The following is a 57671-nucleotide window of genomic DNA, read 5'->3' as shown; positions in this document are numbered from 1 at the left end:
AGCGTAAGGCGTCCTCTACTCAGCCTGTCCTCTGATAATACCCAGAGGGTAGGCTGTTTCTTGTTAATATCCCACTTCATCCAGAATAAACTCTTTGCCGCAGTTGCCAGGGTGCGGCTGGGCAATAAACGAGGTGGCAGAGAGCGGTTGGTTAATCGCGCTCGCCTTCAGGGTGATCTGTACTTCCGTCAGGTAGGCCGGGTTACCGTTGCAGGTTAGCTTCACGGCTTTCACGTTAGCGACGCCATATGTCCGGGCGAAGGCGGCGTCAAAGTCGCTGCGGCTGACGCGCTCTCCGTAGTTAGCTGCAATAAACTTACCCAGCGTGCTCTGTTTAATCTCGCTGGCCATGCGCACCATCACGCCAAAGTAGGCATCCGGATCGAAACCAAAGCAGACCCCGTGCTTGGCATACTCATAGCGCTCGAGACAGGAGTTGGCCCCGGCTCCCGGCATCACGCTGTTAAGTTTTGCGGCGCTCTCCAGCGACAGGCCGGTCTCTGCGCTGGCGCACTTCTGCCCAACGCGGGCCTCCGGCATGTTGGGTATCGGCCGGGTGGCGCAGCCGTAGCGCATCCAGCGGCGATCGTCGACCCCGTGCGCGGCGATAGATTTTGGCAGGCCGGGCCACAGGCCGTGAACGGTCAGAAAATCGTCTTTGTTATCGCTCTCTTTTTGCAGGCGACACTCGTCCGGCTCGCGCTGGCGGCGATCGTGCTGGCTCTGGCAGAACCCGGTCTGCCACGAGAGCGCCAGCACATAGCGATCGAAATCACCGTACTGGGTGGCGCTCAGCGGGGCGGCAGGCGCTGCGGCGGCCCAGAGCATGGCCGTTGCTGCGGCAAGCAGAGTGACGAACTCCTTTCTGAACATTTCAATTCCTGATGAATATATTTAAATAGTTCCAGAAAGTTATTAAAGCATAAAAAAAGCGCCGGACAGGCGCTTTTTCGTGTGGTGCTTAACGCAGGGCCGTACCGGGGACCAGTATTTCCGTGGCAACAATCACCACGATTAACCCCACCAGAACCGGCACCGACGTGCGTTTTACCACCTCGAAGGGGGAGATCTTCGCCATCCCGGCCACGGCAACCACCACGCCGGAGACCGGAGATATTGTGCGTCCGAGGTTAGAGGCCTGCAGCATGGGAATCGACAGGTAGGCCGGATTGATGCCTGCCTCGCTGGCCAGCTTCGGGATCATCTCCACAAAGGCGTAGAACGGCGCATTGCCCGAGCCGGTGGTCATCGCTGCCAGCATGGTCAGCGTCACCAGCACCAGCATCAGGATAATACTTGCCGACCCAAAGGAGGTGGCGATAGAGATCAGGCTCTGGATAAAGCCGATGGTGCTCAGCCCCTGGGCAAAGACCCCCGCGGCAACCAGCAGGATCACTACCCCTGCGAAGGCGTCCGCCATACCGCGATAGGCCACCTCCAGTCCAGAGAAGACCCGTTGGGTATTGAAGCCACGCATAAACTCCAGCACCGCCGCCAGCAGCATGCAGATCACCAGGATAGTAATGATATGCAGCTCTGGTCCCCATTTGCCATCAAAGATCAGCACGCCGACGATGGGGGTAAAGGGCAGGATGGCGTAAAACGAGGGGGCGCTGGTGGTGATATCGCTGACGTCCAGCATCTCCGCAGAGATGCTCTCTTTTCTGTCCAGCCAGCGCTGCCAGAAGAAGTGGGCAATCGCCATCGCAATAATCGCAGCGATGGAGATGGGCAGGGTGGTTTTGAAGGCAAAGTCGATCAGCGGCATCTCTGCGGCCTTGGCCGCTAACACCACGTCCCCGGAGGTGGGGGAGAGGATAATCGCCGCCGGTGAAGCACAGATGGCCGCCGCCGCGCCACGGCTAATACCGACGTTGACCATCACCGGAAAGAGGGTTGCCATTAGCAGCACGCCAAGCCCGGTGGCCGAGGAGACCGCCAGCGACATCAGGCAGGCCACAAAGTAGGCGGCGATCATCAGTACATAGGGCGAATTGATATAGCGCAGCGGCTTAGAGGCCAGCTTGACCACCATATCGTTGGCCCCGATATGGGTCATATAGGCGGCAAACCCGCACAGCATCATGATCATCATGCCGAGATCGCCGCCGCGGCTCATCAGCAGGATCTTGATATATTCGACAATATCGGTGGCGCTGTAGCCGGTACTGGTGGCACTCGACGGCAGGATTTTATGGCCCATCAGCGCGCTGGCGATCAGCAGCACCAGGCCGCCGACAAAGAGTACGCCGGTCGCCGAGTAGCCTTTGATGATGTAGCGCGCAACGCCAACAATCACCACCACGCCCATCAGGAGTTCAATAAAGGTCAACATGGTTCCCTCTCATCATTAAGGCATGCAATGTGCCCAACAGAAGCGAACCGGTAGCTGACTGAAATCAATAAATAGCTAAGTAGTACGGATTATCTGACGAATTGGCTACCTGGGTAGAAATTCTGTATATGGCTAAGTGAAATCGCTTAAAAAAGTCTTTAAGTATTAATTAATCGCTGCGTATACTCGGCAAACTCACCCTCTTTATGTGGTCTTTATGCACGCACCCTGGCTTCGGCGGCTACGCTTTCTCAAACGGCATCTTCTGATGCTGTTGATCGCGTTCGGCTGGCTGCTGTTCCAGAGCCAGGTGGCGATTGCTTCCCACGACTGCACGCTGGATATGCAGGGTGAAAGCGCCATGCTCCAGCATGTAGATCATATGCAGATGCCGGAGGTCCCAGCGGCCCAGGCGCTCCAGGCACCGCTGTGCGATAAGCACTGCGTGCCGGATGCGATGCAGAAGGAGTCCGGGCACGGATCGCTGGCGGCCTTGCCGGTGGAGATCACCCTTGCCATCAATCTGCCCGCCTGTGCTGATACGCCTCCCACCGAATGGTCGCTCACCCCACCCGCAGCAGGGCCGCCGGCAACGATCCGTTTTTGCCGGTTCCGGGAGTAGATACCTGTTAATTCGTTGAATTTACCCAATTTACGATTAACAGAGGTTCTACTATGTTCTCTTTTACATGCAGTACGCTCTCTGGCGTGCTGTTTATGCTGTTCGTCTCCGTCGCGCAGGCGGAGCCGTATACCCTCACGCAAACCCTTGCTGCCGCTCAGCGCTACTCCGCTGAACTCTCCGCCAGCCGTAACGAGGCGCAGGCGCTTAACGCCATGGCGGAATCGGCCCGCGAGCTGCCCGATCCAAAGCTGAAGTTTGGTCTTGAAAACCTGCCGGTGCAGGGCAGTAACGATCGCCGCTTTACCCGAGAGGGGATGACCATGCAGCGCGTCGGCGTTATGCAGCAGTACGTCAGCGCGGATAAGCGCGAGCGGAAAGCGCAAACCCTGCAGGCAGAGTCGCAAAGCGTCAACGCGAAGGGCCAGGCGATCCGCGCCGCTCTGCAGCGGGATACCGCCCAGGCCTGGCTGGATCTGGCGATTTCATCCCGTGCCCTGGAGGCGGCCCGCCGGTTGCTGGCCGAAACCAGCCGCCAGCAGAGCGTGCAAAAAGCCAGCGTTGGCGCGGGCAGCGCCGCGCCGGAGAGCGTGCTGGCGCTGCGCATCACCGAAAGCGCGATGCGGGACAACGTCACTCTTGCCGAACGCGACGTGCAGATCGCGCAAACCCGCCTGTACGAACTTACCGGGCAGACGATCACTGCCGCTGTTGGGAAGATGCCCCTCTACCAGCGACTTCCGGCAGAGGAGAGTGCGCTGGAGGAGGGCGTCACCCTGCATCCGGAAGTATTGGCCGCCACGCGGGAGGCCAATACCGCCAGGGCCCGCTCCGCTGAATCTGCCATCGCGGCAATCCCGGACGTTGAGGTAGAGGTCTACTACGGACGCCGCTCTGAAGGCAATGACGACCTCGCGGGGGTGATGTTTACCGTCGATATGCCGCTGTTTCAGTCGCACCGGCAGGATAAAAATCACGCCGCCGATCTGGCGCGCACCATGCAGGCCAACGATCGTCTGGCGCTGACCGAGCGCCAGCATGTCGCCCAGGTGCGTACTCTGGTGGCCGACTATCGTGCGGCGCAGCTCCGCTGGTCGCGCCAGCTGCATGACGTATTACCCCTGCTCAGGCAGCGTTTGACCCTGCTGACGGCGCAGTATCGCGCCGGACAGTCCGATCTCACAGCGCTGCTGGAGGCCCGGCGTAGCGTGCTGAATAGCGAGCTGGCCGCCAACGAGGCGGAAAAAGAGATGGCCCGGACGTGGGCCGCGATCCACTGGCTGATCCCCGAGGAGCAGGCGCAATGAAAAAATTAGTGATTTTGTTAGCCCTTGTCGCCACGCTGGCCGCCGGGGCGGGCTATCTTGCCGGACATCACGAGCAGGCTCCCGCCGTGGAGCAGCCGCCCGCACGCAAGGTGCTCTACTGGTACGATCCCATGGTGCCTGAGCAGCGTTTCGATAAGCCGGGTAAGTCTCCGTTTATGGATATGGATCTGATGCCGCGCTACGCCGATGACGCACCGGAGGAGACCGGCGTTGCAGTCAGCGCCCGACAGCAGCAAAACCTCGGCATGACCACCGCCCAGGCACAGATGCGCTCCCTTGCTCCGGCGCTCTCCGCCTATGCCACAGTGACCACCGACGAGCGCAGTATTCAGATTGTCCCTGCGCCCGCCTCGGGGATGGTTGAGTCCCTCTACGTACGCGCCCCTCAGCAGTGGGTGAAAGCGGGCGAGCCGCTGGCCCGTCTCTGGATCCCGGAGTGGACCGCAGCGCAGCAGGAGTATCTGGCCGTACGCCAGCTGGGGGATGCCGCCCTGACCCAGGCCGCCCGAGCGCGCCTGGCCCTGCAGTTTATGCCCGATGCCATCGTGCGCGAGTTGGAGCGCAGCGGCAAACCGCAGACGCGCCTGACCCTGCGCGCGGGACGCGGTGGCTACGTGGTGAAGCTTGATGTACGCGAGGGGGCACGGGTAGAGGCAACGCAGCCGCTGTTTGAGCTGGCAAGCCTCGATCCGGTCTGGCTGGTGGTGGACTACGCGCCAGGAGAGATGCAGACTCTGAGCATCGGCAGCGAGATTATCGCGACCGCCGAAAGCCTGCCCGGCGAGGCATTTCATGGCCGGGTGAGCGAGCTGCTCCCGCAGCTGGAGACCACCACCCGCACCCTGAAGGCGCGCATCGTACTGGATAACCCGCAGCAGAGGCTTAAGCCCGGCATGTTCCTGACGGTAACCCTGCCGGAGAGCGCCGCCCGTCAGCCGGTGCTGGCGGTCCCGGAGGAGGCGGTGATTGATACCGGTACCCAGACCCGTGTGCTGCTGGCAACCGGAGAGGGCCACTTCAGGGCGGTCAACGTCACAACCGGGATCGCCTCCGGGGGCTGGACGCCGATCCTCAGCGGCGTAAAGGCAGGTGACAGCGTAGTGACCTCCGGCCAGTTCCTGATTGATTCCGAAGCCAGCCTGCGCAGCGCCCTGCCGCAGTCCACGGTGGACGCACCGCCGGTTGCCGTCCCGGCGATGGAGCATGACCATAACCACGCCATGCACGGCGGGGAGGTGATGCCATGATCGCCGCCGTCATTCGCACGTCGCTGCGCAACCGTCTGCTGATCCTGCTTGCCGCCGCAGTTATCGCGGTGTGGGGACTCTGGTCGCTTCAGCGCGCGCCGCTGGATGCGCTGCCCGATCTCTCTGACGTGCAGGTCATCGTACGCGCCAGCTATCCGGGCAAAGCGCCGCAGATTATTGAGGATCAGGTGACCTATCCGCTCACTACGACCATGCTCTCGGTGCCGGGAGCGAAAACGGTGCGCGGCTTCTCGATGTTCGGCGATGCCTATGTCTACATCCTGTTTGAGGATGGGACCGATCTCTACTGGGCGCGCTCCCGGGTGCTGGAGTATTTGAGCCAGATCCAGGAGCAGCTGCCTGCCGGGGTTAACGTCGGGCTGGGGCCGGACGCCACCGGCGTCGGTTGGATCTACGAATATGCTCTGGTCGATCGCAGCGGTAAACACAGTCTTGCCGATCTGCGGGCTTTACAGGACTGGACGCTGAAGTTTGAACTGAAAACCGTGCCCAACGTGGCGGAGGTGGCCAGCGTCGGCGGCATGGTGCGCCAGTATCAAATCATTCCCGATCCGGCACGGATGCGTGCCCTGAATATCACCCACCAGCAGATGATTGATGCGGTCCAGGCGGCGAACCAGGAGAGCGGCGGCGCGCTGCTGGAGATGGGCGAAGCTGAGTATATGGTACGTACCACCGGCTATCTTCATAGCCTGGCTGAGTTTCGCCAGATCTTTATCGACAGCCGCGGCGGCGTGCCGGTGCTGCTGGGGGATGTCGCCACCCTCCGCAACGGGCCGGAGATCCGTCGCGGCGTCGCGGAGTATAACGGCGAAGGCGAGGTGGCCGGGGGCATTATCGTGATGCGCTACGGCAAAAACGCGCTGGAGACCCTGCACGCGGTGAAGGCTAAGCTGCGCGATCTCCAGCGTAACCTGCCAGCGGGGGTGGAGATTGTGTCAGTCTATGACCGCTCGGCGCTGATTGCGCATGCGGTAGAGACCCTTAGCCATAAGCTGGTGGAGGAGTTTATTGTTGTCGCGCTGATCTGCACCCTGTTCCTGTTCCATTTTCGATCGGCGCTGGTAGCCATTGTCTCGCTGCCGCTGGGCATCCTCGGGGCGTTTATCATCATGCACTATCAGGGGATCAACGCCAATATCATGTCGCTGGGCGGCATCGCCATCGCCATCGGCGCGATGGTTGATGCCGCCATCGTGATGATCGAGAACATGCACAAGGTGCTGGAGCAGTGGCGGCACGAGCATCCAGGGCGTCAGCCCGCAGGGACAGAGTACTGGCGGATCGCCGAGCAGGCGGCGGTGGAGGTGGGTCCGGCGCTCTTCTGTAGCCTGCTGATCATCACCCTGTCGTTTATTCCGGTCTTCTCGCTTGAGGCGCAGGAGGGGCGGATGTTCTCCCCGCTCGCCTTCACCAAAACCTGGTCGATGGCGGTAGCGGCGGGGCTGGGGATCACGCTGGTGCCGGTGCTGATGGGGCTGTTTATTCGCGGACGTATTCCCGACGAGCAGGCCAATCCCCTTAACCGCTGGCTGACGCGAGCCTACGCGCCGCTGCTGGACAGGGTGCTGGCGTGGCCGAAAACCACTCTGGCGCTGGCCCTGTTGCTGCTGCTGGCGACGCTGTGGCCGCTAAGCCGTCTCGGCAGCGAATTTATGCCGCCGATGGACGAGGGCGACCTGCTCTATATGCCCTCTACGCTGCCGGGCATCTCGGCCCGTGAGGCGGCAAGGCTGCTTCAGCAGACCGATCGGCTGATCAAAAGCGTGCCGGAGGTAGCGAGCGTGATGGGCAAAGCAGGGAGGGCGGAGACGGCCACCGATCCCGCGCCGCTCACCATGATCGAAACCACTATCCGCTTTAAGCCGCGCGACCAGTGGCGTGCGGGCATGACCCCGGCGAAGCTGGTAGAGGAGCTGGACAGAACCGTCAGCGTGCCGGGGATCGCTAACGTCTGGGTGCCGCCGATCCGCAACCGGCTGGATATGCTGGCGACCGGGATTAAAAGTCCGGTGGGGATTAAGGTGAACGGTAATTCAATTGCCGATATCGAGAGGGCGGCGCAGCAGATAGAGCAGGTGGTGAAAAGCGTGCCCGGCGTGACCTCTGCGCTGGCGGAGCGGCTGGCGGGCGGGCGCTATATCGATATCAAAATTAATCGTCAGCAGGCGGCGCGCTATGGCGTGTCGGTGAAGGCGCTACAGTCGCTGGTCTCGACGCTGGTAGGCGGGGAGAACGTCGGCGAAGTGCTGGCCGGGCGCGAGCGCTACCCGATCAATATTCGCTATCCGCGCGATCTGCGCGACAGCGTTAGCAAGCTGCGTATGCTGCCGGTTGTAACCGAAAACGGCAGCCAGGTGGCGTTGGGCGAGCTGGCGGAGATCGTAGTCAGCGAGGGGCCGCCGATGTTGAAAAGTGAAAACGCGCGCCTGTCGAACTGGATTTACGTCGATCTGCGCGGGCGCGATCTGAAATCCGCGGTAGCCGATATGCAGCAGCGGGTAGCGGAGCAGGTCTCGCTGCCCAAGGGGGTAACGCTCTCCTGGGCCGGGCAGTTTGAGTACCTTGAGCGGGCAACGGCGACGTTAAAAATGGTCCTGCCGGTGACGCTGGCGATTATTTTCGTGCTGCTCTATCTGACCTTCAAGCGGATAACCGATGCGCTGCTGATTATGGGCACGTTGCCGTTTGCGCTGATTGGCGGCGTCTGGCTGCTCTGGCTATTGGGATATAACCTGTCGGTGGCCGGGGCTGTTGGGTTTATTGCTCTCGCGGGGGTGGCCGCCGAGTTTGGCGTGATCATGGTGCTCTATCTTAACCAGGCGCTGGTCCGGCGTGGTGTCTATGCTGGGAACGCCGAAAATCACTCGTTAATTCAGGCGATTCATGAGGGGGCGGTGCTGCGCGTACGGCCAAAGGTGATGACCGTTGCCACCATCATGGCGGGGCTACTGCCGATCATGTGGGGCGATGGCACCGGAGCAGAAGTGATGCGGCGAATTGCCGCCCCAATGATAGGCGGAATGCTCACGGCGCCCCTGCTGTCGATGTTTGTCATCCCGGCGCTCTATTTTTTAATCCATCGCACTTCCCCGCTGAAAAAACAGCAAATATTGCAGCTGGATAAAAAAAGATAGCGACATTTATCACTTTTTAATGAATATCGACTGGACAAAAGTCATGACAATTGTTGTACTGATACCCGACACAGCATTTGTGTCGTTTTTCATGTAAAGGTAATTTTGATGTCTAAGATTAAAGGTAACGTTAAGTGGTTTAATGAGTCCAAAGGATTCGGTTTCATTACTCCGGAAGATGGCAGCAAAGACGTGTTCGTACACTTCTCTGCAATCCAGAGCAATGGTTTCAAAACTCTGGCTGAAGGTCAGCGCGTAGAGTTTGAAATCACTAACGGTGCCAAAGGCCCTTCTGCTGCTAACGTAATGCCTATCTAAGTTAGCGATAAGACAGAACTCTAAAACTCGCTGGAAAGCGGGTTTTTTTTCGTCTGAATTCCTGCATAACGCCTGATGGCGCTACTGTGCGTGCGTAGCAGAGACGATCCAGAAGGCCAGCGCCGTCATCGCAAAAGAGCCAAGCAGGTTCACCGCCACGTTCAGCAGCGCCCAGCCCGCACGGCCATCCTGCAGCAGAAATACCACCTCAGCGGAAAAGGTCGAGAAGGTGGTCAGGCCGCCGCAGAAGCCGGTGGTAATGAGCAGTTTCCACAGCGGATCGATGTGGGTCATGCGGTTAAACCACGCCAGCCCCATCCCAATAATAAATGCCCCCGCCAGGTTTGCCGTCAGGGTACCGAGAGGGATCGCGTTGTGTAACGGGTTAAGCTTCATACCGAGAAACCAGCGCAGCACGCTGCCGGTCCCGCCGCCGATAAAAACCGCAAAAAACAGTTGTATCACTACCGATTCCTGCTATTTGATGTGTCAGGTCGCTAAGTTTAACGCAACGGGCAGAGAGGTGAGAAGATGATTGTGGCAGCGGGACAGTTTGTGGTGACGGCGGAGTGGGAGAGCAATGCCCGGACCTGCGTCGCGCTGATGGCGCAGGCGGCAAAGCGGGGGGCCGCGCTGCTGGTGCTGCCTGAGGCGCTGCTGGCTCGCAGCGACAGCGATCCGGGTCTCTCGGTAGCCTCGGCGCAGCCGCTGGACGGCGGCTTTCTGACCCTGCTGCTGGCGGAGAGCCGGAAAAACGCCATGACTACGGTATTGACCATACACGTGCCCTCTACCCAGGGCAGGGCGGCGAATACCCTGGTTGTGCTACGGGCAGGAGAGATCGTTGCCCGCTACGCCAAGCTACATCTCTACGACGCTTTCAGCATCCTCGAGTCGAGCCGGGTGGATGCGGGCAGCGCCATTCCACCGCTGATTGAGGTCGCGGGCATGAAGGTTGGGCTGATGACCTGCTACGATCTGCGCTTTCCCGAGCTGGCGCTGAGCCTGGCCCTGCAGGGTGCGGAGCTGCTGGTGCTGCCTGCCGCCTGGGTGCGCGGGCCGCTGAAGGAGCAGCACTGGGCGACGCTGCTGGCGGCGCGGGCGCTGGATACCACCTGCTACCTGGTGGCCGCCGGCGAGTGCGGCAATAAAAATATTGGTCAGAGTCGCGTTGTCGATCCGCTGGGGGTGACCATAGCGGCCGCGGCGCAGGAGCCGCAGCTGATCTGCGCTGAAGTGAGCGCTGCACGGGTGCAGGAGACGCGGGAGAAGCTGCCGGTGCTGCGTCATCGCCGCTTTGCACCCCCGCAGCTGTTGTGATGTTTTTTTAAACAACGCTTGATTCACCTTGTTACAGATTGCTATTGTGTGCGCGCGCCGAATATCCGTTAATAGAGTCAGGTTTCAACGGCGCATTACGCAGCCTGTTTTCAGTAAAGAAGGTATTTATGGGTGAGATTAGTATTACTAAGCTGCTGGTAGTTGCCGCACTGGTTGTTTTGCTGTTTGGGACGAAGAAATTGCGTACCCTCGGCGGTGACCTCGGCGCAGCCATTAAAGGCTTTAAGAAAGCGATGAACGACGATGACACCAGCGCGAAAAAGAGCGTTGACGGTGACATCCCGGCAGAGAAGCTCTCTCACAAAGAGTAATGGCAATGCCGAATGGCTTGCGATAAAAAAAACCGGCGCTCAGGCCGGTTTTTTTATTGCGATAGTGTAAGTAGTTATTGCAGAACTACTTAACTTCGATCCCTTTTGCCTGCAGATCGGCATGATAAGAGGAGCGAACAAACGGGCCACAGGCCGCGTGGGTAAAGCCCATTGCCAGCGCTTCGGCTTTCATCTCGTCAAACTCTTCCGGGCTAACGTAGCGCTGTACCGGCAGGTGGTGACGGCTTGGCTGCAGATACTGGCCGAGGGTCAGCATGGTCACGCCGTGGCGACGCAGGTCGCGCATCACGTCCACGATCTCTTCGTTGGTCTCGCCCAGGCCAACCATCAGGCCTGACTTAGTCGGGATATCCGGGTGGGCCTCTTTAAAGCGCTCCAGCAGCTTCAGGGACCAGTTGTAGTCCGCACCTGGACGTACTTTGCGGTAGATACGCGGCACGTTCTCCAGGTTGTGGTTAAAGACGTCCGGCGGCGTGGCGGAGAGGATATCCAGCGCACGATCCATACGGCCACGGAAGTCAGGAACCAGGGTCTCAATGCGGATGCTCGGGCTCTTCTCGCGGATGGCGCTGATGCAGTCGGCAAAGTGCTGAGCGCCGCCGTCGCGCAGATCGTCGCGGTCAACGGAGGTGATAACCACATAGCGCAGGGCCATGTCGGCAATAGTTTGCGCCAGCTTCAGCGGCTCGTTGGCATCAGGGGCAACCGGACGGCCATGGGCAACGTCGCAGAATGGGCAGCGGCGGGTACAGATTGCGCCCAGGATCATGAAGGTCGCCGTACCGTGATTGAAACACTCCGCCAGGTTAGGGCAGGACGCCTCTTCACAGACGGAATGGAGGCCGTTTTTGCGCATGGCCGCTTTAATACCCTGGATGCGGGAGGAGTCTGCCGGCAGTTTGATCTTCATCCACTCCGGTTTTCTTAACAGGGCTTCGCGCTCTGTTACCACGTTTTTAACCGGGATAAGGGCCATTTTATCGGCATCGCGGTATTTAACACCGCGTTCCATCACAATGGGTTTACTCATAGCGTGCGTGTTCCAGTTGCGAATAACGAAGGGAGCATTTCAATTCAAGGGAATGTTGTATTTCTCAACTATTTTTGAATTAGCTGGGCGGCAGTATATCATCTATAGAGGCGATAAAGCAGCCTGCCAGCCCGGCAAATTGTAAAATAGTTGTTGTTTTGTGCCCTATGTCCAGAGAGCGTCGGGCATCAGGCCAGGCGGCTATTTCCCCTCAAAGGCATTTCGAATCACGCTGATGACGTTCTCCAGCACCGGATCCCGTAAGCTTAACTTGTTGTAATAGAGCGAAACCTCCACGGATGCATTGTGCAGCGGAGGGAAATCGATTTCCGTCAGAGGCCAACAAGAGTTAAAGAAGGTGAACAAGCGTGACGGCATCAGGCCCAGCATATCGCTGTGACTGATGAGTGCCGCAATTGTGAACATATTGTAGCTGCTAAAGCTTACTGGCTGCTCCGGGAACAGCTCCCGTACCTTCTGCCGCATCGTACCCATACTCTGTCCCTCCAGCATCAGTAGAGTATGTTCATACTGGCTCAGCGTCGCTTCGGTCAGCGGCTGCTGCAGGCAGGGGTGATCCTTTCGGCAGATCAGGATCAGCTGGTCGGTATAGAGAGTATGGTGGTTAAGGGTGCGGGTGCCCTGCACATGCGTATCGATGATCAGATCCGTCTGGAACTGGCCTAGCTGATTCTCAGCATCGAGGATGGGGATGTTACGGATCAGCAGGTGTGGATGGGCCTCTTTAATTGCTTTATAAATAGGTGGGATCAGGAGGGTGCCTAATGAAGGCGGTGTACCGATGGTGATAGTACGCTGTTTATCATAGCTGCCGGTAAGATCCAGCGCGCCCAGAATGGACTCCAGCCCAAGGCTAACATACTCGTGCAGATGCGTGGCATACGCCGTGGGGGTCACGCCCTGGCCTTTCCGGATAAACAAAGGATCGGGAAAGATGGCACGCAATTTTTGAATAGACTGGCTAATCGCTGAAGGGGTCAGGTTAAGCACCTTCGCCGCGTTAACGATGCCTTTGTGAACATACACGGCCTCAAAGATCGTCAACAGGTTGAGATCAATATTGCGCAGCGTACGGAAGATTTGGGGCCTATCCTCTTCGCGACGCTCGGCTATTCGTTTGTCCGACAGACCGTTATCATCCACGCTCAAACTCCATATTCATTCACATTATGAATGATAGTTGAAATTATATTCTTGTGTCATTAATGTACCCACATACTCAGTGGATACGCGCATTCCGTTGTATTTCAACAAGTTAATAATAAGGCAGGTGCTTTTATCACCTGCTAAAAGGTTGACTACCGCTACATTCTGTTCGGCGTTACCTAAATTCCCCTTTAGTAACAGGGGGATGAAATGACAGGATCGGTCTTTTTATACAGAGGGTCAATGAGATTTTTAAACCGCCGACAAAATAATTACCGGCGGATATAGGATATATTATTCGCTAATATATTGATGCGCTGGATTATTTAGCAGATTAAGTAAGTTTGCGATAAGTCGTGGGGCGAGCGTAGCGGGCGTGGCGGTTTCGATCCACTCTTTAACCTGCGCCATCTCCATTCCCGCATAGCCGCAGGGGTTAATTCGACGGAACGGTGCAAGATCCATGGCAATATTGAGCGCCAGCCCGTGAAACGAACAGCCTTTACGGATCCGCAGGCCCAGCGAGCAGATCTTTTTCTCGCCGACATACACCCCCGGCGCATCCGCACGCGGGTGGGCATCAATATCCAGCTCGGCCAGCGTGTTAACCACGGTCTGCTCAAGCACGGTGACCAGCTCGCGCACGCCCAGCTTGCGACGTTTCAAATCGAGCAGCACATACATCACCTGCTGGCCCGGACCGTGATAGGTCACCTGGCCACCGCGATCGCTCTGAATAACGGGAATATCACCGGGCATCAGCAGATGCTCCGCTTTACCGGCCTGTCCCTGGGTAAATACCGGCTCGTGCTCGACCAGCCATACCTCATCGGGGGTGGAGGCGTCACGGTTATCGGTAAAGGCGTGCATCGCCTCGGAAACAGGCGCGTATGGTTGTAAGCCCAGATGGCGGATAAGGATCGTATCCTGAAGCAAAACAGCATCTCCGGGGGAGAACAAAAGGTAGGGGGAGTATATCACAGGGAGGGTGTTACCCGGCCAGCGCCGGGCAACGCGTCAGCGGATCGGCGCTGGACGATTACAGAACCATACGAACGATTTCGATATTGCCAAGCTCTTCGTACAGCGTTTCAACCTGCTCAATGTGCGTAGCGGTAATGGTGATAGAGACCGAGTGGTAGTTGCCTTTGCTGCTCGGTTTTACCTGCGGAGAGTAATCACCTGGCGCATGGCGCTGTACCACTTCCACCACCTGATCAACCAGCTCAGGTTTCGCCAGACCCATCACTTTGTAGGTGAAGGGGGTCGGGAATTCAAGCAGTTCGTTAAGTTTGGTTTTCATGTCAGCTCCGGGGTAATAAAAGAACAACTCCCGCCAGAGGGCGGGAGTGTCAACGATGCATATTAAACGATGCATAGTATATGGGGATGGAAATCACACTTTCAAGTGCGTATTTTTTAACCAAACCAGTGGTGGAACATCAGCTTGATATAGTCGATGATTTTGCCGAAGAAATTCCCCTCTGGGATCTCCTGCAGGACCACCAGCGGACGCTGCTCAATGGTTTTGCCATCAAGCTGGAAGTTGATGGTGCCCACCACCTGGTTTTTCGCCAGTGGGGCATGCAGCTCGCTGTTGCTCAGCACGTAGCTGGCTTTCAGATCCTTCATGCGGCCACGGGGAATGGTCAGGTAGACGTCTTTATCCACCCCCAGCGAGGCGCGATCGCTGTCGCCAAACCAGGCTGGCTCAGAGGCAAACTCTTTGCCTGCTTTGATTGGGTTAACGGTTTCAAAGAAACGGAAGCCCCAGGTCAGCAGCTTTTTACTTTCGGCTTCACGGCCCTTAAAGGTGCGTCCGCCCATCACGGCGGAGATCAGGCGCATCTGGCCTTCGGTTGCCGAGGCCACCAGGTTGTAACCCGCCTTGTCCGTGTGACCGGTTTTGATACCGTCAACGTTCAGGCTGTTATCCCACAGCAGGCCGTTACGGTTGGTCTGGCGAATACCGTTGAAGGTGAACTCTTTCTCTTTGTAGATGGTGTACTCGTTTGGCACGTCGCGGATCAGCGCCTGACCGATCATCGCCATGTCGCGGGCGGAGCTGAACTGACCATCAGCATCAAGACCGTGTACCGTCTGGAAGTGGGAGTTTTTCAGTCCCAGCGCGTTGACGTAGCTGTTCATCAGGCCTACGAAGGCGTCCTGACTACCGGCGACGTAGTCGGCCATGGCCACGCAGGCATCGTTACCGGATTGCAGGTTGATACCCCGGATCAGCTGGGAGACCGGCACCTGCATGCCAGGCTTCAGGAACATCAGCGAGGAGCCTTTAAAGACCGGGTTGCCCGTCGCCCAGGCATCGTTGCCGATAGTGACCAGATCCGTCTCTTTGAATTTGCCCGCTTTCATCGCCTGACCGATGACGTAGCTGGTCATCATTTTGGTCAGGCTGGCCGGATCGCGACGTGCGTCGGCGTTCTGTTCCGCCAGCACTTTGCCAGAGTTGTAGTCGATCAGGATATACGACTCTGCGTCAATTTGCGGAACGCCCGGGATCATGGTTTTGATGTTCAGATCATCAGCATGGGCAGCGGAGAGCGTGGCGGCGGCCAGCGCGGTGGTGAGCGCCAGGCGCTTCACGAGACGAACGGAAAAAGTGGTCTTCATGGTCAGAACAACGACATCCGTGATGAAATTAAAAAAAGTGCCTTACTATAGCAAAAGCTATACAGGCAGGCATCTGACTTTCAGCATGACTTTGTGACTGAAATTGACACAAACTGACAAAGCCAGACGCCCTCTGAAGCGCTTACTGTGCGCTGGTAATAAACGATTGCAGCTGCGCTTCGCTCTGCAGACGCTGCTGGAGCGCGCTGGCGTCGGCTTTGCTGCTGAACGGGCCAAGCTGAATACGCCAGACGGCACCGTTCTGCGTCACCCGGCCCGGCACATCGAACTGCTGGACCAGACGCTGCTGATACTGCTCGGCACGCGCTTTATCGCTCACCGCGCCAACCTGCACAACGTAGCCACCGGCGGTGGCCGCAGCTGGCTGGGTCTGCGGCTGCGCTGGTGGCTCGTTGCCCTCCAGCACGCCGGAAGCCAGCGTGGTCGGTGCGCCGAGGAAGCCGCTGCCGCCAACCGGTGCACCGGTTGCGCCGTCGCTTTGCAGCGTATCGTTACTGATAGGACGAACATCGCCCGCTGGCTGGGCAGGCTGCGGCGCAGAAGAGGCGCTGCCCATGCCGCCGCTCAGATCCGGGCGATCGGGTAGGGCGTAGGTCTGTTGGGCGATCGTGGTACAGACCGTACCGGGGCCTGAGAATGAACCATCCTGCGAGACAATAATTGGATCGATACGCACTTTGGTGTTGTTAGAGTTGTTTAGCCTGTCGGCAGCGGCGCGGGAGAGGGAGATCGCCCGGTCGTTACCGTAGGGGCCGCGATCGTTGATCCGCACCACCACCATCCGGCCGTTAGACAGGTTGGTAATACGTGCATAGCTGGGGATCGGCAGGGTCGGGTGTGCCGCGGTCAGCTGCATCGGGTCGAAAGCTTCGCCGGAGGCGGTCAGGTTGCTGCCCGGCTCCGCATCATAGATGGCGGCAAGACCGGCCTGGGTAAAGCGCGAGGTGTCCTGCACAATCTTGTAGGACTTGCCATCGCGCTCGTAGTCCTGGTTAACCGACGGGTTCAGCGGCTCGTAGCGAGGTTCAGCCCCGCCGATCTCTACCGTCGGGCCGTTACAGACCGCAGGCTGCGGCGCAGCGGCAGTAGGCTGCTGGCTCTCCTCGGTACTTGAACACGCTGTCAATAATCCTGCTGCTACGCAAACTGCAAGGCAAAGCTTCCGCATTGCGAACCTCTTATACGCTTTTCGACAACATTTTTCTGTGGGTATGGATCGACATTACGATACCAAACCCGGCCATGAGTACAATCAGGGCTGAGCCACCGTAGCTTACCAGCGGTAAGGGCACGCCCACCACCGGTAAAATACCGCTCACCATACCGATATTTACAAACACATAAACGAATAAAATCAGCATTAAGCCACCGGCCATTACGCGGCCAAAGGTGGTCTGCGCATGGGCGGCGATCCACAGGCCGCGCATAATCAGCAGCAGGTAGAGCGCCAGCAGGATCAGGATCCCCACCAGACCCAGCTCTTCGCCGAGTACGGCAAAGATAAAGTCGGTGTGGCGCTCGGGCAGAAACTCGAGCTGCGACTGGGTCCCGTGCAACCAACCCTTGCCGCGCAGGCCGCCGGAGCCAATGGCAATTTTAGACTGAATAATATGATAGCCTGCTCCCAGCGGATCGGTTTCTGGATCGAGCAGCATCATGACGCGCTGACGCTGATAGTCGTGCATCAGGAAGAACCAGAGGATCGGGATAAACGCCGCCAGCAGCAGGGCGGCAATACCGATCAGCCGCCAGCTGAGGCCCGACAGGAAGAGGACAAACAGACCGGAAAGGGCGATAAGAATCGAGGTGCCGAGGTCCGGCTGGGCGGCCACCAGCAGCGTAGGCATGAAGATCAGCACCAGCGCGATACCGGTATTTTTCAGCGACGGCGGACAGACGTCGCGGTTGATAAAGCGCGCCACCATCAGCGGTACGGCGATTTTCGCAATCTCCGAGGGCTGGAAACGCACGATGCCTAAATCGAGCCAGCGCTGTGCCCCTTTCGAGATCGCGCCAAAGGCGTCAACCGCCACCAGCAGGATCACGCAAAAGATGTAGAGATAGGGTGCCCATCCTTCATAGACGCGCGGCGGGATCTGCGCCATCACCACCATCACTACCAGGCCCATAGCGATCTGGCCGATTTTGCGCTCGGTCATGCCGACATCCTGACCGCTGGCGCTCCAGATGACGATGGCACTGTAGAACAGCAGCGCCAGAATGATCAGCAGCAGCGCCGGATCGATGTGGATTTTATCCCAGAACGATCTTTTGTTCGGATTATCCGTCATGGTTATTGGTCCTCAGCCGCTGCTGACGACGGATTCTCCGCCGGCAGGTCGGTGTTGTTATCGCCCAGCATAATGTGGTCGAGGATCTGGCGCATGATGGTCCCGACCGCCGGGCCGGCACCGCCGTTTTCCAGAATGATCGCCACCGCTACCTGGGGTTTGTCATAGGGGGCAAACGCCGTCATCAGTTTGTGGTCACGCAGGCGTTCCGCAATCTTATGCGCGTTATAGGTTTCGTTGGCCTTCAGGCCAAACACCTGTGCCGTACCGGATTTAGCCGCCACCTTGTAGGGGGCGTTGGCAAAGTATTTATGGCCGGTGCCGTTGGGACGGTTAGCTACGCCGTACATGCCATCTTTGGCGATCTCCCAGTAGCCGGAGTGGATGTCGCCCACCGGCGGCTGCTCAGGCTGTTTCCACGGCACCTGCTGCCCGTTCTCGGTCGTGCTCATCAGCAGATGCGGCACTTTGACGATGCCATCGTTTATCAGGATCATCATCGCCTTGCTCATCTGGATCGGCGTCGCCGTCCAGTAGCCCTGGCCGATGCCTACCGGGATGGTATCGCCCTGGTACCACGGTTTCTTAAAGCGTTTCAGCTTCCACTCGCGGGTCGGCATGTTCCCGGAGCGCTCCTCCGAGAGGTCGATACCGGTGTAGTGGCCATAGCCAAACTTACCCATCCACTCGCTAAGTCGATCGATCCCCATGTCGTAAGCGACCTGGTAGAAGAAGGTATCGGCGGACTCTTCCAGCGATTTGGTGACGTTCAGATGACCGTGGCCCCATTTTTTCCAGTCGCGATAGCGCTTCTCGGAGCCGGGGAGCTGCCACCAGCCAGGGTCGAACAGGCTGGTATTGCGGGTGATCACCCCTGCGCTCAGGGCTGATACGGCAACGTAAGGCTTAACGGTGGACGCCGGGGGGTAGACGCCCTGCGTTGCACGGTTGATCAGCGGCGTGTTGGGATCGTGCAGCAGACCGTTGTAATCCTTGCTGGAGATACCATCCACAAACAGGTTCGGGTTATAGCTTGGCATGGAGACCAGCGACAGGATGCCGCCGGTACGCGGATCGGTCACTACCACTGCCGCACGGCTCCCCTCCAGCAGGGTTTCGATGTAGGTTTGCAGCTTAAGATCCAGCGTCAGGTAGATGTCATGTCCGGCCTGGGGCGGCACCTCTTTCAGCTGGCGGATCACGCGGCCACGGTTATTCACCTCAACCTCTTCATAGCCGGTCTGGCCGTGAAGCACGTTCTCGTAGTAGCGCTCAATCCCCAGCTTGCCGATATCATGGGTTGCCGCATAGTTGGCAAGGATGCCCTCTTTGTCGAGGCGATCTACGTCTTTATCGTTGATTTTGGAGACGTAGCCGATGACGTGGGTGAGGGCAGAGCCATAGGGGTAGAAGCGGCGCTTGTAGCCTTTGACTTCCACGCCCGGGAAGCGGTACTGGTTTACCGCAAAGCGCGCCACCTGGACTTCCGTCAGGTTGGACTTTACGGGAATAGAGGTGAAGCGGTGCGAGCGGGCGCGCTCTTTTTTGAAGTTGGCGATATCATCATCATTGAGATCGACCACGTCCCGCAGCGCGTCCAGCGTCTGCTGCACGTTATCTACTTTCTCCGGCATCATCTCAACCTGGTAGATGGTCCGGTTGAGCGCCAGCGGGATACCGTTGCGGTCATAGATGATGCCGCGGCTCGGGGCAATGGGTACCAGCTTGATGCGGTTTTCGTTGGAGCGTGTCTGGTAGTCGGTGTGACGGACGATCTGCAGATTATAGAGGTTGGCGACAAGCACGCCGCTGAGCAGCAGGATCCCTGTAAAGGCGACGATCGCCCGGCGCACAAACAGCGCGGACTCAGCCGTATAGTCGCGAAAAGAGTTCTGTAATTTCATCCGCTGCGTAATCTACCTAAGGCTCTTCGTTACTCACGATGATAGGGATGGTTGGTCGTAATGCTCCATGCGCGATAGAGGCTTTCTGCCACCAGAACCCGGACCAGCGGGTGGGGGAGCGTTAACGCGGAGAGTGACCAACTTTGTTCTGCTGCCGCTTTGCAGGCGGGGGAAAGCCCCTCCGGGCCGCCGATCAGCAGGCTGACGTCACGTCCGTCCTGCTTCCAGCGCTCCAGCTCGTTTGCAAGCTGCGGCGTATCCCAGGGCTTGCCTGGAATATCGAGGGTGACGATGCGGTTTTTTCCTGCCGCAGCGAGCATAAGCTCACCCTCTTTATCAAGGATGCGTTTGATATCGGCATTTTTGCCGCGCTTGCCGGCAGGGATCTCTACCAGCTCAAACGGCATATCTTTCGGAAATCGACGCAGATATTCAGTAAAGCCGGTTTGTACCCAGTCGGGCATCTTTGTGCCGACGGCGACCAGTTGCAGCTTCACCCATTAGCCCCAGAGTTTTTCCAGCTCGTAGAGACGGCGGCTCTCTTCCTGCATAACGTGAACAATGACATCGCCCAGATCGACCACGACCCAGTCGGCAACGTTTTCGCCCTCAACGCCAAACGGGATCAGACCCGCCGCGCGGGACTCCTGCACCACATGGTTGGCGATAGAGACAACGTGACGCGTGGACGTACCGGTGCAGATGATCATGCAGTCGGTGATGCTTGATTTACCCTTAACATCTAAGGTGACGATGTCCTGACCTTTCAGGTCGTCAATTTTGTCGATAACAAAATCCTGGAGTGCTTTACCCTGCAAGTGTTCCCCCTGGGTGGATGCAAATAACGATAATCAATAGATAGTCAGCCAGTATACCTGAAACCCGGCCTTTTCGGGACAAGAGTTGCCCATATGTGTCTGAAAGTGGGCTATCATCCCACCCTCCGCACGAGATTGCATCGCCATTTTTGTAAAACAATTTCTATGGAACTGCTGCGGAGGGAAAAGTCTGGCAGCGGAGGATAGCAGTCTTGACGATCGTGTCAATCTCCTAATGTATTAATCGCAGGCTTAGCGGTACAGCCCCTGCTGCATAATGTAGTCGAGCACGGCAGGGGGGAGCAGATCGTCACAGGCGTGATTCTCCCGCAGTCGCTGACGAATTTGCGTGGCGGAGATATCAAACCACGGCGTCTGGGCGAGAAAAATCTTTCCGGCGGGCAGGGTGTGCAGCGCCTGGACATCGGTAGTGAGGTGCTGCTCCAGCCAGCGCTGCTGCGTCGCGTCGCGCATCGCCAGCGCATAGCCGGGGCGGCGGCAGACAATCAGATGGCAGGCGCTGAGAATGCTGTCGTAGCGGTACCAGGTCGGGAAGTTGAGCAGCGAGTCCTGGCCGATAATAAAGGCCAGCGGGCGGGCAGGGCCGCTCTCCTGACGCCATGCCTCCAGCGTTTCGGCCGAGTACGACGGCGTGTCGCGCTGTAACTCCCGCTCGTCGAGGGTAAACAGCGGGCGGTCGGCAATAGCCAACGCCAGCATGGCTTTACGCTGCTGGCTGGAGGCCTCCGGTTGCGGACGATGCGGCGGCACGTTGTTTGGCATGATGATAACCCGAGAAAGGTTAATCGCCTCTGCCAGCGCCTCTACCGGTAAAAGGTGGCCGTAGTGAACGGGATCGAAGGTCCCGCCAAACAGGGCTTGCAGCTGATCCATCTCATCCCTCTATAAATACGTCTGCCAGCGTCTTATGACAGAGTAGCAGAGAGATCCCTTCCAGCTCGGCCCAGACCGACTGGCCGTAGTCCTGCTTAACCGTGAGTTCGGTACGGCTCAGGAGGTGCACCGCCTGACGAAGTTGGTCATGGCTGAGGCGGTTTAGCGCCTCGGTGGTGACGGCGCGGCGGTTTTGCCATATCCGGTGCTTATCAAAAAGAGCGCGCAGCGGGGTATGCGCCATCTGGCGCTTTACGTTTAACAGCAGCAGTAGCTCACGCTGCAACGTACGCAGCAGGATCACCGGCTCGCTGGCCTCAAGCTTCAGCTGCTGCAAAATATGCAGGGCGCGTTTGCTCTTGCCCGCCAGCAGGGCATCTACCCAGTGGAAAGGGGTAAAGTGGGCGGCATCGTTCACCGCCTGCTCAACGCGGGGCAGAGTCAGTTTGCCGTCGGGCCAGAGTAGAGAGAGCCGATCCAGCGCCTGGGCCAGCGCCAGCAGGTTACCCTCATAGCAGTAGCAGAGCAGCTGGTTAGCCGCGTCATCAAGCTGCAAGTTATTCTGTTTTGCGCGATTTGCGACCCAGCGTGGAAGCTGCGCCTGTTCCGGCGTCTGGCAGGTGACCAGTACGGATCGGTTCGCCAGGGCGGTAAACCAGGCGGCGTTCTCCTGCGCTTTGGTGAGCTTATTGCCCCGCACGATCAGCAGGAGATCGTCATGCAGGAGTCCGGTCAGGGTCACGAGCTGTTCATTGATAGTTGCATTCGGCCCGTTGTCCGGCAGCTGAAGCAGCAGCGTCTGGCGGCTGGCGAACAGGCTCATGGCCTGGCAGAGGGAGAAGAGCGCGGTCCAGTCGGTGCTGGCATCAAGAGCAACGGTGTGGTGTTCATCAAAGCCCTGGGCTGCGGCCGCCTGGCGCACCGCATCCTGGCTCTCCTGAAGCAGCAACGGATCGTTGCCTAGCAGCAGATACGCCGCGCGCAGCCCTTCATTGAGCTGCGCGCGGAGCTGTTCAGGGTACAGCTTTAACATCAGTTACCCAGCGTCGTGGAGACGCGAGAGGAGGTAGCTTCCGCGTTGGCTTCCGCAATCTTCTCCTGCTTCTCTGCCGTTTGCACGCTTGGCAGCTGACGGATCAGCTGTTGGGCGGCTTTATCGTACATCTCCGCAACGATCATCTCCTGCTCGGCATCTTTCGCCAGCGCGGTCTGCGGGTTATCGAAGAATGAACGATAGACTTTGGTGTGCAGCGGATAGATCCCCTGACCCGGGATCAGCACCGTCGCCTGGACGCTCATTACCATCTGGTACTCAGCCGTACGGCCGTCGCGGAAGATGGAGGCGGTGTCCTGGCTAACGGTTGATGTACCCAGACGCAGGGAGGGCACATCCTGACGTACGGAGCTTTTCTCTACCAGCGTCACGCCGTTCAGGCGCAGCTGCGCGCGTACCGCGCGGCTTAGCGGACCGTTTGGATCTGCCGAGTCGAAAATCATGGTTTTCATCTCGTCAGGGATAGCTGAGCTATTGCGCAGGTGCCAGCCACATCCGGCGGTGACCAGCACCGCCAATGACAACAGTAATGTTGTTAAAAATCGCACGCTTCCTCCCGCGCTTAGCCAACGACCAGATTGAGCAGCTTACCTGCAACGTAAATCACTTTACGTACGGTAACGCCATCAAGATATTTTGCTACCAGCGGCTCCTGAGCCGCACGTTCGCGAACCTGCTCTTCGCTGGCATCGACCGGCACGGTGATTTTACCGCGTACTTTACCGTTCACCTGGACGACAACCAGGGTGGTGTTCTCGACCATCGCCTGCTCATCCGCTACCGGCCACGGCGCGTTGTCGATATCGCCTTCGCCTTTCAGCTCCTGCCAGAGGGTAAAGCAGGCATGCGGGGTGAACGGGTTGAGCATACGCACTACCGCCAGCAGCGCTTCCTGCATCAGGGCGCGATCCTGCTCGCCTGCCAGCGGCGCTTTCGCCAGCTTGTTCATCAGCTCCATGATCGCCGCAATGGCGGTGTTGAAGGTCTGACGGCGACCAATATCATCGGTTACTTTGGCAATGGTTTTATGCACGTCACGGCGCAGCGCCTGTTGATCTTCGCTCAGCGCGGCAACGTCCAGCGCCGGAGCATCGCCCTGGGAGGTGTGCTCGTAGACCAGCTTCCAGACGCGCTTCAGGAAGCGGTTTGCCCCTTCAACGCCGGACTCCTGCCACTCGAGGGTCATATCCGCCGGCGAGGCGAACATCATAAACAGACGCACGGTATCCGCGCCGTAGCGCTCTACCATCTCCTGAGGATCGATGCCGTTGTTCTTCGACTTGGACATCTTGCTCATGCCGGTATAGACCAGCTCATGACCCGCCGCGTCCTGCGCTTTCACGATGCGGCCTTTCTCATCGCGCTCGACGATGGCCTCTTTCGGCGAAACCCAGTTACGCTCGCCGTTTGCGCCCACATAGTAGAAGGCATCCGCCAGCACCATGCCCTGGCAGAGCAGCTGCTTCGCAGGCTCATCAGAGTTCACCATGCCTGCATCACGCATCAGCTTATGGAAGAAGCGGAAGTAGAGCAGGTGCATAATGGCGTGTTCGATCCCGCCGATGTAGATATCTACCGGCAGCCAGTAGTTGGCGGCGTTCGGATCCAGCATCCCCTCGTTGTACTGCGGGCAGGTGTAGCGCGCATAGTACCAGGAGGACTCCATAAAGGTGTCGAAGGTGTCGGTTTCACGCAGCGCAGGCTGGCCATTCACGGTGGTTTTTGCCCACTCGGGATCGGCTTTGATCGGGCTGGTGATGCCGTCCATGACCACATCTTCCGGCAGGATCACCGGCAGCTGGTCTTCCGGCGTCGGCAGCACGGTGCCGTCTTCCAGGGTCACCATTGGGATTGGCGCGCCCCAGTAGCGCTGACGGGAGACGCCCCAGTCGCGCAGGCGGTAGTTGATCTTACGCTCGCCAACGCCGTTAGCGGCCAGCTTGTCGGCAATGGCGTTAAACGCGGCCTCAAAGTTCAGACCGTCAAACTCGCCGGAGTTAAACAGCACGCCTTTTTCAGTCAGCGCCTGGGCGCTGAGATCCGGCTCGGTGCCGTCGGCTGCAAGGATAACCGGCTTGATCTCTAAACCATATTTCGTCGCAAACTCGTAGTCGCGCTGGTCGTGGCCCGGAACGGCCATCACTGCGCCGGTGCCGTACTCCATCAGCACGAAGTTCGCTGCCCAGACCGGGATCGCTTCGCCGGTCAGCGGGTGAATAGCACGCACGCCGGTGTCGACGCCTTTCTTCTCCATGGTCGCCATGTCTGCTTCGGCAACCTTGGTGTTGCGGCATTCGGCAATGAAGTCGCCCAGCGCCGGGTTATAGGCCGCCGCCTGGGTGCTCAGCGGGTGGCCCGCGGCAACCGCCAGGTAGGTGACGCCCATAAAGGTGTCTGGACGGGTGGTGTAGACGGTCAGCTTGTCGTCGCTGTTCTCAACGTCGAAGGTGATCTCCACGCCTTCAGAGCGGCCGATCCAGTTGCGCTGCATGGTTTTAACGGTGTCCGGCCACTGATCCATATGATCCAGATCGTTCAGCAGCTCGTCAGCGTAGGCGGTGATTTTGATAAACCACTGCGGGATCTCTTTACGCTCAACCTTGGTGTCGCAGCGCCAGCAGCAGCCGTCGATCACCTGCTCGTTAGCCAGCACGGTCTGGTCATTCGGGCACCAGTTCACCGCCGAAGTCTTTTTATAGACCAGGCCTTTCTTATACAGCTCGGTAAAGAACTTCTGCTCCCAGCGGTAGTATTCCGGGGTGCAGGTTGCCAGCTCGCGGCTCCAGTCATAGCCAAAGCCCAGCATCTTGAGCTGGTTTTTCATGTAGTTGATGTTGTCGTAGGTCCACGGGGCAGGCGCGGTGTTGTTCTTCACCGCCGCACCTTCAGCCGGCAGGCCGAATGCATCCCAGCCGATAGGCTGCAGTACGTTTTTACCCAGCATGCGCTGATAGCGGGAGATCACATCGCCGATGGTGTAGTTACGCACGTGGCCCATGTGTAGCCGGCCAGAAGGATAGGGAAGCATAGAGAGGCAGTAATACTTCTCTTTGCTCTCATCTTCAGTGACTTCAAATGTGCGCTTCTCTTCCCAGTGAAGCTGGACTTTGGATTCTATCTCTTCCGGGCGGTATTGCTCTTGCATGGCAGCCAGTGGTCCTGTTTTCAATACAGCTACAAGCGTAGCATTAAGATGTGGTGTGTAAGATCCGCATAGCATAGCCCAAACGCCAGTCTCAAAACAGCCTTTCGCGCTGACGGGGGTGAAAAGGGCTGGCGGGCATTATTGCACGAATTTACACAGGCTGTGCCCAGGGTAGCAAAGCGGTGGGGAAATAAGGTCTATTATTAGAAGACGTTACCCAGCCCGGAGGCGAAAGGATGAACAAGGTTGCTCAATATTATCGTGAACAGGTTGCAACGCTGACCGAGCGTCTGCGCAGCGGCGATCGGGATATCGATGCGCTGGTAGAGCAGGCGCGGCTGCGCGTCACCCAGACGGGCGAGTTAACGCCGACCGAGGTCGAGGAGCTGACGCGCGCCCTGCGTCGCGATCTCGAAGAGTTTGCCCGCAGCTATAACGAGAGCCAGGGGGAGGTGACCGACAGCGTCTTTATGCGGGTGATCAAAGAGAGCCTGTGGCAGGAGCTAGCGGATATTACCGATAAAACCCAGCTAGAGTGGCGCGAGGTGTTTCAGGATCTGAACCATCACGGGGTCTACCACAGCGGCGAAGTCGTCGGGCTGGGAAACCTGGTCTGTGAAAAGTGCCACTATCACCTGGCGGTCTACACCCCGGATGCGCTGCCGCTCTGTCCGAAGTGCGGCCATGACCAGTTCCAGCGTCGACCGTTTGAGCCGTAATGCGAGTTGTAACGCCCGGTAGGCACGGTGCCAGGTGTAGGCCCGGTAAGCGTAGCGCCACCGGGCGTTTATTGGCTGATGTTATGCCGGGCGGCACTGCGTTTGCCCGGCCTACAAATAGCGGCGGTACCCGATACTGGCCTAGTGCAGGATCTTGGCGAGGAAATCTTTCGCGCGTTCGGATTTCGGATTAGCGAAGAAATCCTCCTTGGCGGAGTCCTCAACGATTTTCCCCTCGTCCATAAAGATCACCCGTGTCGCCACCTTGCGCGCAAAGCCCATCTCGTGCGTGACCACCATCATGGTCATCCCCTCCTGCGCCAGCTCCACCATGACGTCCAGCACCTCGTTGATCATCTCGGGATCGAGGGCAGAAGTCGGTTCGTCAAACAGCATCGCCACCGGATCCATGCAGAGGGCGCGGGCAATGGCCACGCGCTGCTGCTGGCCGCCGGAGAGCTGGGCCGGGAACTTATCGGCATGGGCGGAAAGCCCGACGCGCTCCAGCAGCTTGAGACCTTTCTCCCGCGCCGCCGCCTTGTTGCGCTTTAGCACCTTCACCTGGGCGAGGGTCAGGTTTTCGATAATCGACAGGTGTGGGAAGAGTTCAAAGTGCTGAAACACCATTCCAACGTGGGAGCGTAGCTCGGCAAGATTGGTTTTCTTATCGGTCACTTTGGTGCCGTTTACCAAAATTTCACCCTGCTGCACCGGCTCCAGGCCGTTAACGGTTTTAATCAGCGTGGATTTACCGGAGCCGGACGGCCCGCAGACTACCACCACTTCACCCTTTTTCACTTCCGTGGAGCAGTCGGTCAGCACCTGAAAGTGACCATACCATTTTGAAACGTTTTTCAGGGAAATCATTAAACTGTCCTTTTCTTCAGATAGCTGACCAACAGTGAAGCACTGAGACTAATTGCAAAATAGACCACGCCGGCAAAGAGGATCATCTCCACCTGAGTACCATCACGCTCACCGATGGTGGAGGCGGTACGGAAGAAGTCTGCCAGGCTGAGCACGTACACCAGCGAGGTATCCTGGAACAGGACGATCCCCTGGGTGAGCAGCAGCGGCACCATGGCGCGGAAGGCCTGCGGCAGGATGATAAGCTTCATCGACTGCCAGTGGGTCATGCCGAGAGCCAGCGCCGCGCTGGACTGCCCGCGCGAGATGCTCTGAATACCGGCGCGGATAATCTCTGAGTAGTAGGCCGCTTCAAACATCGAGAAGGCCACCATCGCTGAGATCAGGCGGATATCGGTAGTCGGTGACAGGCCGAGCACGTTTTGCAGCAGCCCCGGCACAATCAGATAGAACCACAGCAGCACCATTACCAGCGGAATAGAGCGGAACACGTTGACGTAGGCAGTGGCGAACCAGGCGAGCGGCTTAAAGCTCGACAGGCGCAGCACCGCCAGAATGGTGCCCCAGACGATGCCGACCAGCACCGCGGTAATAGTAATTTTCAGGGTGATGACCAGCCCGTCCAGCAGGTAGGGCATCGCCGGGAGAATGGAACTCCAGTCAAATTCGTACATCGTTATTTGCTCCCCATATTGCCCGGCAGGCGAACTTTACGTTCCACCAGATTCATCACCAGCATAATGAAGGCGTTAATCAGCACGTAGGCGAGGGTGATCGCGGTAAAGGATTCCCAGGCGTGGGCGGAGTAGTCCAGCAGCTTGCCCGCCTGCGCGGCCATATCCACCAGCCCGATGGTCGAGGCGATGGCGGAGTTTTTCACCAGGTTCATCATCTCGGAGGTCATCGGCGGCACAATCACGCGGTAGGCGTTTGGCAGCAGCACATAGCGATAGGTCTGCGGCAGCGTCAGCCCCATCGCCAGACCGGCGTTCTTTTGCCCGCGCGGCAGCGACTGAATGGCCGCCCGCACCTGCTCACAGACGCGCGCCGCGGTAAACAGCCCGAGGCAGATCATCGACGAGAGGAAGAACTGAATATTCGGGTCGAGTTCCGCCTTGAACCACATGCCGAGATCTTCCGGCAGCAGCTCAGGCACCACCAGATACCAGGTAAAGAACTGCACGATCAGCGGAACGTTACGGAACAGCTCAACGTAGAGGGTACCGATCCCGGAGAGGAAACGGTTGGGCACGGTGCGGAGAATACCGAACAGCGAGCCGACAAGAAATGCGATGATCCAGGCGGTAATCGATAGCGCGACCGTGACCTGAAAACCGCTCCACAGCCAGCCTAAATAGGTGGTGTTGCCGAACGGGGCCTGTTGCAGGAAAATACCCCAGTTCCAGTCTATTGACATACATGTACCTCAGAAAAAAAAGGGTAGCAGCGCTACCCTCGAAGATTGGTGAGAAGCTTTACGCACCTTTTTATGCGTAAGCGTCGCGCCGGATGGGGGAACGACCCTCCAGCGTCTAGTCTGTCCGTGCTTCCCGTCAATCGAGAGGGCAGGAAAACCCGCCCTGTGTTTCTAGTTAGTTAAGTGCTTTATCATTCGGCGTTTTGAACAGGGTCTGCATCTCGTCAGAGAGCTCGAAGTTCATGTTCAGGTTTTTCGGTGGAATTGGGTTCTTAAACCACTTATCAAACCATTTCGCCGCTTCGCCGGAGGTCTGCGCCTGGGCGATAGTGTCATCCATCAGCTTTTTGAACTGCGGATCGTCTTTACGCAGCATACAGCCATAGGCTTCTTCAGACTGCGGCTTGCCAACGATCTCCCAGTTGTCTGGCTTCTTCGCCTTCGCACGTTCACCCGCCAGCAGGGCGTCATCCATCATAAAGGCCACCGCGCGCCCGCTCTCCAGGGTACGGAAGGAGTCGCCGTGATCTTTCGCGCTGATGATGCGCATATCCATCTTCTGCTCGTCGTTGAGCTTGTGCAGCAGCACCTCAGAGGTGGTACCGGAGGTGACCACCACCGCTTTGCCTTTCAGGTCCGGGAAGTCTTTAATGTCGCCGCCTTTTTTCGCCAGCAGGCGGGTGCCGACCACGAAGATAGTGTTAGAGAAGGCAGCCTGCTTCTGGCGCTCGAGGTTGTTGGTAGTAGAGCCGCACTCGAAATCAAAAGTACCGTTCTGCAACAGCGGAATACGGTTCTGTGAAGTGATCGGGATCAGCTTGACCTGCAGATCGGGTTTATTCAGCTGTTTTTTAACGGCTTCAACGATCGCGTTGGAGTAGTCCTGTGAGTAGCCGACGACTTTCTGCTGGTTGTCATAGTAAGAGAACGGGACGGAAGACTCACGGTGGCCGACCACGATCACGCCGTTTTTGGCAATTTTATCGAGCGTGCTGCCGGCTGCCGGCGCTGCTGCATCTTCGGCATGTGCCAGACCGGCGCTCATTCCCACTAACAGCATTGCCGCGGTCAGTTTACGTAATTGCATATCCAACTCCTTCATCATCAGCGCCAGGGACGCATTGATACCCAGTGTGTGTTTGTGTTGTTATATCCTGCAGCACAAGCATGCAGTGTTATGCGTGTTTGTTAACATTTAGTGTGGCTTGGTGTAAACATTTTGCTGCTTTATTGTTTAGTTTTGCGAAGCGCACCGCACCATTTCGAGGCAGAAAATGCCGATTGCACCTTTTTAGTGCTTCATGCGTTCACTGCTGGTGCACCGTTATGGCGCATCGGCAACGATCCGCAGCTGCCTGATATTATTAAGCAATTGCTGTGCCAGGTTGGCGATGGAAGGAGGGGATTGCCGGATGGCGGCTGCGCCTTACCCGGCCTACAAAATCGGGCCGGGTAAGGAGGGAGGATGGCTATTTACGACGCTGACGCAGGCTCATAATTACCGCGCCAAAGCCGAACAGCGCGGTAAGGATCCACAGCGGCCAGCTGCCGGTACGGGCGTACGGCGTCAGGCCGGTGGTCGGCGTCACCCTGGTGGTCAATACCTGACGGGTGAACTGCGGCAGCATCGCCTGAATCTCACCCTGCGGACCAATCACCGCAGTAATGCCGTTATTGGTGCTGCGCAGCAGCGGACGCGCCAGCTCCAGGGAGCGCATCCGCGCCATCTGGAAGTGCTGCCACGGGCCGATGGACTTACCGAACCATGCATCGTTGGAGATGGTCAGCAGGAAGTCGGTGTTCGGGCGGAAGTTATCCCGCACCTGCTCACCGAGGATGATCTCATAGCAGATGGCCGGGGTCAGCTCAAAGCCATGGGCCGAGAGCTGCGGCTGCACATAGGGGCCGCGGCTGAACGAGGACATCGGCAGATCAAAGAACGGGGCCAGCGGACGCAGAATAGACTCCAGCGGCACGAACTCGCCAAACGGCACCAGATGGTTTTTGTTGTAGCGATTCGTGGAGTTGTAGCTATACGCGCTCTCTTTACCCAGCGTAATGATGGTGTTGTAGGTGTCGTAGCGGTTCTGCTTGTTCAGGCGTGCGTCAACGATGCCGGTGATCAGCGTTGTGTCCTTCGCCCGCAGCAGATCGTCCATCGTGCTTAAGAAGCGCTGCTGGTTGATCTCCAAATCCGGAATGGCCGACTCCGGCCAGATAATCAGCTGCGACTTGCCCATCTCCCGCTCGGTAGCGTCGAGATAGATATTCAGCGTATTGACCAGCTGTCCCTCATCCCACTTCAGGGACTGGGGAATATTGCCCTGCACCAGAGAGACCTGGGTAGTGCGCTCCGTCACCGGCGTAAACCACTGGATATAGCGCAGCGGGAAGGGGAGGGCAAAGAGCACCACCGCTACCGCCAGGGTGCGCCAGCTGCGGTGAACCACCGCCAGCACCAGCAGGCCGCTGACCATCATCAGCAGGAAGTTGATCGCCTCGACGCCCATCACCGGGGCCAGCCCCTTCAGCGGGCCATCAATCTGGCTGTAGCCAAACTGCAGCCACGGGAAGCCGGTCAGCACCCAGCCGCGCAGGAATTCGGTGAGCTGCCAGACCACCGGCGCAGCGATGGCCATGCGGATAACGTTAGTACGCGGCCAGAGGCGGGAGAGGATCCCGGCGAACAGGCCGGTATAGAGCGACAGATAAGCCGCCAGCAGCACCACGAGAAAGACGTTGACCGGCCCTGGCATGCCGCCAAACTGGGCGATGCTGACGTAGACCCAGTTAATGCCGGTGCCAAAGAGGCCGAATCCCCATGCGTAGCCAATCGCCGCCGCCTGGAGCGAGCGACGATTAAGCGTCAGCCCCTGCAGGCCGATAAGAGAGATAAGCGCGGCGGGCCAGAAGTCATAAGGAGAAAAAGCCAGCGTTCCGCTGGCTCCGAATAACAGCGCCAGCAGCAAACGTACGCGCTGACGCTCAAGCAGTGAGGCAAATACCATTTACATTACTCGTCCAGGTGGATTACTCGTCCAGTTTAGGCTGCGCTGCGTCTTCTGGCATTTTTACGTGAACCTGAATAATACGACGGCTGTCGGCCATGGCGACCTTGAACTGGTAACCATCGATATCGATCGCTTCGCCCCGCGCTGGCAGATGACCAAAGGCCTGCATCACCAGCCCGCCGATGGTATCCACCTCTTCATCGCTGAAGTGGGTCCCAAAGGACTCATTGAAGTCTTCAATGGAGGCCAGGGCGCGTACCGTCCAGGTGTGACGGCTCAGCTGGCGGAAATCGATATCTTCCTCTTCGTCGTACTCATCTTCAATTTCGCCGACGATAAGCTCAAGAATATCTTCGATGGTCACGAGGCCCGAGACGCCGCCAAACTCATCAATAACGATCGCCATATGGTAGCGCTGTGAGCGGAACTCTTTCAGCATCCGGTCGACCCGTTTGCTCTCCGGAACGACAACCGCCGGACGAAGCACTTTTTCCATGCTGAAGGCTTCGGCATCGCTGCGCATAAAGGGCAGCAGATCCTTGGCCATCAAAATCCCTTCGATATGGTCCTTATCTTCGCTGATCACCGGGAAGCGGGAGTGGGCGGACTCGATAATGACATCGAGGCACTCATCCAGCGTCTGATTACGTTTCAGGGTGATCATCTGCGAGCGGGGGATCATGATGTCGCGAACGCGCTGGTCGGCAATATCCATCACCCCTTCCAGCATGTCGCGCGTATCTTCATCGATAAGCTCGTTCTGCCCGGAGTCACGGATCAGCGCCAGAAGTTCGTCACGGTTCTTTGGTTCGCCGTGAAAGAGCTGGCTCAGTAAGAGGGAGAAGAATCCCTTTTTGCTGCTGTTAAGGGGGTCGCTACTGTGTGAATTGTCGTCGCTCATGGCGTCGTATGGGTTCTCATGTTAATAAATGTGTTGTCCGGCGCGTAAACGCAGCGCCAGACGGCTCAGGGGCAGCCGGGCTACCGGCTACTCCTTCTCGGCAATGTACGGATCCTCATAGCCCAGAGCAAGCATTATCTCTGTTTCCAGGCTCTCCATCTCTTCGGCCTCGTCATCTTCAATATGATCGTAGCCCAGCAGATGCAGACTGCCATGCACCACCATGTGCGCCCAGTGCGCCTCCAGCGGTTTTCCCTGCTCTTTCGCCTCCTGCTCTACTACCTGGCGGCAGATAATCAGGTCGCCAAGCAGCGGCAGTTCAATACCCGGCGGGGCCTCAAACGGGAACGAGAGCACGTTGGTGGGCTTGTCCTTGCCGCGATAGGTCAGATTAAGCTCGTGGCTCTCCGCCTCATCTACGAGGCGGATCGTCACTTCGGACTCCTCCTGAAACTGCGGGATAACCGCGTTCAGCCAGCCCTGAAACTGTGCTTCGTCTGGCAGGCCGCTCGCGTCATCACACGCCAGCTGTAAATCGAGGATTACCGAACTCATTTCTGCTCATGCTCCTGATGCTGGGCTTCGCGCTTACGCTCGGCGGCCAGCTCGGCTTTACGTTTCTGCTCTGTCTCTTCCCACGCCTCATAGGCGGTCACGATGCGGGCAACCACCGGGTGGCGTACCACGTCTTCGCTGTGGAAGAAGTTAAAGCTAATTTCATCGACCTCTGCCAGCACTTCAATAGCGTGGCGCAGGCCGGACTTGGTGCTGCGCGGCAGGTCGACCTGGGTGATATCCCCGGTGATCACCGCTTTCGAGTTAAAGCCGATACGCGTCAGGAACATCTTCATCTGTTCGATGGTGGTGTTCTGGCTCTCATCGAGAATGATAAAGGCGTCGTTGAGCGTGCGGCCGCGCATGTAGGCCAGCGGCGCAACTTCAATCACGTTACGCTCCATCAGCTTCTCGACCTTCTCGAAGCCCAGCATCTCAAACAGAGCGTCGTAGAGCGGACGCAGATAGGGGTCAACCTTCTGGCTCAGATCGCCTGGCAGGAAGCCGAGCTTCTCCCCGGCCTCTACCGCCGGACGGGTAAGCAGAATACGGCGAATGTCCTGACGCTCCAGCGCATCCACTGCGGCGGCCACGGCGAGGTAGGTTTTCCCTGTCCCGGCCGGCCCAACGCCGAAGGTGATGTCATGATCGAGAATATTGGCAATATACTGCGCCTGGTTTGGCGTACGCGGTTTGATAACCCCGCGCTTGGTTTTGATATTGACCGCTTTGCCGTACTCCGGCACGCTCTCGGCGCTCTGCTCAAGCACGCGGGCTTCTTTGATTGCCAGATGGATCTGCTCGGGTTCAATATCCTGGGTTTGGCCGCGCATCGGGGCGGTATCAACATAGAGGCTGCGCAGAATATCGGCGGCGGCGTTCACGCTAATCGTACGTCCGGTGAGTTTAAAGTGGCTATCACGGCGGTTAATTTCGATGCCCAGTCGACGTTCAAGCTGTTTGATGTTGTCGTCAAACGGGCCGCATAAACTCAGCAGACGGGCATTGTCAGCTGGTTCAAGGGTGATTTCACGGGTTTCAGTATTCAATCGATTCCTCTTTTACCTGACTGGCCGGATGGAATAGGGATATGGGGGCGATGGGCGGAAAAAACAAGGCCTGCCGGAGGAGCAGGCCGGGGGGATCAGGGCTGGTAGAGACCGACGCCCAGTTCGTTCTCTTTACGGGTGCGGGCAATGACCGATTCCGGCGTTTCGGTTACGCGCAGGCCCATCTCCGCTTCAGTGCGCACAACGTTACCGCGCAATGAATTAGTATAGACATCGGTGATCTCAACGTCCACGAACTTGCCGATCATGTCAGGCGTACCCTCGAAGTTTACCACGCGGTTGTTCTCGGTACGGCCGGACAGCTCCATAATGCTCTTGCGGGAGGTGCCTTCCACCAGGATGCGCTGGGTGGTGCCGATCATTCTGCGGCTCCAGGCCATCGCCTGCTGGTTGATGCGCTCCTGCAGAATGTAGAGACGCTGCTTCTTATCCGCTTCCGGCACGTCATCGACCATATCCGCGGCTGGGGTGCCTGGACGGGCAGAGAAGATAAAGCTGAAGCTCACATCGAAGTTGACCTCGGCAATCAACTTCATGGTCTGCTCGAAGTCCTGGGTGGTTTCACCCGGGAAGCCAACGATAAAGTCGGAGCTGATCTGGATATCCGGACGCGCCGCGCGCAGCTTGCGGATAATCGCTTTGTACTCTAGCGCGGTATGGGTCCGGCCCATCAGGTTCAGGACGCGATCCGCGCCGCTCTGTACCGGCAGGTGCAGGAAGCTCACCAGCTCTGGCGTATCGCGGTAGACCTCAATGATATCGTCGGTAAACTCAATCGGGTGGCTGGTGGTAAAGCGGATGCGGTCGATACCGTCGATGGCGGCCACCAGGCGCAGCAGCTCGGCAAACGAGCCGGTAGTACCGTCGTAGTTCTCACCGCGCCAGGCGTTAACGTTCTGGCCCAGCAGGTTAACTTCACGCACGCCCTGCGCCGCCAGCTGGGCGATCTCAAACAGGATGTCGTCGCACGGACGGCTGACCTCTTCACCACGGGTATAGGGCACCACGCAGTAGGTACAGTATTTATTGCAGCCTTCCATGATAGAGACGAAGGCGGTCGGGCCGTCGGCACGCGGCTCCGGCAGGCGGTCAAACTTTTCGATTTCCGGGAAGCTGATATCGACAATCGGGCTGCGGTTACCGCGCACGGAGTTGATCATCTCCGGCAGGCGGTGCAGGGTCTGTGGCCCAAACACGATGTCGACGCAGCGGGCGCGCTGGCGAATAAGATCGCCCTCCTGGGAGGCGACGCAGCCGCCGACGCCAATAATCAGATCGGGGTTCTTCTCTTTCAGGAGTTTCCAGCGCCCGAGCAGATGGAACACCTTCTCCTGAGCCTTCTCGCGGATAGAGCAGGTGTTAAGCAGCAGTAAGTCCGCCTCTTCCGCCACGTCGGTCAACTGATAGCCGTGAGTAGCATCCAGCAGATCGGCCATCTTCGATGAATCGTACTCGTTCATCTGACAGCCCCAGGTTTTAATATGGAGTTTTTTGGTCATCGACTTGCTCTATTAAACGCGAGAATTTCAGGCCGCGTATTGTAATCCTTTGGTCGGGCGCTGACCATAGTTCATCTCCCGACCCCATAAAAACGAAAATCCTGTAAACTTAAGGGAATTACAGATAAGGACAATTGACCATGATAAATCAACCAACTGAAGTAGCCGTAGTTGGCGGCGGGATGGTCGGCAGCGCGCTGGCCCTTGGCCTGGCGCAGCATGGTTTTGCGGTCACGGTGATTGAGCAGGCCGCTCCCCCTGCGTTTGACGCCAGTATAGCGCCGGACGTGCGCATTTCTGCGATAAGCACCGCATCTGTGGCACTGCTGCGCGGGCTGGGCGTCTGGGACAGCGTGCTGGCGATGCGCTGCCATCCCTGGCGCAGGCTGGAGACCTGGGAGTGGGAGAACGCCCACGTGGTCTTTGATGCCAGCGATGTTAAGCTGCCGCAGCTGGGCTATATGGTTGAGAATAACGTGCTGCAACGTGCGCTGTGGGAGGCGCTGGAGGCCCATCCGCAGGTGACGCTGCGCGCCCCGGCAATGCTTAAGGCGATGCACGCTCATGGTCATCAGCATGAGCTGGTGTTTGACAATGACGAGACGCTGCTGGCCAGGCTGGTGATTGGCGCAGACGGCGCAAACTCCCAGGTGCGACAGTGGGCGGGAATTGGCGTTCACGCCTGGCAGTATCAGCAGTCCTGTATGCTCATCACCGTTGAGTGTGAGAAGGATCCCGGCGACAGCACCTGGCAGCAGTTTACCCCGCACGGACCGCACGCCTTCCTGCCGCTGTTCGATCGCTGGGCGTCGCTGGTGTGGTACGACACCCCGGCGCGCATTCGCCAGCTGCGCACCCTGACCATGCCGCAGCTGCAAAGAGAGATTGAGAAGTTCTTCCCGGCGCGGCTGGGTAAGGTAACGCCGGTTGCTGCCGGTGCCTTCCCGCTGACCCGCCGCCACGCTTTGCAATATGTGAAGCCGGGGCTGGCGCTGGTGGGTGACGCCGCCCACACGATCCACCCGCTGGCGGGGCAGGGGGTGAACCTTGGCTATCGCGACGTAGATGCGCTGTTGGAGGTGTTAACGACTGCGCGCAGCCAGGGCGAGGAGTGGGCCAGCCAGCGCGTGCTTAAGCGCTACCAGACGCGGCGGATGATGGACAACTATATTATGCAGAGCGGCATGGATCTCTTCTATGCCGGATTTAGCAATAACCTCGGTCCGCTGCGCGTGCTGCGTAACATGGGGCTGATGGCCGCCCAGCGCGCCGGGATGCTGAAAACGCAGGCGCTGAAGTATGCGCTAGGCCTGTAACGATGATGCCGGGGCAACCCGGCACAGCAATCTGGTAAAAGCACAAAAACAAAAAAGCCCGCCGAAGCGAGCTTTTTTGTTTTATGTGGCTGGGGTACGAGGATTCGAACCTCGGAATGCTGGAATCAGAATCCAGTGCCTTACCGCTTGGCGATACCCCAACAGGGTGCGTTCGCGTGAGCAAACGTCTTTTTAAATTGGCTGGGGTACGAGGATTCGAACCTCGGAATGCTGGAATCAGAATCCAGTGCCTTACCGCTTGGCGATACCCCAACAATTTTTTACGTCATAAGCATCTTAACGATACTCATCAGAATAGAGTGGCTACTACGGGAATCGAACCTGTGACCCCATCATTATGAGTGATGTGCTCTAACCAGCTGAGCTAAGTAGCCAAATTGTACTGCTAATTACTCAAGACAAACGTGTTAACACGAGAGTCGAAAAAAGTGGCTGGGGTACCTGGATTCGAACCAGGGAATGCCGGTATCAAAAACCGGTGCCTTACCGCTTGGCGATACCCCATCCGTGCAACGCTTACTGGGAATGGTGCGGGAGGCGAGACTTGAACTCGCACACCTTGCGGCGCCAGAACCTAAATCTGGTGCGTCTACCAATTTCGCCACTCCCGCAAAAAAAGATGGTGGCTACGACGGGATTCGAACCTGTGACCCCATCATTATGAGTGATGTGCTCTAACCAGCTGAGCTACGTAGCCCTCTTTTTTTCGCGTTACCTTATCGGCGTTGCGGGGCGCATTATGCGTATTGGGCCTTTCAGCGTCAACACCTTTTTCATCGAAAATTGCCGGAATGTGACTGTTTGGTTAGGTTGCGAACAGCCTGGCGTATAATTCGGCAATTATTGGTTATATCTTGATTTTAATTGAGAGATAACAGGATCAAAACCAACAAAAACGGGTCCCGCAGGACCCGCTATTATCACGCTACTTTATCTATCAGTAGGCAGACTGGTGAACGCCTACCGCACGGCCTGATGGATCGTTCATGGTTTTAAACGCTTCATCCCACTCAATCGCTTTGGCAGAGGAGCAGGCGACGGACGGACCGCCCGGTACGCATTCGGCAGCGCTGGCAACCGGGAACAGCTCTTCAAAGACTTCACGGTACAGGTACGCCTCTTTAGAGGTCGGCGTGTTGTACGGGAAGCGGTAGCTGGCGGTCTCCAGCTGCTGGTCGCTCACCTGCTGTGCTGCCACCTCTTTCAGGGTGTCGATCCAGCTGTAGCCTACGCCATCAGAGAACTGCTCCTTCTGACGCCATGCTACGCTTGCCGGCAGGTAGGATTCGAAGCACTCACGCAGCACATGTTTTTCCATTTTGCCGTTGCCGCACATCTTATCCTGCGGGTTAATACGCATTGCCACGTCGAGGAAGTTTTTATCCAGGAAGGGCACACGCGCTTCCACGCCCCAGGCCGACATCGCTTTGTTGGCGCGGGCGCAGTCAAACATATGCAGCGCCTGCAGCTTGCGCACGGTCTCTTCATGCAGCTCTTTAGCATCCGGCGCTTTATGGAAGTAGAGATAGCCGCCAAACACTTCGTCAGAGCCTTCACCCGACAGCACCATCTTGATGCCCATCGCTTTGATCTTACGTGACATCAGGTACATCGGCGTTGAGGCGCGGATGGTGGTCACGTCATAGGTCTCAATGTGGTAGATCACGTCGCGGATGGCGTCCAGACCTTCCTGCACGGTAAAGTGGATCTCGTGGTGCACGGTACCCAGATGTTCAGCAACCGCCTGGGCCGCTTTCAGATCCGGCGCGCCTTCCAGGCCCACGGCAAAGGAGTGCAGCTGCGGCCACCAGGCTTCTGACTGCTCCTGATCTTCCACGCGGCGTGCGGCAAACTTTTTAGTGATAGCAGAAATAATGGATGAATCGAGACCACCGGAGAGCAGCACGCCGTACGGTACGTCTGACATCAGGTGGCTCTTCACCGCATCTTCCAGCGCCTTGCGCAGCTCGGCTTTGTCAGTCACGTTGTCTTTTACCGCATCGTACTCAAACCAGTCGCGCTGGTAGTAGCTGCGGATCTCACCGTCCTGGCTCCACAGGTAGCTACCCGCCGGGAACTCTTTGATGGTGCGGCAGACCGGTACCAGGGCTTTCATTTCAGACGCCACGTACATGTTGCCGTGCTCGTCGTAGCCCATATACAGCGGGATGATACCGATATGGTCGCGGCCAATCAGGTAGGCATCTTTTTCGCTATCGTAGAGAACGAAGGCGAACATGCCCTGCAGCTCGTCGAGGAACTCTGGGCCCTTCTCCTGATACAGCGCCAGGATAACTTCGCAGTCAGAGCCGGTCTGGAAATCGTAGCGATCGCCATATTCGGCGCGCAGGGCCTGATGGTTGTAGATTTCACCGTTAACGGCCAGAGCATGGGTTTTTTGGGCGTTATAGAGCGGCTGTGCGCCAGCGTTGACGTCAACAATAGAGAGACGTTCGTGGGACAGAATCGCTTTATCGCTTGCGTATACGCCGGACCAGTCAGGGCCGCGATGGCGCATCAGGCGGGAGAGCTCCAGCGCTTTCTTACGCAGCTCACCTGCATCCGTTTTAATATCCAGTACGCCAAAAATTGAACACATAACCTTCTCCGTTAACCCTGTGATGTTGCTTCGTGTTGTGAGTTTGCAGACGTTGCGTCATCGCGTTGTCTTATTGCTTGATTAAGAAAATGCCGGAAAGCGCAGGCGGGCGCAAGGGTTTTAGCGGGGCGAAATTAAAAAGTGCAATTGCCATTGTTGAATAGTGAAAAAAGCACAGACTTTGACGCTGGTTATTGATGATTATTCATTTTTAAGGCGCTTTTTTTGATGCGGATTATCTTATGGAGCAATAATGATAAGGGAAATATGTCACTTTAACGCATGTGTTCCGTTCACCTCATGGAGGGCAGAACATATAACGGGTCTCACACGTGAACGGGATAAGGGGGCCACCGCGGCCCCCTTATCGATCCCCGCGGCCCCGCGGGGAAACCGGTGCTGCGCACTGCGCTCACCTCCCGTCCGGCTGACCGACGGCCGGCTCGACTCGACGTCGTGTCTCGTTTCGCCTCTGGCCGCCCTCCCTGGCGTCCAGTCCTTGTCATCCGGTCTCCGGTTCGCCGGTTTCAGCGGGGACTCAACACCCGCGCTGTTAGACCGGAACTTACAGCAACATTGAAGCCGCTATAAGCACGATATCAAAGCGAGGTGTTGGGTCCGGCTGAAAATCGCCGAGGCGTTCACTTCTGGCCGGGACAGCCCGCATGGATGCGGGCTGAGGGCGTGCCTTACAGGGAAGTTACCTCACGCCCGACCCGGAAGCCGGAAGCCGGAAGGGATAAGCTGAGGACAAAATTGCCGGGAGCAATTTTGGACAGCGCTTGCGCTGGTCCCGAAGGGGTGAGCCCCAGGGATGGGGCGAGCAATCCGCAAAGCGGCGATTTTCCTGGCCGGGAGCCCGGGTCGCCAGGGTGGTGGCGGCGAGCCACCCTGGCACGTTCACGGGTGTAGAATTTTCAGATAAGCAGGAGATTAAAAGTGAACGGAAACACAGTTAGATCCACATATTCTTCGTGCTTTTTTACACAGAGTATATCTACTCCTCCAGCAGATGCTGCAGCAGCGAGCCGTTGAGCATGGCGCGCTTCACCAGCGCAAAGGCACCAATGGCCGAGCGGTGATCCAACGTAGAGCGCACCACCGGCAGGTTTTTGCGAAACGCCTTCAGCGCCTGGGTATTGATGCAGCCCTCAATGGCGGGAAGCAGCACCTTCTCCGCCTCGACAATCTCACCGGCAATAACAATTTTCTGCGGATTAAACAGATTAATAGCGATGGCGATGGTTTTGCCCAGATGACGACCAACGTGCTCAATCACCTCGCAGGCCAGCGCGTCGCCTTTATTGGCCGCTTTACAGATCGCTTTGATTGAGCAGTCGTCCAGCGTGATGCGACTCTGGTAGCCCTGCTCAAGCAAATGGCGTACCCGCTGTTCAATCGCGGCATTTGCCGCCACGGTCTCCAGACAGCCAAAGTTACCGCAGTGGCAGCGCTCGCCCAGCGGCTCGACCTGAATATGGCCGATCTCGCCGACGTTGCCGTTACGACCAATAAAGATACGCCCGTTAGAGATGATACCCGCCCCGGTTCCGCGGTGAACGCGCACTAGAATAGAGTCCTCACAGTCCTGGCTTGCACCAAAGTAGTGCTCGGCCAGCGCCAGGCTGCGAATATCGTGACCAACAAAGCAGGTCACCTTAAAGCGTTTTTCCAGCGCGCTAACCAGCCCCCAGTTCTCTACCTGAATATGCGGCATATAGCGGATCACGCCGCTCTCCGGATCCACCAGCCCCGGCAGGATCACCGAAATCGCAATCAGCTCGCGGGTTTTACGCTGGCAGGTATCAATAAAGGTGGCGATGGTATTGAGAAGAGCGTGCTCTAACGTCTCCTGAGTGCGCTCCGGCAGGGGATAGTGCTCTTCCGCCAACACCTTGCTGCTCAGATCGTAGAGCGTCAGAGTGGTATCGTAGCGGCCAAGGCGTACGCCAATCGCATTAAAGTTACGCGTCTCGGTAATAATAGAGATGGCGCGGCGACCACCGGTCGAGGCCTGCTGATCAACCTCTTTAATCAAACCGCGCTCAATAAGCTGTCGCGTGATTTTCGTCACGCTGGCGGGGGCAAGCTGGCTCTGCTCGGCAATCTGGATCCGCGAGATGGGGCCATGCTGATCGATCAGGCGGTAAACAGCCGCGCTATTGAGTTGTTTTACGAGGTCAACGTTACCAATTTGAGCTTGTCCGCCTGATGTCATACTTTCACTTACTCGATGATGACCTCGTTACCATTAACGATGGTCTTAATTACTTTAAAGTCGTGGGTAAACGCGGTCAGGTTCGCCACCATGCCCGGTGCGATACTGCCTAACTGTTTATCAACGCCGATGGCGCGGGCCGGGTAGAGCGTTGCCATACGCAGCGCTTCGTCCAGCGCAACGCCGACGTGCTCGACAAGATTGGCTACCCCTTCGATCATGGTCAGTGCCGAACCGCTCAGGGTACCGTTCTCATCTACACAGAGTCCATTACGGTAGTATATTGTTTTACCAGCAAAAATGAATTCGTCAATGACTGCACCCGCCGCGGCGGTGGCGTCAGTGACCAGGCACAGCTTATCGCCCTTCAGGCGTTTCGCCATCCGAACGTTAGTAAAATCAACGTGTAAGCCATCAACGATAATGCCGCAGTAGACGTCAGCGTCATCAAGGATCGCGCCAATTAAGCCCGGTTCGCGTCCGGTGATGTAGGGCATGGCGTTGAAAAGGTGAGTCGCAAAGGTAATACCCGCGCGGAAACCGGCTTTCGCCTCGACAAGGGTCGAATTAGAGTGGCCGGCAGAGACCACAATCCCGGCCGCTGCTAGCTTGCGGATCACGGCAGGATCGACCATCTCCGGAGCCAGAGTTAGCTTGGCAATCACATCGGCATTGGCGCAGAGAAAATCGACCAGCTCGCTGTCCGGGGTGCGCACAAAGTCAGGATCGTGGGTGCCTTTTTTCACTACGTTGAGCCAGGGACCTTCCAGATGCAGGCCCAGCGCCTGGTGCGGATACTTAGCCAGGTAGTCGCGCATCACCTGCACGCCCTGTTTCATCAGCTCATCGCTGGTGGTGATGAGCGTGGGTAAAAAGCTGGTGCAGCCCGACTGTTCGTTGGCGCGCTGCATAATCTCCAGCGTCTCTACGCTCACCGCCTCGGCGGTATCGTTAAACTGTACGCCGCCACAGCCGTTCAGCTGCAGGTCGATGAAACCGGGGGCCAGATATGCACCGTTGAGCGAGCGCTGCTCAATCGTTGGCGGCAGGTCTGCCTGCGGGCAGAGTCGGTCGATTAGACCATCAACGACGATCAGCGCGTGATCGTCCAGAGTTTCATGGCCGGTAAAGATACGGCACTGGGTTAAAGCATACATAACAACCCCCGGGTAAAAATGTTACAGACCTTTGATATTTTCCGCTTCTAATTCAGTGAAGTATTTGAGCGTCTTCACCTTTAGCTCCATCGTTGACGGTTCGTCGCACACCACCACCGCTTTCGGATGCAGCTGCAGGCAGCTGATTGTCCACATGTGGTTAACGTTGCCTTCTACCGCCGCCTGCAATGCCTGCGCCTTAACGTTGCCCAGCACCAGAATCATCACCTCTTCGGCATCCAGCAGGGTGCCTACGCCAACGGTCAGGGCATATTTCGGCACCTGATTGACGTCACCGTCAAAAAAGCGGGAGTTTGCCACGCGGGTGTCATGGGTCAGGGTCTTAATACGGGTGCGGGAGGCCAGCGAGGAGGCCGGTTCGTTAAACGCGATGTGCCCGTCGTTGCCTACGCCACCCATAAAGAGGTGAATTTTGCCGTAGGCACGAATTTTTTCTTCATAACGGCGACATTCTGCGTCAATATCCGGCGCATTACCATTGAGCAGGTTGATATTTTCTGCGGGAATATCAACGTGATCGAAAAAGTTGCGGTGCATAAAGCTGTGGTAGCTCTCCGGGTGCTCTTTTGGCAGACCAACATATTCGTCCATGTTAAAGGTCACGACGTTCTGGAAGCTGACCTGGCCCGCTTTATGCATTTCAACCAGCGCTTTGTAGGCGGTAAGCGGCGTGCCGCCGGTGGGCAGGCCAAGAACAAACGGACGATCCGCAGTGGGTTTGAACGCATTGATGCGGTTAACGATATGGCGGGCGGCCCATTTACCGACCTGTTCGGCACTCGTCAGGGGGATCAGTCTCATTGTTTACCTCTACACAGTGTGAAATTAACGTTGGCGAACTGCTGCCTGTACGCTTTAAGCGTAACCCAGATTGCGCCATAAGAGGGGCAGTTCGTCCTGATTTTTTGAATCATAAAATAAGTTTTCGTTCTTAGCCAGTAACCAGGAGTGTAAATAACGATATTTGGTGATTGTAATCACAAAAAATGCGCGTTTAATTTGCGAGGCGAATTAAATTTCCACACACTTGAACAGTCTGCGTAAAACGACCGCATTACAGGGTTGGTTTAACTATAAAAAATGGTTAGTGATGAGGCTCAGCGGAGTTTCACAGGGGGGTATAAAATGAATATTCTTGGTTTCTTCCAGCGACTGGGGCGGGCGTTACAGCTCCCTATCGCTGTGCTGCCCGTCGCGGCCCTGCTGCTGCGATTCGGTCAGCCCGATCTGCTTAACGTCCCGTTTATCGCCCAGGCGGGCGGGGCAATTTTTGACAACCTGGCCCTGATCTTCGCTATCGGTGTGGCCTCGTCGTGGTCAAAAGACAGCGCAGGCGCGGCAGCGCTGGCCGGTGCGGTAGGCTACTTTGTGATGACCAAAGCGATGGTTACCATCAACCCGGCCATCAATATGGGCGTGCTCTCCGGTATCATCACCGGCCTGGTGGGCGGCGCGGTCTATAACCGCTGGTCCAACATCAAGCTGCCTGAGTTCCTGAGCTTCTTCGGCGGCAAACGCTTTGTGCCGATTGCCACCGGCTTCTTCTGTCTGATCCTGGCGGCCATTTTTGGCTACGTCTGGCCGCCGGTGCAGAACGCTATCCACGCTGGCGGGGAGTGGATCGTCTCCATGGGCGCGGTCGGCTCCGGTATCTTCGGCTTCGTTAACCGTCTGCTGATCCCGACTGGTCTGCATCAGGTGCTGAACACCATCGCCTGGTTCCAGATTGGCGAGTTTACTAACGCCGCAGGCGTTGTCTTCCACGGCGATATCAACCGCTTCTACGCGGGCGACGGCACCGCAGGCATGTTCATGTCCGGCTTCTTCCCGATCATGATGTTTGGTCTGCCTGGTGCGGCGCTGGCGATGTACTTCGCCGCCCCGAAAGCGCGTCGCCCAATGATTGGCGGCATGCTGCTCTCCGTGGCTATCACCGCCTTCCTGACCGGTGTTACCGAGCCGCTGGAATTCCTGTTCATGTTCCTGGCACCGCTGCTCTATCTTCTGCACGCCGTGCTGACGGGCATCAGCCTGTTTGTTGCCACCGCGCTGGGGATCCATGCGGGCTTCTCCTTCTCTGCAGGCGCAATCGACTATGCGCTGATGTATAACCTGCCTGCTGCCAGCAGCAACGTCTGGATGCTGGTGGTGATGGGTCTGATCTTCTTCGCCATCTACTTCGTGGTCTTTAGCTTCGTTATCCGCGCCTTCAACCTGAAAACGCCGGGCCGCGAAGAGACTGACGACGCAGTGGTCACCTCTGAAGCCAACAGCAATACCGACGAGGGTCTCGATCAGCTGGCGACCAGCTACATCGCTGCCATTGGCGGTACTGACAACCTGAAAGCGATCGATGCCTGTATTACCCGTCTACGTCTGACCGTGGCGGACTCCGCGCGCGTTAACGACGTACAGTGTAAGCGTCTGGGCGCCTCTGGCGTGGTGAAGCTGAACAAGCAGAGTATTCAGGTGATTGTCGGTGCAAAAGCGGAATCCGTAGGGGATGCCATGAAGCGTGTGGTCGCCCGTGGCCCGGTGGCCGCAGCCGCCAGCGTCCAGCCCGCGGCTAACGCTCCGGCCGCCGCGGTTAAACCGCAGGCCGTGCCGAACGCCGTCACCGTTGCGGCGCTGGTGTCGCCGGTAACCGGTGAGGTTGTTCCGCTGGAGCAGGTGCCTGATGAGGCCTTTGCCAGCAAAGCGGTTGGCGACGGCGTGGCGGTGAAACCGACGGGTAAAACCGTGGTCTCCCCGGCCGCCGGTACCATCGTTAAGATCTTCAACACCAACCATGCTTTCTGTCTGGAAACCGAAAAAGGCGCGGAGATCGTGGTCCATATGGGCATCGACACCGTTGCGCTGAACGGCCAGGGCTTTACCCGCCTGGTGGAAGAGGGCGCGGACGTCGTCGCAGGCCAGCCGGTGCTGGAGATGGATCTCGACTATCTCAACGCCAACGCGCGCTCGATGATTAGCCCGGTGGTGTGCAGCAACATCGACGATTTCAGCGGTCTGGTCTTCCAGGCTGAAGGTCAGGTCGTTGCAGGCCAGACCCCGCTGTTTGAGGTGAAGGGTAAATAGCCGTAACCTACGATTAAACAGCGGCGGAGCCTGTCTCCGCCGCTTTTTTTTGCCCGGCGTGCGGCGATCGCTCTACCATTAACGCTTTTTGTTGATCTAAGGGTTGTCTCCGCGTCCCGCTTATAAGATCATGTTCCGTTATACGTTGTTTACGTTTTGAGGAACCCGCGATGAGTGAGGCAGAAGCCCGCCCGACTAACTTTATTCGCCAGATTATTGATGAAGATCTGGCCAGTGGTAAGCACAGCACGGTTTGCACCCGTTTTCCGCCGGAGCCGAATGGCTACCTGCATATCGGCCATGCAAAATCTATCTGCCTGAACTTCGGTATCGCCCAGGACTATCAGGGGCAGTGCAACCTGCGCTTTGACGATACTAACCCGGTGAAGGAAGATATCGAATACGTTGATTCGATCAAAAATGACGTGCAGTGGCTGGGTTTCCACTGGTCGGGTGACGTTCGCTACTCCTCTGACTATTTCGACCAGCTGCATAGCTACGCCGTCGAGCTGATCAATAAAGGCCTGGCCTACGTTGACGAGCTGTCACCGGAGCAGATCCGCGAATACCGTGGCACCCTGACCGCGCCGGGTAAAAATAGCCCGTTCCGCGATCGTAGCGTTGAAGAGAACCTGGCGCTGTTTGAAAAAATGCGTGCCGGTGGCTTCGAAGAGGGCACCGCCTGCCTGCGTGCCAAAATCGACATGGCCTCGCCGTTTATCGTGATGCGCGACCCGGTTCTGTACCGCATTAAGTTTGCCGAGCACCACCAGACCGGCAACAAATGGTGCATCTATCCGATGTACGACTTCACCCACTGCATCAGCGATGCGCTGGAAGGCATTACCCATTCACTCTGTACGCTGGAGTTCCAGGACAACCGTCGTCTCTACGACTGGGTGCTGGATAACATCACCATTCCGGTTCATCCGCGCCAGTACGAGTTCTCGCGCCTGAACCTGGAATATGCCGTGATGTCCAAGCGTAAGCTCAACCTGCTGGTGACGGACAAAATCGTTGAGGGCTGGGACGATCCGCGTATGCCGACCATTTCTGGTCTGCGCCGTCGCGGCTACACTGCCGCCTCCATCCGTGAGTTCTGCAAACGCATCGGCGTGACCAAGCAGGACAACACCATTGAGATGGCGTCGCTGGAGTCCTGCATTCGTGAAGATCTCAACGAAAACGCCCCGCGTGCGATGGCGGTTATCGATCCGGTGAAGCTGGTTATCGAGAACTACCCGCAGGGTGAGAGCGAAGTGGTGACCATGCCGAATCATCCGAACAAGCCGGAGATGGGCAGCCGCGAAGTGCCGTTTAGCACCGAGATCTGGATCGATCGTGCTGATTTCCGCGAAGAGGCGAACAAACAGTACAAGCGTCTGGTGCTGGGTAAAGAGGTGCGCCTGCGCAACGCCTACGTGATCAAAGCCGAGCGCGTAGAGAAAGACGCGGAAGGCAACATCACCACTATCTTCTGCTCCTACGATGCCGAGACCCTGAGCAAGGATCCGGCTGACGGTCGCAAGGTGAAAGGGGTGATCCACTGGGTCAGCGCCGCGCATGCGCTGCCGGTTGAGATCCGCCTCTACGATCGCCTGTTCAGCGTGGCGAACCCGGGCGCGGCAGAGGATTTCCTCGCCACCATCAACCCGGAGTCGCTGGTGATCAAGCAGGGCTTCGCCGAGCAGTCCCTGAACGCCGCTGAAGCCGGCAAGGCGTACCAGTTCGAGCGTGAAGGCTACTTCTGCCTCGACAGCCGCTACTCCACGGCGGAGAAGCTGGTGTTTAACCGCACCGTTGGCCTGCGCGATACCTGGGCTAAAATCGGCGAATAAGTTGCTCTCGCCCGGAAAAGAAAAACGCCGCTTATGCGGCGTTTTTTATTGCCAGGCCTCAGCGCAACATTACGTTGCCTCTGCCTGCAATTTTTTCTCGTGGCGGCGCAGCAGCACCACTTTGCTTTGCAGACGCTGCTGGAACTGATCGATAACCACCGCGGTGACAATCACCAGACCCTTAATCACCATCTGCCAGAAGTCGCTAACCCCCATCATCACCATCCCGTCAGCGAGGAAGACGATGACGAATGCACCGATGATCGAGCCGGAGACACGGCCTCGTCCACCTGCCAGCGCGGTTCCGCCCAGTACGGTGGCGCCGATAGCGTCCATCTCAAACATATTCCCGGTCATTGGGTGAGAGGTTTGCAGCTGGGATGCCACAATCAGCCCCACCAGCGCCGCGCACAGGCCCGAGAAAGCGTAGACAAACACCTTAACCTTGATGATAGGAACGCCTGCCAGCCGCGCGGCGGATTCATTCCCGCCGATGGCGTAAATATAGCGGCCCAGCGGGGTCTTGCGGGTCATATAGAGGCCCAACAGCAGGAAGCTCACCATCAGCCAGATGGGGATATAGATGCCGAGAATGGTGCCGGAGCCTAGAATCGCAAAACCGGTATTGCCTAACTCAGGCATCCCCACGAGGTTGGCATAGGTGCTACCGTCGTTAAACAGCAGCGCCGCGCCACGGGCAACGTACATCATGCCGAGGGTACAGATAAAGGGGGCAACCCCCAGACGGGTGATCACCGCCCCGTTGATCAGGCCCAACAGAATGCCAAAACCGGCGACCAGCAGGATCACTTCCGGCACGTTAAAGAAGATGATCTGCTCGCCCCAGATCGGCAGGCCGTTGGTTAACAGCGCCCCGGCAACCATGCCGCACATGCCCGCCACCGCGCCGACGGAGAGGTCGATACCGCCGGTGAGGATCACCAGCGTCATACCTATCGCCAGCAGGCCGGTAATGGCAACGTGCTGGGTCATGATCAGCAGGTTCGACATGGTCAGGAAGTTGGGCACCATCACGCTGAAGAAGCCCATGACGATCAGCAGGGCAATGAAGGTGCGCGCTTTGAGCAAATACATGTAGATCATATACTTTTTGTTCATTTCTCTCTCCAGCAGACATCAGTCTTGCGGTGTAGAAGCGCTGATTAATTTTTCCCGCGTAACGGAAGCGCGCGGTAAATCTGCGGTGATACGGCCATCGGCCATAACCAGAACCCGGTCAGCCAGCGCCATGACCTCATCCAGCTCGGAGGAGGAGAACATAACGGCCAGCCCCTGATGCGCCATTTTGCCAATCAGGTGATACACATCGGTTTTCGCGCCAACGTCAATGCCGCGCGTTGGCTCATCCAGCAGGACCACTTTGGGTCCGGTCATCAATGCCTTACCCAGCACCACCTTTTGCTGGTTGCCGCCGCTTAGCGAGGTAATGGGCAGCTCCGTGTCGCCGGCCTTAATCGCCAGCTGCTCGACCATGTGGTTGACCTGCTGCTCCTCTTTAACTGGACTGAGCAGGCGCAGGGCGCGACGAAAGCCCAGCAGGCTCAGGTCGGTCAGCGTCATATTGCTTTTGATCGACATCAGTTGCACCACGCCTTCGCCCTGGCGATCCTCCGGCACTAAGGTGATGCCGCGCTTTAGCCTCTGCTGGAAAGAGCGCTTGTCCAGACTTTCACCATCAAGACTGATGGTGCCCGACTGGCAGCCCATCATCCCCACCAGGCCCTTAAACAGCTCGGTGCGTCCCGCGCCGAGCAGGCCATAGATGCCGATGACTTCCCCTTTGCGCAGGTCAAAGGAGACGTCGTTCAATTTATAACCGCCGTTCTGATGCAGCGCGGTCAGGCCGTTGACCTTGAGGATCGTTTCGCCATGCGCGGCGGGGCTGTAGTCAAAATGTTTTTTCTTGTCCCCGACCATCTGCTCGATGATCCAGGGCACGCTGGCCTGCTGAACGGGACGTTCGCTGATAAAGCGGCCATCGCGGAAGATGGTGATGTGATCGCCAATCTCCATCAGCTCCTCCAGCCGGTGGGAGATATAGATGATGGTGACGCCGCGGCGCTTAAGCTGGGCGATAACGTTAAACAGCACCCGTACTTCCGACTGGCTCAGCGCGCTGGTGGGCTCGTCCATGATCAGCACTCGGGTATCCTTGGAGAGGGCGCGGGCGATCTCGACCAGCTGTTGATGGCCGATCCCCAGCTCGCCTAATGGCGCGTAGGGATCGACGTTCAGCTCCAGCCGCTCCAGCAAAGATTTAGCCAGCTCGTACTGGTATTTTTCGTTAATCACGCCGCGCTGGAAAAACTCATTGCCAATGAAGATGTTGTCCATCACGTTCATATTGGGGAAGAGGTTCAGCTCCTGGAAAATAATGCTGATGCCATGCTTTTCCGCCTGGTGAGTGGAGCCGAGCGTGACCCGCTGCCCGTCCAGCAGGATCTCGCCGGAGGAGGGCGTCTCAACGCCAGCAAGCATTTTCATCATCGTTGATTTACCCGCGCCGTTCTCGCCAATCAGCACGTTGACCTGATTGCGGTAGACGCGGTAGTTAACGTTATCGAGTGCGACTACGCCCGGATAAATACGAGAGAGGTCGCGAGTCTCAATAATTACCTCATCCCGCTGGGTCTGTTGCTCGTTCATAACCCTCTCCTCACTGCCGTGCAATGGATGCAGCCGTCACGTCTGGAATGGTTTGCGGGATATCCCAGGCGGCAAATACCCCGGAAATCGTGACCTTGTCCCCGACGGCGGGCTTGAAGTTCACCATCATTTCTGAAGCCTGTTGGTTGATAGCCTTACCGTAATCGCCATACAGCACCTGATCGTTAAAGTCCTGATAGCTGGCACCTTTATACCCATCCCGCAGGCTGGTGCCGCGAATAATCGGCCCCATCTGGACCACGATCTCTCCACCCTGCTCATCGCGTACCGTCATCTTTCCGCTGCGGGATTTGGTGTTGACCTTGGTCACTTCACCGGTAATACGCACGCTGAAGACGCAGGGGTTTTCGCTCTGGCTGCGGTAGCCGTCTTTACTACAGGCCTCATCAAAGCTCTTCTCGGCCTGTAACGTTTTAAGCAATTCAGCGACAGGTTTAGCCTCACGCACATACTGCGGCACAATCTTTTGCTGCCAGGTCTGCTGAATATTGGCCATTTGTGGGTTGGGGGGATTTTTGAGATCGGCCAGCTCTTTCTGCGATACGATACGGCAACCGCCAAGCGCTAAAACGATCAATGCCAGCGCGAGTTTTCTGTGCATTCTTTACTCCTTTGCGCCCGCCGAAGCGGGCGCGGCAACGGGTCATCAGGATTTGAAATTGAAGTCTTGAACTCCTGAGGCGTTGTCAGGGGTGATTAAAATGCCGCGGAACATGACGCGCTGTTTCTCAGGCTTGGTCCCTTTTTGGATAAAGTTATCGAGATCGGTCACGCCCTGGGCGGCAATCGCCTGGGCCTGCAGCATCACCGTCGCTTTGAGGGTGCCCGCTTTCACCGCTTCACGCTCGTCGTTGCTGCCGTCGATGCCGACGACAATCACGTCGTCACGGCCCGCAGATTTCAGCGCGGCAATAGCGCCCAGCGCGACCGGACCGTTACCGCAGATGACGCCTTTCACATCCGGGTGGGCCTGCAGGATACTGTCCATAATGCGCTTGCCGTCAATCAGGGTGCCTTTAGCATCCTGCCGCGCAACGCTCTGCATATCCGGATACTGATCCAGCACCTGGTGGAAGGATTTAGAGCGGGTGACACAGTTATTATCGGCCAGGTTACAGGTCAGTTCGGCATACTTGCCTGTCTCTTCCATTTTTTCGACAAAGACGTTAGCCACGTCAGAGCCGGCCTGGAAGTTGTTATGAGTGATCTGTTCCAGCGCAATGTTATCAACCGGAATTTCACGGTTGATTAACACCACCGGAATGCCCGCATCCTTGGCTTTTTGAATGGCCGCGACGCTGGCGGTTGAGTCAGCGTTATCAAGAATAATGCCCTGAACTTTTTTACCGATAGCCGCGTCGATAAGCTCGCTCTGCTTTTTGACATCTTCGCCGTGCGACAGCACGCTGGTGGTGTAGCCCAGCTCTTTCGCTTTCAGATCGGCCCCTTTCGCTTCTGCCGCGTAGTAGGGGTTATCCAGCGAGTTGACCATAATCATGATCGTGCCTTTTTCAGCGGCAAAGGCATTTACCGAAAATGCACAGGCTGCTGCCACACTTAAAAACAGGAATTTCGTTTTCATAAGATGTTCTCTCAAAATGTAAGTTATGGCGGTTCGACAGGTGTAGGGTTGTCGTTTATTACGTACTTTTGTTAAAGCTATCGGTTAATAAGCGCCAGGGTCTGATTAACGATCCCCGCCACATCAAAACCATGGTATGCCCGCATATCTTTGCGATCGGCAGCAATAGCGTATTCGCCGTCAGGAATACCTAGCCGTTTAAGCACCGCGCCGTGGCCGTTTTCAGCCAGCACTTCCGCGACGATGCTGCCTACGCCCCCGTTCACGTTATGCTCTTCGACGCTGATAATATGTTTAACGTCCTGCAAAGCGGCAAACAGCGCGTCGCGATCTAAGGGACGAATAGAGGGAACGTTAATGACCTTGGCCGAAATACCCTGTTCCGCCAGCTGTGCAGCGGCGTCAACGGCTTCATGAACGGTGGAGCCCATCGCCACCAGCGCAATCTCATCGCCTTCGCTCAGAACATCTACCGCACCGGGGGCAAAGGTGTAACTGTCATCATGCAGTTCAGGTAGCGCTTTACCGTCCATGCGAATGTAGACCGGACCAACGTGCTCCAGGGCATACTCAATGATTTGGCGGCACTCCAACGGTGAAGAGGGGGCAAAGATCTGGATATTGCCGAAGCCGCGCATCACCGAAATATCATCAATCGAGTGGTGGGTGCTGGCCAGCGGGCCATAGCTGGCCCCGGCGTTAAGGCCAAACAGCTTCACGTTGGTGTTGTTGTAGCAGATATCGACTTTCACCTGCTCGTTAGCGCGTGAGACAAGAAACGGCGCGGCGTTACAGGTTACAGCGATTTTTCCGCCCAGCGCCAGCCCGGCGGCAGCCCCGACCAGAGTCTGCTCGGCGATGCCGACGTTAACGATCCGATCCGGAAACTGCTTCATAAAAGGCGAGATCTTGGCGGTTGACGTCGAGTCAGCCACGACGGGAACCAGGTCAACGCCTCTCTCAACCGCACTAATGAAAGCTTCAACCATCACGTTTGCAAGATGTTCTGAATTACTCACTTTTCATGCCCTCTTCGATCAGATCGTTCAGTTCGCTCATGGCCAGCCCGATTTCGTCGCCCTTAGGTACGCGATGGTGCCATTCCGGTTTGCCAGCGATAAAGGAGACGCCTGCGCCCTTGGTGGTATGGGCGATGATGACGTTAGGTTTTCCGGTCTGGGGGAGATTCTCCAGCGCGTTGACTACGGAGGCCATATCGTTGCCCTGGCACTCGGTCACCTCCATGCCGAAAGCGCGCCATTTTTCGTCCAGCGGATCGGTGCACATAATGTCTTTGGTGGCACCTGCCAGCTGCAGGCCATTTTTGTCATTGATAATGACCAGGTTATCCAGCTTGTAGTGGGCGGCGACCATGGCGGCTTCCCAGTTGCTGCCCTCTGCCAGTTCACCATCGCCGGTGATCAGGAAGATGCGGCGCTTGCTGTTGTTACGTTTGGCGGCCAGCGCCAGGCCGACGGCCACCGGGAAACCATGCCCCAGCGCGCCGGTATTCAGCTCAATGCCCGGCGTTTTTTGCTTAACCGGGTGTCCCGGCAGGTGAGAGTTGGCGTGCTGATAGGTTGAGAGCCACTCCACCGGGAAATAGCCCGCTTCAGCGAGAACACAGTAGTAGCAGCCCACGGCATGACCTTTGGACTGAATGTAGATATCACGCTCTTCATCGTCCTGGCGGTCAACGGCGCAGTCGAGTACGCGAAAATAGAGCGCCGTTAACAGTTCGACCTGCGAGAGATCGGCCCCGGTATGGCCACCAGCCGGGCTGTTGGCATTCAGGGAGATGATGTGGCGGCGCACGGCGCGGGCTTTGTTTTCAAGTTCGGGTACAGAAAGTAAGAACGGATTCATCGAACTCCTCCGAATTATTATGCGGCTCTGAATATATATTCAGGCGGGTTCAAAAAAATGGATCCCTGGCCGCTGCTCCAGGTTTCCCTGACCGTGAGTGAATAGTGATCCGTAGTGCTTCAGAATATATATTCACGCATGACTTTATATTCATAATACTACAACCCCTGCTGTTGATCTGTCCAGCGAGATTGATTGAATTGTGATGCCATACGCATTTGTCGCTTTTGCCTGTAGAAGCAGATAGCAATCCCCGCTATCGTTTACAAAATAAATAATCAGTGCTGAATATATATTCATAGAAGGTTCGCTTCTCCGGAGAAACCTATGTCTTCACACAAAAACATTATCATTGCCCTTGATGAAGGTACGACGAACGCAAAGGCCGTCGCCTTAGATGAATCAGGCAAGGTTATCGTTAAATTCAACCAACCGCTCTCTATTCAGACGCCCCGCGAGGGGTGGGTTGAACAGTCAGGCGCGGCGCTGATTGAGGCCTCGGTTAAGGTGATCTCGCAGGCTATTAACGCGGTAGGCGCTAAAAATGTTGCGGCGCTGGCCATTAGCAACCAGCGCGAGACCACCATAGGCTGGTACCGCAGCAACGGCACGCCGCTGCATGCGGCGATCAGCTGGCAATGCTCGCGCACTGCGGATTTTTGCGATGCGCTGCGTCGCGATAATAAAGAGCCGACCATAAAAGCCGTTACCGGTCTGCCGGTCGCGCCGCTCTTCTCGGGTTCCAAAATGCGCTGGCTAATCGAGTCGACGCCAAACGGCCAGGCGCTGGCGACAAACGGGGAGATCTGCCTCGGCACCATCGACAGCTGGCTGCTCTGGAACCTGACCGCAGGCGAAAGCTTCTACTGCGACTACTCTAACGCCGCCCGTACCCAGCTTCTGGATCTACAAAGCGGAAGCTGGAGCCCGGAGATGCTAGATATCTTCCAGATCCCGGCGGCGGCGCTGCCGGAGATCAAACCCTCCAGCGGCCTTTTCGGCTACACCAAAAACGTGGCGGGCATTCCCGACGGCATCCCGATCATGTCGATGGTGGGCGACTCCCACGCCGCGCTGTTTGGGCACGCGCTAGGGGAGGCGGGCTGCGTTAAGGCGACCTACGGCACGGGTTCATCGGTCATGGCGCCGGTTACCTCTGCGCAGTGCAACATTCACTCCCTGGCCACCACCATTGCCTGGCATGACGGCGAGCAGTTGATCTATGGCCTGGAGGGGAATATCCCCCATACCGGTGACGGCGTGGCGTGGATGGCTGACAGCACGGGCCTGAGCGAGCTGCCCGAGGCCGAGCTGGCGGCTGAGCTGAACTCACTTCCGGCCTCGGTGGAGTCAACGCTTGGCGTCTATTTTGTTCCTGCGCTCACGGGATTAGGCGCACCCTGGTGGGATGAGAACGCCCGCGGGGTGATCTGCGGTCTGAGCCGTGGTGTAAAACGGGCGCACCTGATTCGGGCCGCGCTGGAGGCCATCACCTACCAGATCGCCGACGTAGTGACCGCCATGCGCCAGCACAACGATTTTACGCTGACGGCGTTGATGGTGGATGGCGGCCCGACCAAAAACGACTGGCTGATGCAGTATCAGTCAGACCTGCTGGGTTGCCCGGTCATGCGCAGCGACGTACCCGAACTGTCTGCTATCGGGGCGGCACTTTTAGCGCGCAAAGCCGGAGGGCAACTCTCACTCGATGAGCTGAAACAGTACCTTTATCCGCACAGCGAATTTCGCCCCAACATGGAGCGTCATGGCCGTTTACAAAAACGCTGGCGGGAGTGGCAAAAGGCCGTCGAAAGAACCCTACACAAATTCTGAATAGCAGGCGAGGAGAGAGAGTATGGGATATGTATTCGAAAATAAAACGGTCGTCATTACCGGTGCGGCTAAAGGCATCGGTGAGGGCATCGCCAGAAAATTTGCCGATGCGGGAGCGAATCTGGTGCTCTCTGACTACTCGGCTGAGGTGACAGAGACCGCCGAACGGCTGAAGGAGGAGTATCACGAAAATATTATCTCCTTTGTTGCTGACGTCACTGATGAAGAGCAGGTCACCGAGCTTTACCGGCTCGCGCATCACACCTTTGGCAGCATCGATGTCTCTATTCAAAACGCTGGCATTATCACCATCGATCGCTTCGATAAAATGACGCGTCAGGAGTTTGACAACGTGCTCAGCGTAAACACCACCGGCGTGTGGCTATGCTGTCGCGAAGCCGCGAAGTATATGGTGAAACAGCAGAGCGGACGTCTGATCAACACCTCCTCCGGCCAGGGTCGCGTTGGCTTTATCTACACCCCGCACTACGCCGCCAGCAAAATGGGCGTGATCGGTATTACCCAAAGCCTGGCGCTTGAGCTGGCTCAGCACAACATCACGGTTAACGCCTTCTGCCCTGGAATTATCGAAACCAATATGTGGGACTACAACGATCGCGTGTGGGGCGAGATCCTGAGTACGCCAGAGAAGCAGTATAAAAAAGGCGAGCTTATGGACGAATGGGTGCAGGGGATCCCCCTTAAGCGGGCTGGCAAACCCGCCGACGTGGCCGGGCTGGTGGCGTTTCTGGCGTCCGAGGACGCCGCCTACATTACGGGGCAAACCATCAACGTTGATGGCGGCTTGATCATGTCCTAACACATTTGGAGTTAAACCATGGATAAACACTTTTCCCAACGGCTGTTCGACTTAAGCGATCGCGTCGCGTTTGTCACCGGGGCAGGCAGCGGTATTGGTCAAATGATTGCTTACGGCTTTGCCAGCGCGGGAGCCAAAGTCGCCTGTTTCGATCTGCGTGAGGATGGTGGCCTGTCGGAAACGGTAAGCACCATTCAGGAGATGGGCGGCAGCGCCTTCGCTTACACCGGCGACGTACGCGACATTGCGCATCTGCGCGCCGCCATTGCCGAAGTGAAAAAGCAGTTTGGTCGGCTTGACGTTGCCCTCAACGCCGCCGGGATTGCCAACGCTAATCCGGCGCTGGAGATGGAGCCGGACCAGTGGCAGCGGGTTATCGATATCAACCTGACCGGCGTCTGGAACAGCTGCAAAGCCGAGGCGGAGCTGATGCTGGAGAGCGGCGGCGGCTCGATCATTAATATCGCCTCGATGTCCGGCGTGATTGTTAACCGTGGTCTGGAGCAGGCCCACTACAACTGCTCCAAGGCAGGGGTGATCCACTTAAGCAAAAGCCTGGCGATGGAGTGGGCGGAGAAAAATATCCGCGTCAATACCATCAGCCCTGGCTACACGGCGACGCCAATGAACACCCGTCCAGAGATGGTGCACCAGACAAAATCGTTTGAAAGCCAGACGCCGATGCAGCGTATGGCAAAGGTTGAGGAGATGGCGGGTCCGGCGATTTTCCTCGCCACGGATGCCTCATCGTTCTGTACCGGCGTGGATCTGCTGGTCGATGGCGGGTTTGTTTGCTGGTAGCAAATACCTGATCTTTGCGCCCGGTGGCGCTCCGCTTACCGGGCCTACGGCCTCGCGCTTCCGATAAAAAAAGGGCCACCCTGAGGTGGCCCTTTTTTGTTACCGTGACCCGTCCTGAATAGCGTTGACACATTTTACTCATACACTGAGGAAAATGT

General features: G+C 57.4%; 51 protein-coding genes and 6 tRNA genes (1 of these 57 running past the window's edge). 15 read left to right on the top strand and 42 right to left on the bottom strand.

All coding sequences use genetic code 11. The features are described 5' to 3' along the window. Nucleotides 1–7, top strand: the final stretch of a protein-coding gene (locus RTP97_RS03020) for a zinc-dependent alcohol dehydrogenase (protein WP_312410742.1). The gene continues 1235 nt to the left of window position 1, outside the view; only the last 7 of its 1242 coding nucleotides appear in the window; its start codon lies off the left edge, out of view; it ends in the stop codon at nucleotides 5–7. Between the two features lie 56 nt (nucleotides 8–63). Here RTP97_RS03020 and rna read toward each other — a convergent pair whose 3' ends face one another. Together rna and dcuC are read right to left on the bottom strand one after the other, a co-directional pair. Further along, nucleotides 64–873, bottom strand: coding sequence for a ribonuclease I (rna, locus tag RTP97_RS03015; protein ID WP_312410740.1), 810 nt, complete (start codon nucleotides 871–873; stop codon nucleotides 64–66). A gap of 88 nt (nucleotides 874–961) precedes the next feature. Then, on the bottom strand, nucleotides 962–2335 hold the full coding sequence (gene dcuC, locus RTP97_RS03010) for an anaerobic C4-dicarboxylate transporter DcuC (RefSeq protein ID WP_312410738.1): 1374 nt from the start codon (nucleotides 2333–2335) through the stop codon (nucleotides 962–964). Nucleotides 2336–2603: 268 nt separating this feature from the next. Here dcuC and RTP97_RS03005 point away from each other — a divergent pair, with 268 nt between their 5' ends. The 5 genes from RTP97_RS03005 (at nucleotide 2604) to cspE (ending at nucleotide 9008) form a co-directional block, all read left to right on the top strand. Beyond that, a complete protein-coding gene (locus RTP97_RS03005; RefSeq protein ID WP_312410736.1) occupies nucleotides 2604–2957 on the top strand; it encodes a DUF2946 domain-containing protein in 354 nt (117 codons plus the stop codon). A 53-nt stretch (nucleotides 2958–3010) separates the two neighbouring features. Further along, nucleotides 3011–4264, top strand: a complete 1254-nt coding sequence (locus tag RTP97_RS03000; RefSeq protein WP_312410734.1) for a TolC family protein — start codon at nucleotides 3011–3013, stop codon at nucleotides 4262–4264. Next, on the top strand, nucleotides 4261–5532 hold the full coding sequence (locus RTP97_RS02995) for an efflux RND transporter periplasmic adaptor subunit (RefSeq protein WP_312410731.1): 1272 nt from the start codon (nucleotides 4261–4263) through the stop codon (nucleotides 5530–5532). Before RTP97_RS03000 ends, RTP97_RS02995 begins: the two co-directional genes overlap by 4 nt. Further along, a complete protein-coding gene (locus RTP97_RS02990; RefSeq protein WP_312410728.1) occupies nucleotides 5529–8690 on the top strand; it encodes an efflux RND transporter permease subunit in 3162 nt (1053 codons plus the stop codon). Before RTP97_RS02995 ends, RTP97_RS02990 begins: the two co-directional genes overlap by 4 nt. 108 nt (nucleotides 8691–8798) lie before the next feature. Beyond that, nucleotides 8799–9008, top strand: coding sequence for a transcription antiterminator/RNA stability regulator CspE (cspE, locus tag RTP97_RS02985; RefSeq protein WP_004100146.1), 210 nt, complete (start codon nucleotides 8799–8801; stop codon nucleotides 9006–9008). Between the two features lie 81 nt (nucleotides 9009–9089). On the opposite strand, the gene crcB is transcribed toward cspE, so the two are convergent. Then, entirely contained in the window at nucleotides 9090–9473 is a 384-nt protein-coding gene (gene crcB, locus RTP97_RS02980; RefSeq protein WP_312410725.1) for a fluoride efflux transporter CrcB, read from the bottom strand. 66 nt (nucleotides 9474–9539) lie between these two features. Between crcB and RTP97_RS02975 the strand changes: the two genes are divergently transcribed. Both RTP97_RS02975 and tatE read left to right on the top strand, forming a co-directional pair. Beyond that, a complete protein-coding gene (locus RTP97_RS02975; protein ID WP_312410721.1) occupies nucleotides 9540–10328 on the top strand; it encodes a deaminated glutathione amidase in 789 nt (262 codons plus the stop codon). Between the two features lie 128 nt (nucleotides 10329–10456). Next, complete coding sequence (tatE, locus tag RTP97_RS02970) at nucleotides 10457–10660, top strand: twin-arginine translocase subunit TatE (protein ID WP_103819877.1); 204 nt, start codon at nucleotides 10457–10459, stop codon at nucleotides 10658–10660. A gap of 85 nt (nucleotides 10661–10745) precedes the next feature. Here tatE and lipA read toward each other — a convergent pair whose 3' ends face one another. The 14 genes from lipA to leuS all read right to left on the bottom strand — a co-directional run bounded on the left by lipA (nucleotide 10746) and on the right by leuS (nucleotide 25636). Then, a complete protein-coding gene (gene lipA, locus RTP97_RS02965) occupies nucleotides 10746–11711 on the bottom strand; it encodes a lipoyl synthase (RefSeq protein WP_238083700.1) in 966 nt (321 codons plus the stop codon). A 201-nt stretch (nucleotides 11712–11912) separates the two neighbouring features. After that, the gene (locus RTP97_RS02960; RefSeq protein WP_312410716.1) at nucleotides 11913–12875 is read right to left on the bottom strand and encodes a YbeF family transcriptional regulator; all 963 of its coding nucleotides are present in this window, start codon (nucleotides 12873–12875) and stop codon (nucleotides 11913–11915) included. Between the two features lie 297 nt (nucleotides 12876–13172). Continuing rightward, nucleotides 13173–13814, bottom strand: a complete 642-nt coding sequence (gene lipB / locus RTP97_RS02955) for a lipoyl(octanoyl) transferase LipB (protein ID WP_312410714.1) — start codon at nucleotides 13812–13814, stop codon at nucleotides 13173–13175. A gap of 103 nt (nucleotides 13815–13917) precedes the next feature. Beyond that, nucleotides 13918–14181 carry a DUF493 family protein YbeD gene (ybeD, locus tag RTP97_RS02950; protein ID WP_042392026.1) on the bottom strand — a complete coding sequence of 88 codons (264 nt, stop codon included), beginning with the start codon at nucleotides 14179–14181 and terminating at the stop codon, nucleotides 13918–13920. Between the two features lie 116 nt (nucleotides 14182–14297). Then, nucleotides 14298–15509, bottom strand: a complete 1212-nt coding sequence (dacA, locus tag RTP97_RS02945) for a D-alanyl-D-alanine carboxypeptidase DacA (protein WP_312211534.1) — start codon at nucleotides 15507–15509, stop codon at nucleotides 14298–14300. Between the two features lie 142 nt (nucleotides 15510–15651). Further along, a complete protein-coding gene (gene rlpA / locus RTP97_RS02940; protein ID WP_312410711.1) occupies nucleotides 15652–16698 on the bottom strand; it encodes an endolytic peptidoglycan transglycosylase RlpA in 1047 nt (348 codons plus the stop codon). 10 nt (nucleotides 16699–16708) lie between these two features. Next, nucleotides 16709–17821, bottom strand: a complete 1113-nt coding sequence (mrdB, locus tag RTP97_RS02935; protein ID WP_312211538.1) for a peptidoglycan glycosyltransferase MrdB — start codon at nucleotides 17819–17821, stop codon at nucleotides 16709–16711. A 2-nt stretch (nucleotides 17822–17823) separates the two neighbouring features. Beyond that, nucleotides 17824–19725: a peptidoglycan DD-transpeptidase MrdA gene (mrdA, locus tag RTP97_RS02930; protein ID WP_312410709.1), complete on the bottom strand. Its 1902-nt coding sequence runs from the start codon at nucleotides 19723–19725 to the stop codon at nucleotides 17824–17826. A 29-nt stretch (nucleotides 19726–19754) separates the two neighbouring features. After that, nucleotides 19755–20222: a 23S rRNA (pseudouridine(1915)-N(3))-methyltransferase RlmH gene (gene rlmH, locus RTP97_RS02925; protein ID WP_041852135.1), complete on the bottom strand. Its 468-nt coding sequence runs from the start codon at nucleotides 20220–20222 to the stop codon at nucleotides 19755–19757. Between the two features lie 3 nt (nucleotides 20223–20225). Next, nucleotides 20226–20543 carry a ribosome silencing factor gene (gene rsfS / locus RTP97_RS02920; protein WP_144813677.1) on the bottom strand — a complete coding sequence of 106 codons (318 nt, stop codon included), beginning with the start codon at nucleotides 20541–20543 and terminating at the stop codon, nucleotides 20226–20228. Nucleotides 20544–20795: 252 nt separating this feature from the next. Next, nucleotides 20796–21437 carry a nicotinate-nucleotide adenylyltransferase gene (gene nadD, locus RTP97_RS02915; protein WP_312410704.1) on the bottom strand — a complete coding sequence of 214 codons (642 nt, stop codon included), beginning with the start codon at nucleotides 21435–21437 and terminating at the stop codon, nucleotides 20796–20798. Between the two features lies 1 nt (nucleotide 21438). Continuing rightward, nucleotides 21439–22470 (bottom strand): DNA polymerase III subunit delta, encoded by a 1032-nt coding sequence (holA, locus tag RTP97_RS02910; protein WP_312410703.1) that lies wholly within the window; start codon nucleotides 22468–22470, stop codon nucleotides 21439–21441. After that, nucleotides 22470–23039, bottom strand: coding sequence for an LPS assembly lipoprotein LptE (lptE, locus tag RTP97_RS02905; RefSeq protein ID WP_312410701.1), 570 nt, complete (start codon nucleotides 23037–23039; stop codon nucleotides 22470–22472). The genes holA and lptE overlap by 1 nt, the downstream gene beginning before the upstream one ends. A gap of 14 nt (nucleotides 23040–23053) precedes the next feature. Beyond that, the gene (gene leuS, locus RTP97_RS02900; RefSeq protein WP_312410699.1) at nucleotides 23054–25636 is read right to left on the bottom strand and encodes a leucine--tRNA ligase; all 2583 of its coding nucleotides are present in this window, start codon (nucleotides 25634–25636) and stop codon (nucleotides 23054–23056) included. 236 nt (nucleotides 25637–25872) lie between these two features. On the opposite strand from leuS, the gene RTP97_RS02895 reads away from it, so the two are divergent. Continuing rightward, nucleotides 25873–26355 carry a zinc ribbon-containing protein gene (locus RTP97_RS02895; RefSeq protein ID WP_103819865.1) on the top strand — a complete coding sequence of 161 codons (483 nt, stop codon included), beginning with the start codon at nucleotides 25873–25875 and terminating at the stop codon, nucleotides 26353–26355. 141 nt (nucleotides 26356–26496) lie between these two features. On the opposite strand, the gene RTP97_RS02890 is transcribed toward RTP97_RS02895, so the two are convergent. The 9 genes from RTP97_RS02890 to miaB all read right to left on the bottom strand — a co-directional run bounded on the left by RTP97_RS02890 (nucleotide 26497) and on the right by miaB (nucleotide 35675). After that, on the bottom strand, nucleotides 26497–27222 hold the full coding sequence (locus RTP97_RS02890; RefSeq protein WP_042392048.1) for an amino acid ABC transporter ATP-binding protein: 726 nt from the start codon (nucleotides 27220–27222) through the stop codon (nucleotides 26497–26499). After that, entirely contained in the window at nucleotides 27222–27896 is a 675-nt protein-coding gene (gltK, locus tag RTP97_RS02885) for a glutamate/aspartate ABC transporter permease GltK (protein WP_042392050.1), read from the bottom strand. The genes RTP97_RS02890 and gltK overlap by 1 nt, the downstream gene beginning before the upstream one ends. Nucleotides 27897–27898: 2 nt before the next feature. Next, a complete protein-coding gene (gene gltJ / locus RTP97_RS02880) occupies nucleotides 27899–28639 on the bottom strand; it encodes a glutamate/aspartate ABC transporter permease GltJ (protein ID WP_103819863.1) in 741 nt (246 codons plus the stop codon). Between the two features lie 175 nt (nucleotides 28640–28814). Then, nucleotides 28815–29726 carry an amino acid ABC transporter substrate-binding protein gene (locus RTP97_RS02875; RefSeq protein WP_312211549.1) on the bottom strand — a complete coding sequence of 304 codons (912 nt, stop codon included), beginning with the start codon at nucleotides 29724–29726 and terminating at the stop codon, nucleotides 28815–28817. Nucleotides 29727–30108: 382 nt separating this feature from the next. Beyond that, a complete protein-coding gene (lnt, locus tag RTP97_RS02870) occupies nucleotides 30109–31647 on the bottom strand; it encodes an apolipoprotein N-acyltransferase (protein ID WP_312410696.1) in 1539 nt (512 codons plus the stop codon). A 22-nt stretch (nucleotides 31648–31669) separates the two neighbouring features. Beyond that, on the bottom strand, nucleotides 31670–32551 hold the full coding sequence (gene corC / locus RTP97_RS02865) for a CNNM family magnesium/cobalt transport protein CorC (protein ID WP_312227277.1): 882 nt from the start codon (nucleotides 32549–32551) through the stop codon (nucleotides 31670–31672). An 87-nt stretch (nucleotides 32552–32638) separates the two neighbouring features. Further along, entirely contained in the window at nucleotides 32639–33106 is a 468-nt protein-coding gene (gene ybeY / locus RTP97_RS02860) for an rRNA maturation RNase YbeY (protein WP_312410694.1), read from the bottom strand. Next, on the bottom strand, nucleotides 33103–34155 hold the full coding sequence (locus tag RTP97_RS02855; RefSeq protein WP_312410692.1) for a PhoH family protein: 1053 nt from the start codon (nucleotides 34153–34155) through the stop codon (nucleotides 33103–33105). The genes ybeY and RTP97_RS02855 overlap by 4 nt, the downstream gene beginning before the upstream one ends. A 95-nt stretch (nucleotides 34156–34250) precedes the next feature. Continuing rightward, a complete protein-coding gene (gene miaB / locus RTP97_RS02850) occupies nucleotides 34251–35675 on the bottom strand; it encodes a tRNA (N6-isopentenyl adenosine(37)-C2)-methylthiotransferase MiaB (RefSeq protein WP_312410690.1) in 1425 nt (474 codons plus the stop codon). 140 nt (nucleotides 35676–35815) lie between these two features. On the opposite strand from miaB, the gene ubiF reads away from it, so the two are divergent. Then, nucleotides 35816–36991 carry a 3-demethoxyubiquinol 3-hydroxylase gene (ubiF, locus tag RTP97_RS02845; protein ID WP_312410688.1) on the top strand — a complete coding sequence of 392 codons (1176 nt, stop codon included), beginning with the start codon at nucleotides 35816–35818 and terminating at the stop codon, nucleotides 36989–36991. An 86-nt stretch (nucleotides 36992–37077) separates the two neighbouring features. Here the strand turns inward: ubiF and RTP97_RS02840 are convergent. The 10 genes from RTP97_RS02840 to nagB all read right to left on the bottom strand — a co-directional run bounded on the left by RTP97_RS02840 (nucleotide 37078) and on the right by nagB (nucleotide 43808). After that, nucleotides 37078–37152: transfer RNA gene (locus tag RTP97_RS02840), tRNA-Gln, on the bottom strand. A 37-nt stretch (nucleotides 37153–37189) separates the two neighbouring features. Then, a tRNA-Gln gene (locus tag RTP97_RS02835) sits at nucleotides 37190–37264 on the bottom strand. 48 nt (nucleotides 37265–37312) lie between these two features. Further along, nucleotides 37313–37386 (bottom strand) — tRNA-Met (locus tag RTP97_RS02830). Nucleotides 37387–37441: 55 nt separating this feature from the next. Next, nucleotides 37442–37516 (bottom strand) — tRNA-Gln (locus RTP97_RS02825). 22 nt (nucleotides 37517–37538) lie between these two features. Continuing rightward, a tRNA-Leu gene (locus RTP97_RS02820) sits at nucleotides 37539–37623 on the bottom strand. Between the two features lie 9 nt (nucleotides 37624–37632). Then, nucleotides 37633–37709, bottom strand: a tRNA-Met gene (locus RTP97_RS02815). 240 nt (nucleotides 37710–37949) lie between these two features. Then, nucleotides 37950–39611, bottom strand: a complete 1662-nt coding sequence (asnB, locus tag RTP97_RS02810) for an asparagine synthase B (RefSeq protein WP_312410686.1) — start codon at nucleotides 39609–39611, stop codon at nucleotides 37950–37952. Nucleotides 39612–40608: 997 nt separating this feature from the next. After that, a complete protein-coding gene (locus RTP97_RS02805; protein ID WP_312211556.1) occupies nucleotides 40609–41829 on the bottom strand; it encodes an N-acetylglucosamine repressor in 1221 nt (406 codons plus the stop codon). A gap of 8 nt (nucleotides 41830–41837) precedes the next feature. Then, nucleotides 41838–42986 (bottom strand): N-acetylglucosamine-6-phosphate deacetylase, encoded by a 1149-nt coding sequence (gene nagA / locus RTP97_RS02800; protein WP_312410684.1) that lies wholly within the window; start codon nucleotides 42984–42986, stop codon nucleotides 41838–41840. Between the two features lie 21 nt (nucleotides 42987–43007). After that, complete coding sequence (gene nagB, locus RTP97_RS02795) at nucleotides 43008–43808, bottom strand: glucosamine-6-phosphate deaminase (RefSeq protein ID WP_312211558.1); 801 nt, start codon at nucleotides 43806–43808, stop codon at nucleotides 43008–43010. A 324-nt stretch (nucleotides 43809–44132) separates the two neighbouring features. Between nagB and nagE the strand changes: the two genes are divergently transcribed. Together nagE and glnS are read left to right on the top strand one after the other, a co-directional pair. Beyond that, on the top strand, nucleotides 44133–46085 hold the full coding sequence (gene nagE, locus RTP97_RS02790) for a PTS N-acetyl glucosamine transporter subunit IIABC (RefSeq protein WP_312410681.1): 1953 nt from the start codon (nucleotides 44133–44135) through the stop codon (nucleotides 46083–46085). 170 nt (nucleotides 46086–46255) lie between these two features. Next, entirely contained in the window at nucleotides 46256–47923 is a 1668-nt protein-coding gene (gene glnS / locus RTP97_RS02785; RefSeq protein ID WP_312410678.1) for a glutamine--tRNA ligase, read from the top strand. Between the two features lie 69 nt (nucleotides 47924–47992). Here glnS and RTP97_RS02780 read toward each other — a convergent pair whose 3' ends face one another. The 6 genes from RTP97_RS02780 to RTP97_RS02755 form a co-directional block, all read right to left on the bottom strand. After that, the gene (locus tag RTP97_RS02780; protein WP_312211561.1) at nucleotides 47993–49042 is read right to left on the bottom strand and encodes an ABC transporter permease subunit; all 1050 of its coding nucleotides are present in this window, start codon (nucleotides 49040–49042) and stop codon (nucleotides 47993–47995) included. A gap of 18 nt (nucleotides 49043–49060) precedes the next feature. Beyond that, nucleotides 49061–50590 carry a sugar ABC transporter ATP-binding protein gene (locus tag RTP97_RS02775; protein ID WP_312410675.1) on the bottom strand — a complete coding sequence of 510 codons (1530 nt, stop codon included), beginning with the start codon at nucleotides 50588–50590 and terminating at the stop codon, nucleotides 49061–49063. Between the two features lie 10 nt (nucleotides 50591–50600). Further along, entirely contained in the window at nucleotides 50601–51212 is a 612-nt protein-coding gene (locus tag RTP97_RS02770) for a DUF2291 domain-containing protein (protein WP_312410673.1), read from the bottom strand. 45 nt (nucleotides 51213–51257) lie between these two features. After that, nucleotides 51258–52193, bottom strand: a complete 936-nt coding sequence (locus tag RTP97_RS02765; protein ID WP_312410671.1) for a D-ribose ABC transporter substrate-binding protein — start codon at nucleotides 52191–52193, stop codon at nucleotides 51258–51260. Between the two features lie 77 nt (nucleotides 52194–52270). Further along, on the bottom strand, nucleotides 52271–53212 hold the full coding sequence (locus RTP97_RS02760; protein WP_312410668.1) for a transketolase C-terminal domain-containing protein: 942 nt from the start codon (nucleotides 53210–53212) through the stop codon (nucleotides 52271–52273). Beyond that, nucleotides 53205–54059 carry a transketolase gene (locus RTP97_RS02755; RefSeq protein ID WP_312211566.1) on the bottom strand — a complete coding sequence of 285 codons (855 nt, stop codon included), beginning with the start codon at nucleotides 54057–54059 and terminating at the stop codon, nucleotides 53205–53207. The genes RTP97_RS02760 and RTP97_RS02755 overlap by 8 nt, the downstream gene beginning before the upstream one ends. Nucleotides 54060–54386: 327 nt before the next feature. Here RTP97_RS02755 and RTP97_RS02750 point away from each other — a divergent pair, with 327 nt between their 5' ends. The 3 genes from RTP97_RS02750 to RTP97_RS02740 are packed head-to-tail and all read left to right on the top strand — an operon-like array spanning nucleotide 54387 to nucleotide 57513. Beyond that, nucleotides 54387–55892 carry an FGGY-family carbohydrate kinase gene (locus RTP97_RS02750; protein ID WP_312410665.1) on the top strand — a complete coding sequence of 502 codons (1506 nt, stop codon included), beginning with the start codon at nucleotides 54387–54389 and terminating at the stop codon, nucleotides 55890–55892. 22 nt (nucleotides 55893–55914) lie between these two features. Beyond that, a complete protein-coding gene (locus tag RTP97_RS02745) occupies nucleotides 55915–56712 on the top strand; it encodes an SDR family oxidoreductase (RefSeq protein WP_312410662.1) in 798 nt (265 codons plus the stop codon). Between the two features lie 18 nt (nucleotides 56713–56730). Then, a complete protein-coding gene (locus RTP97_RS02740) occupies nucleotides 56731–57513 on the top strand; it encodes an SDR family oxidoreductase (protein WP_312410658.1) in 783 nt (260 codons plus the stop codon). Nucleotides 57514–57671 lie beyond the last annotated feature (158 nt).

This window comes from Pseudescherichia sp., assembly GCF_031998825.1.
Taxonomy (GTDB): domain Bacteria; phylum Pseudomonadota; class Gammaproteobacteria; order Enterobacterales; family Enterobacteriaceae; genus Pseudescherichia.
The sequence above is the reverse complement of the archived record's forward strand: the minus strand, read 5'-3'. Positions and strand labels throughout refer to the sequence as shown.

Bases quoted from the DNA above. Each gene is read 5' to 3' on its own strand.
- rna (WP_312410740.1), bottom strand. From the start codon at position 873: ATGTTCAGAAAGGAGTTCGTCACTCTGCTTGCCGCAGCAACGGCCATG.
- dcuC (WP_312410738.1), bottom strand. From the start codon at position 2,335: ATGTTGACCTTTATTGAACTCCTGATGGGCGTGGTGGTGATTGTTGGC.
- RTP97_RS03005 (WP_312410736.1), top strand. From the start codon at position 2,604: ATGCTGTTGATCGCGTTCGGCTGGCTGCTGTTCCAGAGCCAGGTGGCG.
- RTP97_RS03000 (WP_312410734.1), top strand. From the start codon at position 3,011: ATGTTCTCTTTTACATGCAGTACGCTCTCTGGCGTGCTGTTTATGCTG.
- RTP97_RS02995 (WP_312410731.1), top strand. From the start codon at position 4,261: ATGAAAAAATTAGTGATTTTGTTAGCCCTTGTCGCCACGCTGGCCGCC.
- RTP97_RS02990 (WP_312410728.1), top strand. From the start codon at position 5,529: ATGATCGCCGCCGTCATTCGCACGTCGCTGCGCAACCGTCTGCTGATC.
- cspE (WP_004100146.1), top strand. From the start codon at position 8,799: ATGTCTAAGATTAAAGGTAACGTTAAGTGGTTTAATGAGTCCAAAGGA.
- RTP97_RS02975 (WP_312410721.1), top strand. From the start codon at position 9,540: ATGATTGTGGCAGCGGGACAGTTTGTGGTGACGGCGGAGTGGGAGAGC.
- tatE (WP_103819877.1), top strand. From the start codon at position 10,457: ATGGGTGAGATTAGTATTACTAAGCTGCTGGTAGTTGCCGCACTGGTT.
- lipA (WP_238083700.1), bottom strand. From the start codon at position 11,711: ATGAGTAAACCCATTGTGATGGAACGCGGTGTTAAATACCGCGATGCC.
- ybeD (WP_042392026.1), bottom strand. From the start codon at position 14,181: ATGAAAACCAAACTTAACGAACTGCTTGAATTCCCGACCCCCTTCACC.
- dacA (WP_312211534.1), bottom strand. From the start codon at position 15,509: ATGAAGACCACTTTTTCCGTTCGTCTCGTGAAGCGCCTGGCGCTCACC.
- rlpA (WP_312410711.1), bottom strand. From the start codon at position 16,698: ATGCGGAAGCTTTGCCTTGCAGTTTGCGTAGCAGCAGGATTATTGACA.
- mrdB (WP_312211538.1), bottom strand. From the start codon at position 17,821: ATGACGGATAATCCGAACAAAAGATCGTTCTGGGATAAAATCCACATC.
- mrdA (WP_312410709.1), bottom strand. From the start codon at position 19,725: ATGAAATTACAGAACTCTTTTCGCGACTATACGGCTGAGTCCGCGCTG.
- nadD (WP_312410704.1), bottom strand. From the start codon at position 21,437: ATGGATCAGCTGCAAGCCCTGTTTGGCGGGACCTTCGATCCCGTTCAC.
- holA (WP_312410703.1), bottom strand. From the start codon at position 22,470: ATGTTAAAGCTGTACCCTGAACAGCTCCGCGCGCAGCTCAATGAAGGG.
- leuS (WP_312410699.1), bottom strand. From the start codon at position 25,636: ATGCAAGAGCAATACCGCCCGGAAGAGATAGAATCCAAAGTCCAGCTT.
- RTP97_RS02895 (WP_103819865.1), top strand. From the start codon at position 25,873: ATGAACAAGGTTGCTCAATATTATCGTGAACAGGTTGCAACGCTGACC.
- RTP97_RS02890 (WP_042392048.1), bottom strand. From the start codon at position 27,222: ATGATTTCCCTGAAAAACGTTTCAAAATGGTATGGTCACTTTCAGGTG.
- gltK (WP_042392050.1), bottom strand. From the start codon at position 27,896: ATGTACGAATTTGACTGGAGTTCCATTCTCCCGGCGATGCCCTACCTG.
- gltJ (WP_103819863.1), bottom strand. From the start codon at position 28,639: ATGTCAATAGACTGGAACTGGGGTATTTTCCTGCAACAGGCCCCGTTC.
- RTP97_RS02875 (WP_312211549.1), bottom strand. From the start codon at position 29,726: ATGCAATTACGTAAACTGACCGCGGCAATGCTGTTAGTGGGAATGAGC.
- lnt (WP_312410696.1), bottom strand. From the start codon at position 31,647: ATGGTATTTGCCTCACTGCTTGAGCGTCAGCGCGTACGTTTGCTGCTG.
- corC (WP_312227277.1), bottom strand. From the start codon at position 32,551: ATGAGCGACGACAATTCACACAGTAGCGACCCCCTTAACAGCAGCAAA.
- ybeY (WP_312410694.1), bottom strand. From the start codon at position 33,106: ATGAGTTCGGTAATCCTCGATTTACAGCTGGCGTGTGATGACGCGAGC.
- miaB (WP_312410690.1), bottom strand. From the start codon at position 35,675: ATGACCAAAAAACTCCATATTAAAACCTGGGGCTGTCAGATGAACGAG.
- ubiF (WP_312410688.1), top strand. From the start codon at position 35,816: ATGATAAATCAACCAACTGAAGTAGCCGTAGTTGGCGGCGGGATGGTC.
- asnB (WP_312410686.1), bottom strand. From the start codon at position 39,611: ATGTGTTCAATTTTTGGCGTACTGGATATTAAAACGGATGCAGGTGAG.
- RTP97_RS02805 (WP_312211556.1), bottom strand. From the start codon at position 41,829: ATGACATCAGGCGGACAAGCTCAAATTGGTAACGTTGACCTCGTAAAA.
- nagA (WP_312410684.1), bottom strand. From the start codon at position 42,986: ATGTATGCTTTAACCCAGTGCCGTATCTTTACCGGCCATGAAACTCTG.
- nagB (WP_312211558.1), bottom strand. From the start codon at position 43,808: ATGAGACTGATCCCCCTGACGAGTGCCGAACAGGTCGGTAAATGGGCC.
- nagE (WP_312410681.1), top strand. From the start codon at position 44,133: ATGAATATTCTTGGTTTCTTCCAGCGACTGGGGCGGGCGTTACAGCTC.
- glnS (WP_312410678.1), top strand. From the start codon at position 46,256: ATGAGTGAGGCAGAAGCCCGCCCGACTAACTTTATTCGCCAGATTATT.
- RTP97_RS02780 (WP_312211561.1), bottom strand. From the start codon at position 49,042: ATGAACAAAAAGTATATGATCTACATGTATTTGCTCAAAGCGCGCACC.
- RTP97_RS02775 (WP_312410675.1), bottom strand. From the start codon at position 50,590: ATGAACGAGCAACAGACCCAGCGGGATGAGGTAATTATTGAGACTCGC.
- RTP97_RS02770 (WP_312410673.1), bottom strand. From the start codon at position 51,212: ATGCACAGAAAACTCGCGCTGGCATTGATCGTTTTAGCGCTTGGCGGT.
- RTP97_RS02765 (WP_312410671.1), bottom strand. From the start codon at position 52,193: ATGAAAACGAAATTCCTGTTTTTAAGTGTGGCAGCAGCCTGTGCATTT.
- RTP97_RS02755 (WP_312211566.1), bottom strand. From the start codon at position 54,059: ATGAATCCGTTCTTACTTTCTGTACCCGAACTTGAAAACAAAGCCCGC.
- RTP97_RS02750 (WP_312410665.1), top strand. From the start codon at position 54,387: ATGTCTTCACACAAAAACATTATCATTGCCCTTGATGAAGGTACGACG.
- RTP97_RS02745 (WP_312410662.1), top strand. From the start codon at position 55,915: ATGGGATATGTATTCGAAAATAAAACGGTCGTCATTACCGGTGCGGCT.
- RTP97_RS02740 (WP_312410658.1), top strand. From the start codon at position 56,731: ATGGATAAACACTTTTCCCAACGGCTGTTCGACTTAAGCGATCGCGTC.